38 protein-coding genes and 1 riboswitch (1 of these 39 running past the window's edge) are annotated in these 44,212 nt (G+C 69.2%); of the genes, 11 read left to right on the top strand and 27 right to left on the bottom strand.

Annotated features, from left to right (window positions below; genetic code table 11):
- Nucleotides 1–372 precede the first annotated feature (372 nt).
- From VFZ09_RS15325 to VFZ09_RS15310, 4 genes are all read right to left on the bottom strand, one after another.
- A complete protein-coding gene (locus VFZ09_RS15325; protein WP_329728317.1) occupies nucleotides 373–1,140 on the bottom strand; it encodes a hypothetical protein in 768 nt (255 codons plus the stop codon).
- A 46-nt stretch (nucleotides 1,141–1,186) separates the two neighbouring features.
- Nucleotides 1,187–3,421, bottom strand: coding sequence for a sulfatase (locus VFZ09_RS15320; protein WP_329728316.1), 2,235 nt, complete (start codon nucleotides 3,419–3,421; stop codon nucleotides 1,187–1,189).
- The gene (locus VFZ09_RS15315) at nucleotides 3,418–5,496 is read right to left on the bottom strand and encodes a sulfatase (RefSeq protein ID WP_329728315.1); all 2,079 of its coding nucleotides are present in this window, start codon (nucleotides 5,494–5,496) and stop codon (nucleotides 3,418–3,420) included. Before VFZ09_RS15315 ends, VFZ09_RS15320 begins: the two co-directional genes overlap by 4 nt.
- Nucleotides 5,497–5,602: 106 nt before the next feature.
- Nucleotides 5,603–6,442 carry a histone deacetylase gene (locus tag VFZ09_RS15310; protein ID WP_329728314.1) on the bottom strand — a complete coding sequence of 280 codons (840 nt, stop codon included), beginning with the start codon at nucleotides 6,440–6,442 and terminating at the stop codon, nucleotides 5,603–5,605.
- 201 nt (nucleotides 6,443–6,643) lie between these two features.
- Between VFZ09_RS15310 and VFZ09_RS15305 the strand changes: the two genes are divergently transcribed.
- A complete protein-coding gene (locus tag VFZ09_RS15305) occupies nucleotides 6,644–7,840 on the top strand; it encodes a vWA domain-containing protein (RefSeq protein WP_329728313.1) in 1,197 nt (398 codons plus the stop codon).
- Between the two features lie 136 nt (nucleotides 7,841–7,976).
- Here VFZ09_RS15305 and VFZ09_RS15300 read toward each other — a convergent pair whose 3' ends face one another.
- The 7 genes from VFZ09_RS15300 to VFZ09_RS15270 form a co-directional block, all read right to left on the bottom strand.
- A complete protein-coding gene (locus VFZ09_RS15300) occupies nucleotides 7,977–8,546 on the bottom strand; it encodes a hypothetical protein (RefSeq protein WP_329728312.1) in 570 nt (189 codons plus the stop codon).
- Between the two features lie 17 nt (nucleotides 8,547–8,563).
- The gene (locus tag VFZ09_RS15295) at nucleotides 8,564–9,349 is read right to left on the bottom strand and encodes an alpha/beta fold hydrolase (protein WP_329728311.1); all 786 of its coding nucleotides are present in this window, start codon (nucleotides 9,347–9,349) and stop codon (nucleotides 8,564–8,566) included.
- 812 nt (nucleotides 9,350–10,161) lie between these two features.
- Nucleotides 10,162–11,817, bottom strand: coding sequence for a hypothetical protein (locus VFZ09_RS15290; RefSeq protein ID WP_329728310.1), 1,656 nt, complete (start codon nucleotides 11,815–11,817; stop codon nucleotides 10,162–10,164).
- Nucleotides 11,814–12,635: an ABC transporter ATP-binding protein gene (locus VFZ09_RS15285; protein WP_329728309.1), complete on the bottom strand. Its 822-nt coding sequence runs from the start codon at nucleotides 12,633–12,635 to the stop codon at nucleotides 11,814–11,816. The genes VFZ09_RS15290 and VFZ09_RS15285 overlap by 4 nt, the downstream gene beginning before the upstream one ends.
- A gap of 107 nt (nucleotides 12,636–12,742) precedes the next feature.
- Nucleotides 12,743–13,120, bottom strand: coding sequence for a response regulator (locus VFZ09_RS15280; RefSeq protein ID WP_043414414.1), 378 nt, complete (start codon nucleotides 13,118–13,120; stop codon nucleotides 12,743–12,745).
- Nucleotides 13,121–13,216: 96 nt separating this feature from the next.
- Complete coding sequence (locus VFZ09_RS15275) at nucleotides 13,217–14,161, bottom strand: amidohydrolase family protein (protein WP_329728308.1); 945 nt, start codon at nucleotides 14,159–14,161, stop codon at nucleotides 13,217–13,219.
- 14 nt (nucleotides 14,162–14,175) lie between these two features.
- Nucleotides 14,176–14,412: a hypothetical protein gene (locus VFZ09_RS15270; RefSeq protein ID WP_329728307.1), complete on the bottom strand. Its 237-nt coding sequence runs from the start codon at nucleotides 14,410–14,412 to the stop codon at nucleotides 14,176–14,178.
- A gap of 374 nt (nucleotides 14,413–14,786) precedes the next feature.
- Between VFZ09_RS15270 and VFZ09_RS15265 the strand changes: the two genes are divergently transcribed.
- Nucleotides 14,787–15,053, top strand: coding sequence for a hypothetical protein (locus tag VFZ09_RS15265; RefSeq protein ID WP_047855751.1), 267 nt, complete (start codon nucleotides 14,787–14,789; stop codon nucleotides 15,051–15,053).
- On the opposite strand, the gene VFZ09_RS15260 is transcribed toward VFZ09_RS15265, so the two are convergent.
- Complete coding sequence (locus VFZ09_RS15260; protein ID WP_329728306.1) at nucleotides 15,050–15,832, bottom strand: TatD family hydrolase; 783 nt, start codon at nucleotides 15,830–15,832, stop codon at nucleotides 15,050–15,052. The two genes, VFZ09_RS15265 and VFZ09_RS15260, sit on opposite strands and share 4 nt — an antisense overlap.
- A 20-nt stretch (nucleotides 15,833–15,852) precedes the next feature.
- Nucleotides 15,853–17,619 carry a gamma-glutamyltransferase gene (gene ggt / locus VFZ09_RS15255; protein WP_329728305.1) on the bottom strand — a complete coding sequence of 589 codons (1,767 nt, stop codon included), beginning with the start codon at nucleotides 17,617–17,619 and terminating at the stop codon, nucleotides 15,853–15,855.
- Nucleotides 17,620–17,675: 56 nt separating this feature from the next.
- Between ggt and VFZ09_RS15250 the strand changes: the two genes are divergently transcribed.
- From VFZ09_RS15250 to glmS, 3 genes are all read left to right on the top strand, one after another.
- Nucleotides 17,676–18,008: a hypothetical protein gene (locus tag VFZ09_RS15250; protein ID WP_329728304.1), complete on the top strand. Its 333-nt coding sequence runs from the start codon at nucleotides 17,676–17,678 to the stop codon at nucleotides 18,006–18,008.
- Nucleotides 18,009–18,042: 34 nt separating this feature from the next.
- Entirely contained in the window at nucleotides 18,043–19,479 is a 1,437-nt protein-coding gene (glmU, locus tag VFZ09_RS15245; RefSeq protein WP_329728303.1) for a bifunctional UDP-N-acetylglucosamine diphosphorylase/glucosamine-1-phosphate N-acetyltransferase GlmU, read from the top strand.
- A gap of 108 nt (nucleotides 19,480–19,587) precedes the next feature.
- The gene (gene glmS / locus VFZ09_RS15240; protein ID WP_329728302.1) at nucleotides 19,588–21,423 is read left to right on the top strand and encodes a glutamine--fructose-6-phosphate transaminase (isomerizing); all 1,836 of its coding nucleotides are present in this window, start codon (nucleotides 19,588–19,590) and stop codon (nucleotides 21,421–21,423) included.
- A gap of 91 nt (nucleotides 21,424–21,514) precedes the next feature.
- On the opposite strand, the gene VFZ09_RS15235 is transcribed toward glmS, so the two are convergent.
- The 7 genes from VFZ09_RS15235 to VFZ09_RS15205 all read right to left on the bottom strand — a co-directional run bounded on the left by VFZ09_RS15235 (nucleotide 21,515) and on the right by VFZ09_RS15205 (nucleotide 28,370).
- Complete coding sequence (locus VFZ09_RS15235) at nucleotides 21,515–22,558, bottom strand: ribonucleotide-diphosphate reductase subunit beta (RefSeq protein ID WP_329728301.1); 1,044 nt, start codon at nucleotides 22,556–22,558, stop codon at nucleotides 21,515–21,517.
- Between the two features lie 8 nt (nucleotides 22,559–22,566).
- On the bottom strand, nucleotides 22,567–25,002 hold the full coding sequence (locus VFZ09_RS15230) for a ribonucleoside-diphosphate reductase subunit alpha (protein WP_329728300.1): 2,436 nt from the start codon (nucleotides 25,000–25,002) through the stop codon (nucleotides 22,567–22,569).
- A 228-nt stretch (nucleotides 25,003–25,230) separates the two neighbouring features.
- Nucleotides 25,231–25,435, bottom strand: a riboswitch (cobalamin riboswitch).
- An 83-nt stretch (nucleotides 25,436–25,518) separates the two neighbouring features.
- On the bottom strand, nucleotides 25,519–26,487 hold the full coding sequence (locus tag VFZ09_RS15225) for a serine/threonine-protein kinase (RefSeq protein ID WP_329728299.1): 969 nt from the start codon (nucleotides 26,485–26,487) through the stop codon (nucleotides 25,519–25,521).
- Between the two features lie 20 nt (nucleotides 26,488–26,507).
- On the bottom strand, nucleotides 26,508–26,771 hold the full coding sequence (locus tag VFZ09_RS15220) for a hypothetical protein (protein ID WP_329728298.1): 264 nt from the start codon (nucleotides 26,769–26,771) through the stop codon (nucleotides 26,508–26,510).
- Nucleotides 26,768–27,301 carry a DUF3106 domain-containing protein gene (locus tag VFZ09_RS15215; protein WP_329728297.1) on the bottom strand — a complete coding sequence of 178 codons (534 nt, stop codon included), beginning with the start codon at nucleotides 27,299–27,301 and terminating at the stop codon, nucleotides 26,768–26,770. Before VFZ09_RS15215 ends, VFZ09_RS15220 begins: the two co-directional genes overlap by 4 nt.
- Entirely contained in the window at nucleotides 27,301–27,771 is a 471-nt protein-coding gene (locus VFZ09_RS15210) for an anti-sigma factor family protein (RefSeq protein WP_329728296.1), read from the bottom strand. Before VFZ09_RS15210 ends, VFZ09_RS15215 begins: the two co-directional genes overlap by 1 nt.
- Nucleotides 27,768–28,370 (bottom strand): RNA polymerase sigma factor, encoded by a 603-nt coding sequence (locus VFZ09_RS15205; protein ID WP_329728295.1) that lies wholly within the window; start codon nucleotides 28,368–28,370, stop codon nucleotides 27,768–27,770. Before VFZ09_RS15205 ends, VFZ09_RS15210 begins: the two co-directional genes overlap by 4 nt.
- Before the next feature lie 242 nt (nucleotides 28,371–28,612).
- Here VFZ09_RS15205 and VFZ09_RS15200 point away from each other — a divergent pair, with 242 nt between their 5' ends.
- From VFZ09_RS15200 to VFZ09_RS15180, 5 genes are all read left to right on the top strand, one after another.
- On the top strand, nucleotides 28,613–29,365 hold the full coding sequence (locus VFZ09_RS15200; RefSeq protein WP_329728294.1) for a hypothetical protein: 753 nt from the start codon (nucleotides 28,613–28,615) through the stop codon (nucleotides 29,363–29,365).
- Nucleotides 29,366–29,474: 109 nt separating this feature from the next.
- The gene (recA, locus tag VFZ09_RS15195) at nucleotides 29,475–30,566 is read left to right on the top strand and encodes a recombinase RecA (protein ID WP_329728293.1); all 1,092 of its coding nucleotides are present in this window, start codon (nucleotides 29,475–29,477) and stop codon (nucleotides 30,564–30,566) included.
- A gap of 142 nt (nucleotides 30,567–30,708) precedes the next feature.
- Nucleotides 30,709–31,977, top strand: a complete 1,269-nt coding sequence (locus VFZ09_RS15190; RefSeq protein WP_329728292.1) for an AAA family ATPase — start codon at nucleotides 30,709–30,711, stop codon at nucleotides 31,975–31,977.
- Nucleotides 31,974–32,096: a hypothetical protein gene (locus VFZ09_RS15185; RefSeq protein WP_329728291.1), complete on the top strand. Its 123-nt coding sequence runs from the start codon at nucleotides 31,974–31,976 to the stop codon at nucleotides 32,094–32,096. The genes VFZ09_RS15190 and VFZ09_RS15185 overlap by 4 nt, the downstream gene beginning before the upstream one ends.
- A gap of 171 nt (nucleotides 32,097–32,267) precedes the next feature.
- Nucleotides 32,268–32,960, top strand: a complete 693-nt coding sequence (locus VFZ09_RS15180) for a hypothetical protein (protein WP_329728290.1) — start codon at nucleotides 32,268–32,270, stop codon at nucleotides 32,958–32,960.
- 30 nt (nucleotides 32,961–32,990) lie between these two features.
- Here the strand turns inward: VFZ09_RS15180 and VFZ09_RS15175 are convergent, their stop codons facing one another.
- The gene (locus VFZ09_RS15175; RefSeq protein ID WP_329728289.1) at nucleotides 32,991–34,754 is read right to left on the bottom strand and encodes a hypothetical protein; all 1,764 of its coding nucleotides are present in this window, start codon (nucleotides 34,752–34,754) and stop codon (nucleotides 32,991–32,993) included.
- Nucleotides 34,755–34,849: 95 nt separating this feature from the next.
- Nucleotides 34,850–36,808 (bottom strand): alkaline phosphatase PhoX, encoded by a 1,959-nt coding sequence (locus tag VFZ09_RS15170; protein WP_329728288.1) that lies wholly within the window; start codon nucleotides 36,806–36,808, stop codon nucleotides 34,850–34,852.
- A 130-nt stretch (nucleotides 36,809–36,938) separates the two neighbouring features.
- Here VFZ09_RS15170 and VFZ09_RS15165 point away from each other — a divergent pair, with 130 nt between their 5' ends.
- Nucleotides 36,939–38,183 carry a cytochrome P450 gene (locus tag VFZ09_RS15165; RefSeq protein WP_329728287.1) on the top strand — a complete coding sequence of 415 codons (1,245 nt, stop codon included), beginning with the start codon at nucleotides 36,939–36,941 and terminating at the stop codon, nucleotides 38,181–38,183.
- A gap of 21 nt (nucleotides 38,184–38,204) precedes the next feature.
- Here VFZ09_RS15165 and VFZ09_RS15160 read toward each other — a convergent pair whose 3' ends face one another.
- The 5 genes in view from VFZ09_RS15160 to VFZ09_RS15140 are tightly spaced (at most 10 nt apart) and all read right to left on the bottom strand, a layout consistent with a single transcriptional unit that may run on beyond the window.
- Nucleotides 38,205–38,867, bottom strand: coding sequence for a hypothetical protein (locus tag VFZ09_RS15160; protein ID WP_329728286.1), 663 nt, complete (start codon nucleotides 38,865–38,867; stop codon nucleotides 38,205–38,207).
- The gene (locus VFZ09_RS15155) at nucleotides 38,864–39,418 is read right to left on the bottom strand and encodes a hypothetical protein (protein WP_329728285.1); all 555 of its coding nucleotides are present in this window, start codon (nucleotides 39,416–39,418) and stop codon (nucleotides 38,864–38,866) included. Before VFZ09_RS15155 ends, VFZ09_RS15160 begins: the two co-directional genes overlap by 4 nt.
- 10 nt (nucleotides 39,419–39,428) lie before the next feature.
- Complete coding sequence (locus VFZ09_RS15150) at nucleotides 39,429–42,638, bottom strand: glycoside hydrolase family 2 TIM barrel-domain containing protein (protein ID WP_329728284.1); 3,210 nt, start codon at nucleotides 42,636–42,638, stop codon at nucleotides 39,429–39,431.
- A complete protein-coding gene (locus VFZ09_RS15145; RefSeq protein WP_329728283.1) occupies nucleotides 42,635–44,008 on the bottom strand; it encodes a GH1 family beta-glucosidase in 1,374 nt (457 codons plus the stop codon). The genes VFZ09_RS15150 and VFZ09_RS15145 overlap by 4 nt, the downstream gene beginning before the upstream one ends.
- A protein-coding gene (locus VFZ09_RS15140) for an ABC transporter ATP-binding protein (RefSeq protein WP_329728282.1) crosses the window boundary here: on the bottom strand, nucleotides 43,989–44,212 show its 3' portion. It continues 772 nt past the right edge of the window; the window shows 224 of its 996 coding nt (coding positions 773–996); its start codon lies beyond the right edge, outside the window — the gene reads right to left on this strand; it ends in the stop codon at nucleotides 43,989–43,991. Before VFZ09_RS15140 ends, VFZ09_RS15145 begins: the two co-directional genes overlap by 20 nt.

Below are 44,212 nucleotides of genomic sequence, written 5' to 3'. Positions count from 1 at the left end.
GAACGGCTGGAGTACGCTGTGTCATGCGGGCGTGCGTTTCTGAGGCGGCCTGAGTCTTGAGCAAACCCAAGCTAAATCAGGGCGTTACGCCCGCAACCGCCCTCCTTCTCCTCTGTCCCGGTGAATAATCCGGGCTAGCGGACAGGGAACGTCCCGGGCGTGGGCTCGGGACGTTCGGCCGTGCTCAGCACGCACAGAAACGCCAGCTCGCCTCTTGCAATTGTACGAGGCGCAGATGCACTGATTGCAGAAGGGATCCTTGGCTGACAAGAACCCCCAAGAACCCCCAAGAGCCCCCAAGAACCCCTCTCCCTTCGGGAGAGGGACGGGGTGAGGGTGCCACGGGCCCCGGGTTGAACCCGAGACCCGTGGCTACTTGCCCGGAGCCGCGGGCCGAGCGGGCCAGCGCATGGCCCACGTCTCGATCTGGAACAGCCCCTTCTCGTTGGGAACATGGGCGGCGAGCAGGGCCACGTCGCCGTTCACGGCGCAGGACAGCGACGTCTCCCCGCCGAACTCATTCCACACGAGCCGGGTGTGCACGGGCCCGTAGGAATAGGGCACCCAGGTGCTGAACACGAGCTGGTGGTACTCGTTGATCCAGAAGATGCCGCGCTCGGAGCCGTTCTGCAGGGGCTCGGTGATCAACGAGAGTCCCATGGGGCCGTCGAGCACTCTTCCGAACGCGGAGCAGCGCTGCTCGAGGGAGGCGATCCGCAGGTGGCACCGCTGGGCCTCGCCCTGGTAGATGTGGATCCACTCCACGTTCGAGCCGTCGCTCACGACGGCGACGGTCGAGCCGTATCCGAGGAGGACGCGCCGGAGGACGGCCTGCTCGGTCTCGGGGGACATGCCCGGGACCTTGGGCCACCGGTTGACGGTCCGGACGGTGGGAGGGACCTTGGAGGCGGGGATGACCTTCGCCTCGGCCGAGGGCTTTCCATCGAGGCCGTAGGGCCGGGAGAAGTGCCGGTCCTCGATTGACGATCGGTACGTCACGACGAAGCCCTGATCCGAGCGGGTGACGTTCGGGTAGACGTCACCGGGAGGCGTCTGGTACGCACGTGCGAGGGTGCCCGTCATCCACACGGCGAGCAGGACTCCGCGTCCGAGCATCCACACCTGGGGGTTCTGGCTCATGCCCCGAGCCTAACCGAGAGCCCGGCCCCCGTGGACCACCCCCGGGTCATTCGCGGGGCCGGGCCGCCTCCGCGTCGGGATCCGGGGCGCCCTGGAGGTAGCCGGCCTGCTGGAGGGCCTCGATGGCGGCCTGGCCGATGTGACCCTGCTGCGCCGAGTTGCTCCGCTGCTTCCACAGCTCGAGCTGCGCGCGCAGGGCGGTGGCGGCGGCTTCGGCCCGGGCGGAGTCTTCTCCGGCGATGTCGCGCTGTCCGGAGGGATCCTTCGCCAGGTCATACAGCTCGCGAGGCTTCACGGTGGTGCGCAGGCCGTAGGCGAGCACGGACTCCTTGCCCTCGGGGTTGATGATGACGAGCTCATCGCCCCGGTACTGCGCGAAGAAGTAGCCCTTGCAGTCGGAGTAGGCGGGGGCCTCGGGGAGCGGCTCGCCGTGGAGCGCGGGGGCCAGGTCCCTCCCGTCGAGCCCGGGCGGGTGCGGCACTCCGGCGAGCGAGAGCAGGGTGGGGAACAGGTCGATGAGCTGGACGCGGGACGGGACACGCTGCCCGGCGGCGAGGTTCCCCTCCCAGGCGATGATGAGCGGGATGCGCAGGACGGAGTCGTGGGGCGCGACGTGCTCGAGCACGGCGCCGTGCTCGCCGAGCCGCTCGCCGTGGTCGGCGGTGATGACGACGATGGTGCGCTCCAGCACGCCGTGCTGGTCCAGCGTGGCGAGCAGCGTCTGGATCTCCTGGTCCGCGTCCACGATGGCCGAGTCATAGAGCGCGTTGATGTGCTCCTGCTCGCGGGGCGTGACGTCGCCGGGAGACATGAACTGGTTGTGGTCCTCCTGGGTGAAGGCGTTCTGGAAGCGTCCCTCGTAGCCGGGGTCGAACCGGAGCGGCTGACGGGGGGTGAGCGGGTAGTGGACGTTCTCCAGGTGGAACCAGGCGAAGGTGGGGTGGTCGGCGAACTGCGCGGCGAGCCGCTCGAGCTGCTTCTGGGGCGAGGGCTTGATGAAGACGTTGATGCGCTCGGCGTCGTCGAAGTCGGACAGGTCGATGGGGGGGAAGAGGGCCTGGTCCGTGCCGGCGAAGGTGTCGTAGCCGTGCGCGGCGAGGAGCTGGGGAAGGGTGGCGAGGTCGGGCGGAGGCCGCTGCCCGCGCTCCTGGACGCCGGTGTTGAGGGGATGGCGGCCGGCCATCAGCGCGGTGAGGGAGGGCCACGTTAGACAGGACTGGGCCGTTGCCCGGTCGAACTGGACACCCGAGCGCGCGATGTGATCGATCATCGGCGAGGTGTTGCGCCCATAGCCATAGGTGCCCAGGTGATCGGCGCGCAGGGCGTCCACGGTGATGAGCAGGATGTTGGGAGCGGACGAGGCGCCCATGACGCGGGGATTGGCCCAGAGGCCGCGCGCCTCGCCGGTGCCACCGGCGGCCTGGGCCTCGAGGGTGATGCGCGAGCGTTGACCGGCCTCGCCCTCCAGGCGCAGCCGCTGGTCGTGCCACTTCAGGTCGGCGGGCACCACCTCGTCGAACAGCACGCGGTCATCCTGGCGGGCGATGAAACGCACCGGGGCACCGCGCGAGCCCTGCTCGTGGCCGAGGCCCACCCAGAGCTCGGCGCGCTCGGGGAGGGTGACCTCGAAGGTGTAGCGGCCACCGGGGCGGGCCACGAGCCCCGTGCGCCAGCTGGAGCCCGTCGGGGTGGCGTTGGCGGCGCGGCGGATGAGGCGGGTGAGGATGGGGTTGCCCGGGGTGCGCCAGTCCGGCATGTCCGCGTTCAGCACCTCGATGCGGCGCACGGCGTTGGCCGAGCCGGAGATGACGAGCAGGCCCGCGCCCGCGTTCGGGGGCAGGTGGTCGAAGCGCTGGCACATCCACTGCCCGTTGGGGGCGCGCGAGGATCGCAGACAGGGCCCCAGCTCCTTGCCGGGGAGGGGCCCGTCGATGGGACGGGGCTGGCCACCGAAGGCGGCGGCCTCGGCGGCGTTGAGGCTGCGCAGGGTGATGGCGGGGCGGGGGCCTTCGGTAGGGGCCATCAGGACGCGGAGCACGAAGCCACGCACGGGCTCCACGGGGATGGGCACGGCGAGCGCGGCGTGGCCCGTGGTGTCCGGGAAGCTGTCCAGCTCGAGCAGCGCCGGCTCCGAGGGCGGGGCCGGGACCTCGAGGGCATTGGCCAGGGCATCGATGAGCCGCGGGGACGTGGGGGGCGCGGCGTGGGGCCTCAGGGAGAAGGCCAGCCCTAGCGCGCCGGCCAGCAGCACCAGCAGCACGAGCATCCGCGCATGCCTCATTGTTCTTCCCGGTAGACGAGGTGCTCGCGCGCATCCAGCCAGCGCAGGGGATCCTGCTCCATCCAGCGCAGCAACTCGGCGCGCAGCGAGGCGGTGACGTCCGGGTGCTCGCTGGCCAGGTCGCGCTGCGCGTGGGGATCCGCCTTCAGGTCGAACAGCCGCCAGCGGGGCGACTCGTTCGTCGGCATGTAGACGAGCTCCCAGGGTCCTCGGCGTGCGGCGCGGAGCTTGGCGGTCACCGTCCGGTCCAGCCACGAGCGCTTGAGCACGAGCGCATGCGTGCCGGGCTCGACCTCCAGCAGCTCCAGCAGGGCCGGGTAGGTGAGGGCACCGGGCGGTTGCGACCGGGGGCCTCCGAGCCAGAGGGTGGTCTCGGCGAAGAGGGTGCGGTCCTCGGGAATCGGCTGGAGCAGGGAGCGGCCATCGAGCCCCTCGGGCACCTTCAGCTGGAGCGCGTCGAGAATCGTGGGCATCAGGTCCACGCCGCTGGCGAGCCCCTCGCGGGTGCCGGGAGCGATGCCGGGGCCCTGGAGCAGCAGGGCGGTGCGATTGGCGGCATCACCGCCCTCGAACCACTTGCCGTGCTCGGTGGTGGTGCCGGGCTCGAAGAGGTTCTCGCCGTGGTCTCCCGTCACGACGAGGAGCCGGTCCTTGACGCCATCGGCCTCGAGCCGCTCGACGAGACGGCCCACCTCGCGATCGAAGGCCCGGAGGCTGCCGTCGTAGAGGGCGCGGATCTGCTCGATGTCGGAATCGGGCGGACGCTCGGAGACGCGGGCAAGGTCATTGAGCTGCTGGATTTCGTACGAGTAGCGGCTGGAGCCGGCGTAGTCCGGGCGCGTATAGGCATTCGCGTCCGGCATGGGCGGGGCGAAGGGCGCGTGGGTGACGGAGTAGAAGGCCACCAGGAGGAAGGGCTTGTCGCTGGACTCGAGCCGCTCGAGCTGGGCGAGGACGCGCTCGGTGAGCACGGAGGGGTCGGCGTTCACCGGGAGGTAGCGGGCCACGGGGAACAGGCGCTGGCCGAGCGGGCCGCTGAAGAAGGCGAGCGCGAGGGGCAGGCGCTGGAAGGACTCGCGGTCCGCGAAGACCTCGACGCTGGTTTCGGGAGGAGCGTCGACGACGTCGAAGCCGTAGCGGACGCGGTTGAACATCTCACCGGCGTAGTCGCTCACCACGGCGGTGTTGTAGCCCTGGGCGGCGAGCACGCGGGGGAGCGTGGGCAGCAGCACGTTCGTCACTTCGGCGCGAGGGAAGAGGTCCCGGATGCCGTGGCGGTGCGGGTAGACGCCCGTGAGCAGCGAGGTCCACGACGCGGTGGTGCTGGCGATGGGCACGAAGTGGTTGGCCACCCACAGGCTCTTGCCGCGCAGGGCATCCAGGTGGGGCGTGGTGTCGCGCGGGTTGCCCTCGGAGGTGAAGCGGTCGGGCCGGAGCGAGTCGGCGGCGAGGATGATGATGGACCGGCCCTGGGCGCGCGAGGTGTGCTTCATCGGCAGGGCGGAGGCGAGGGCCACGAGGAGCACCGCCCCGCCGGTGAAGAGGGCCCTGCGCCCGAGCAGGAGCTGGCGGTGCCGCACGAGCGCGGCCACGGCCCAGGCGGCGCCGAGACAGAGCAGGAGCAGGTCCAGGCTCCGCTCGCCGAGACCTTCCACGAGTGCCACCTGGAAGCGCGCGCGCGGGCCACCGGCGCGCCAGAGCATGTCCTCGAAGAGGGCGGGGCGGTGGGCGATGGTTCGGGCCACCTGCACGGCGGCGAGCAGCACGCCGAGGCCGGCCACCCGGGGGCGGGAGGGACGCAGGCCGAGGCCGAGGAGGAGGACGCGGGCCGTGACGCCGCACAGGGCGCCCACGAGCACCACCCCGAGGATGAGCGCGGCCTGGAAGCCGAGGATGTGGACGGTGAGGGCGGACATCTCCTGCCGCACCTGACCGGTGAGTTGCCGCCACGCGGGGAGCAGGAAGGCCCCGAGCGAGAGCAGGTGCAGGGCCAGGAGGAGGCCGGCGCCCAGGCCAGCCGCCTCGAGCCAGGGCCGTGCCCTCGAGACCCGGGAAGCGGGCGGGTGAGAACTCATGCCGGGCAAGAAACCCGATCCGCCGATGGGCATGCAAGGAATTGCGGCTGGGAAGCCTCCTTGCCCGCTCCCGGTCCCGGCGGGGGGGCCCCAGGAAGGTCACCCCTCACCGGAAGACGGAGAGGGCGGTCTCGTAGGTGCCCACGTGGGCTTCCAGGGTGGCCGTGATGGGCCTGGCGTAGCCGCCCCCGAGGGTGAGCACGATGGGCAGGCCTCGATGCCATGCGGCCTGGAGCACGAAGAGGTCGCGCTCGCGCATGCCGGCATGGGTGAGGGACAGCCGGCCGAGCGAGTCCTCGGCGAGCGGGTCCACGCCGGCCTGGTAGAAGAGGATGTCGGCCCCGGCCGCCTCGAGCACCTCGTGCAGGTGGGTGGCGAGCACGTCGAGGTAGGCGCGGTCATCCACACCATCGGGCAGACCCACGTCGCGGCTGGAGCGCTGCTTGCGGAAGGGGAAGTTGTGCTCGCCGTGGATGGAGAAGGTGAAGACGGAGTCATCGCCCTCGAAGACGGCGGCGGTGCCGTTGCCCTGGTGGACGTCGAGGTCCACGACGACGGCGCGCTGGATGCGGCGCTCGGCCTGGAGGACGCGGATGGCCACGGCGATGTCGTTGAAGACGCAGTAGCCCTCGCCATGGTCGGGGAATGCGTGGTGGGTGCCTCCGGCGAGGTTGCCGGAGATGCCGTCCTCGAGGGCGGCGCGGGCGGCGCCCACGGTGCCACCCACGGAAGCGCAAGAGCGCACGAGCAGATCCTGGGACCAGGGGAAGCCCAGGCGGCGGAGCTCGGCGTCGGAGAGGGTGCCGGACCAGAGGGCGTCGAGGTAGCGCGGGGTGTGGACGCGCTCCAGGTCCGTGCGCGAGATGGGGACGGAGGGCTGGAGCTGGCTGGGGGAGAGCACGCCGCGCTCCAGGAGGAGCTCGCGCAGCAGGCGGTACTTCTCCATGGGGAAGCGGTGCCCTGGGGGGAGGGGGACGACGTACTGGTCGCAGTGGAAGACGCGCACGGGTGGACAGGCGTAGCGCCTGGGCGGAGCGGGTGCAACGGGAGGCGTTGGACCCGTTAGACCCGATGGGAGGCTCGTCCGTTACACCAGCGAGCGCGCGCTGGAATTTCGACCCGGATTACCTCTCCCCGGAGCCCTGCCATGACCCTGAAGTCCGTTTCGCGCCCCATGCTCGGGGCCGCGCTGGCCCTCTTGACGTTCGCGTCCCCCCTGGCCCTCGCCGAGGCGCCCCAGAAGCCCGCCCAGTCCCAGGGCGCCCCAGTCCCGCCGTCTCAGCAGCAGCAGATGCGTCCGAGGATCGACGTGGTGTTCGTGCTGGACACGACGGGCTCGATGGCGGGGCTGATCGAGGGGGCGAAGCAGAAGATCTTCTCGATCGCGTCGCGCATCGCGCAGGGCAAGCCCACGCCGCGGGTGAGGGTGGGGCTGGTGGCGTACCGGGACGTGGGGGACGACTACGTGACGAAGCGGTACGAGCTGACGGAGGACCTGGACGGCCTCTTCACGCACCTGAGGAAGCTGGAGGCGGGAGGAGGGGGAGACACGCCGGAGCACGTGGGGCGGGGGTTGGGCGAGGCGGTGTCGAAGCTGTCGTGGGACCCGAGCCGGGAGACGATGAAGCTCATCTTCCTGGTGGGGGACGCGCCGCCGGCGCAGCGCAACGACGACTGGAACTTCAACCACTGGGCGAAGCGGGCGGCGGAGAAGCACATCGTGGTGAACACGGTGCGGTGCGGAGGGGATCCGGAGACGGAGACGCACTGGAAGTTGGCGGCGAAGACGACGGATGGGCGGTACGAGTCGCTGGAGCAGTCGGGCGGGATGGTGGCGGTGGCGACGCCATATGACGCGGAGCTGGCGAAGGTGAACGCGGAGCTGGCGAGCAAGACGCTGTACGCGGGGAAGAAGGAAGCGCAGGTGGCGAACCGGGCGAGGGCGGAGCAGATGGCGACGCTGGCGCCGGAGGCGGCGGCGGAGCGCATCCAGTTCCTGAAGACGACGCGAGGAGCGGGGAGGGCGCCGGCGGCGGCGGCGGTGAGCAGCGCGCCGGAGGCGGTGGGAGGAGCGGTGGACCTGGCGGCGCAGCCGGAGGCGTTGGCGAGCGTGAAGGACGACGAGCTGCCGCAGGAGTTGAAGGGGCTGGACGCGGCGGCGAGGGACGCGAAGGTGAAGCAGCTGGCGGGGGAGCGGAAGGCGCTGGAAGAGAAGGCGGCGAAGCTGGCGTCGGAGCGGGACGCGTGGAGGGCGAAGAACGTGGCGGAGAAGGAGGACTCGTTCGACGCGAACGTGATGAAGGGCGTGAAGGAGAAGGCGGCGAAGTACGGCCTCACCTACTGAGCGGCCCCATCACGAAGCCCCCATCACAAAGCCCCCATCACCCACTGGCCCCAACAACCCCTCTCCCTTCGGGAGAGGGACGGGGTGAGGGTATCTGGAGCACTCGGGTTGCGAGCGACTTGGGGACCCCTGGTCCCTACGGCCAGCGCACGCTCCCACCGGCGGCCATGGCGGAACCGACGAACGGAGTCATGGTCTTGAAACCCTGCGGGGGAGTCATGGCGGTGGTGCTGGCCACGCCGAGCTGGGTGATGCCGTGGGGCATGAGCCGCTCGAGGTTGTAGCTCCTGCCCTGGAAGTGGAACGGGGTGCTGGAGCGCAGGACGGCGGAGAACAGGTTGGTGCCGAGCGGGCCCACGGAAGTCCCCACCACGGAGGACAGCCGCTGGAAGGTGGCGATGGGCTCGCCGCGGGAGAACGTCTCCGGGCGGGAGAAGTCACCACAGGGCTCGCGGTGGAGGTACAGCGTGAAGCTGCCGGTGGCGTCGAGCGACACCGACAGGTCGCCATTCTGGAACTTCCGGGCGGTGAAGGGCTCGGAGCGGAAGGTGAAGAATGCCGAGCCCTCGCCGGGCGTGCCGTTGAAGAGGGGCTCGATGCCCGCGAGGTGGGCGAAGTAGCCCAGGTCCTGCAGCGACCCATCGGGGGCCTCGTAGAAGCGCCCGATGGCGTACCAGACGACTCCAGCGATGGGGTGCAGGTCCATGGACGTACCTCCAAGACTCACGCGTGGGCGCGCAGGAACTCCACGAGGGGAGGATTGACGGCGTCGGGGTGGGTCATGTTGGCGGCGTGGGCGGCGCCGGGGACGAGCACGAGGCGCGTGCTGCCGGGGAGGCTCTTGTGGAGGAGCTCGCCCTCGGAGGGGGGGATGCCGGTGTCATCGGTGCCGTGGAACACGATGGCGGGGCAGTGGATGTCACCGAGGCGGGGCCGGATGTCGTCGCGGTCGATGAGGTTGTTCATCGCGGCGACGAAGTGGTCCTTGGGAGTCTGGCGCCAGCGGTCGAGCCAGGGGGAGTGGAAGCGGGAGTCGCCGATGATGCCGCCGGCGAGGAACTGGATGATGTTCTCGGTGGCGCCCGGGGTGCCCCAGAGGTCGCGCGTCTGGAGGTAGCCGGCGCGGACCTCGGGCTCGTCGATGGTGCCGCGGGTGCTCATGAGGACGAGGGCGCGGACGCGGTCGGGGTAGCGGAGGGCGACGCGGAGGGCGCAGTAGCCGCCCTGGGACATGCCGCCGACGACGGCCTGGCGGATGCCGAGGTGGTCGAGCAGGGCGATGCAGTCGGCGGCGGAGTCATAGAGGTCGAAGGGCTTGCCATCCCAGCGGGTGCGGCCGAAGCCGCGGGCGTCCCAGCGGATGACGCGGAAGGCGGGGGCGAGCGCCTGGACCTGCGCGTCGAACATGCGGCTGTCCATGAGGAAGCCGTGGGCGAGGATGATGGCGGGACCGGAGCCGCCGGAGTCCTCGAAATAGATGCCTTGGTGGTTGAGCTCGGCGATGGGCATGGGTGCTTTCTAGCACGCGCTCAATCCTCGTCGTGGCCCTCCATCAATTCGCGGAGGTAGCGCTCGCGATGGAGGAGGAAGTCGCGAGTCAGGCGGTAGTGGGCAAGTTGAACGGATCGCAGTTGAAGTCCGGTACCTGCTCACGCAGGAGCGTCACCGTACGGATGGAGGTCGGGTCCATGGTCCTCGCGGGTGCATCGCGGCCGAGGATGCACGAGCCGGATTGTCGGGCTCGGGTGCCCGATGTAGCGTCGGAAGACTTCTGGCCAGCTGAGTTCGACGGAAAGCCTTGTCTATGACACGGAAGGAGAAGGACTTCCATGCGCGGTGGATGGAAGGCGCCGAGGAACTGGCCAGGCTCTATGTGGCTCTACGGCATGCGACCTATGTCCGATACGAGCGGGAGTTCCTGGCCTTGCAGCGAAGGATGCTCGCCAAGGACAAGACGGATTGGGAAAGGCGCGAGACTCGCAGAAGGGTTGCCGAGGAGTTGCTGTTGGGAGCGTATGGCCGAAATGCACCTTGGCCAGCGTTTGGAAGGGCATTCCGGCGTATCCATCGACTGGGTTACTCGAACTTGGAGCGGCGGATGCATGTCGCCGTCCTCTTCGCTCGCTGGGCTCAGGCCCATCCCTCTCATCTCTCGGCCGCCCGTCGTTTGCTGGCTCTGACCGAGCGGCACTTCCGCGCTGCTTCTCCGAAAGAGCCTCAGTACGAGGTCGTTCGCGAGAATCTGGAGACAATCCAGCGGGAAATAGGAAGTGTATCGGCGCGGAGTTCATCCGGACCTCGGAGGCGAAGGTCCGGATAGATCACTCCCTCGTCACCGCGCGCAGCACGATCTCCCGCCGCTGTCCGAGCAGGCGCAGGGCCAGGGGGAGCAGCGAGCGGTACACGATGACGTTGAAGGCGGCGCACAGGGCGATCATCGCCAGCGTCTGCCCACTCGGCCCGCTCTTCCCGGCGAATCGCAGGGCCCAGGCGAAGGGGGCACAGCCCACGCTCGCCGCGACGATGCCGAGCATGGAGGCGGTGAGGGGCAGCTTGTCCCGGCGTTTGAGGCTCGCGTGGAACTTCACGGGGAAGTACAGGGACAGGAAGTTGCCGGCGGCGAGCAGCACGGGGACGACGGCCACCACGGCCGCCATGGCGCACAGGAAGTCCAGCGCCGAGCCCTTGCCGAAGTACACCCGGTAGAACACTCCCACCAGCAGGGCCATGGCCCCGGCCGCCGAGCCCTGCACCACGTTCTTCGCCCGCAGCACGTCCCCCAGCTCCACGGGGGCGGCGATGAGCATGGCCAGCCCGTGCCCGTCATAGGCGAACGTGTTCTGCGAGAACGTGGACGCCATCACCACCGCGCCGTAGATGCACAGGCCGCCCATCAACCAGGCATCCACGCTCGCGCCCAGCAGGTACTCGAAGAGGGCCCGTCCCGACGTCAGCTTCAGCAGGATGGCCAGCACGAAGGGCACGGCCGCGAGCAGCCGCGCACGCGGGTTGCGCCACAAATCCAGCGCCTCGCGCGCCAGCAGCGTGGTGTACGTGGTGCGCGTGCGGGCGAACGGATCATTGTCCCCGGACTCCTTCACGGCCGGGCCGGCGCGGCCCACGTTGCGGTGGAAGCGCAGCAGCAGCGCGTACGCGAGCCCCAGCCCCAGCAGGGCGAAGAAGACCATGCCCACGCCGTCCACCAGCGCATTGCGCCGGTACCCATAGCTCAGCTCCAGCAGCGCGTCCCCGAAGAAGCCCGAGGGCACCCGTCCCAACGCAATCGTCGCGTCGATGATGAGGGCCATGTCCAGCTTGTCCACGCCCCCCTCGCCCACGGCCGTCAGCCACGAGGTATCGATGGGCGGGATGAGGGACGCGGCCACGAGGAACACCACGAAGCCGCCACCAATGAGCTGGGCGCTGTGCTTCTCGCGCAGCACGTTGAGCACCGAGTGCAGGGCCACCCGGCTCCAGGCTGCGTTGAGCAGGGCGAACAGCACGTAGAGCAGCACCGCGAACCACTTCAATCGCAGCGGGTGCACCGAGGCGAAGCCCAGCGCCGCTCCCGTCAAGGGCGCGTAGAAGACGAGCGCGCGCGGCTCGAAGAGGCTCGCCACCGTGGACGCGATGAGCAGCCGGAAGGGCGAGATGGGGAAGGGGGCGTAGCGGCTCAGCTCCGAGTGGTCATCCACGCCCGCGCTCATCAGCGGCCACGTCACCCACACCGCCGACGTGACGAAGCACAGCAGGTTGAGGATGAAGAAGGGCCACACGCCGTTCTCGGCGATGGGCTTGAGCCGCATCAACCCGTAGAACGTCACGCCCAGGCCCCAGGCCGGCGCGCTCGAGAGCAGGAAGGCGGCCACCGCCATGAACGGGCTCCGGCCCGCTCCCTGGTTGAGTCCGATGTCCAGGCGCAGGCCCCACAACAGCCACAGGTGCCGGAAGAAGCCCGGCGCGGCCACCCGGTTCACGCGGACCCCCGGCGCAGCGGAACCACCTCGGCGGGCGGTGCTTCCCCGTAGAAGGACAGCTTCGCGTTGCGCGCGGCCGGCACGGAGATGAGCTTCTCGAACACGGCCTCCAGCGAGGGCGCGTCATAGCGCTCCATCAACTGCTGCACCGTGCCCTGGTCCAGCATCCTCCCGCCGCGGATGACGCCCGCGTGCGTGGCCAGCCGCTCCGCGATCTCCAGCACGTGCGTGGTGAGCAGCAGCGTCACGCCCCGCCGGCTCAGCTCGCGCAGCAGCTCGCGGATGACGCCCGCGGCCAGCACGTCGATGCCCTCGAAGGGCTCGTCCAGCAGCACCAGCTCCGGCGCGTGGATCAGCGCCGCGGCGATGGCCAGCCGCCGCCGCATGCCCTTGGAGTACTCGGCCACCAGCGCGCCCGCCTTGTACGTCAGCTCCGTGAGCTCGAGCAGCTCGGCCGCCCGCGCCGCCGCCTCGTCCCCGCTCAGCCCGTACATCCGCCCGCAGAAGGTGAGGTACTGCCGGCCGGTGAGCCGCTCGAAGAGGCTCAGCTCCTCGGGCACTACGCCGATGTGGCGTTTGACCTCCAGCGGCCGGGCCACCGCGTCCACCCCCAAGAGGGAGATGCGGCCGGCGTCCGGTGCGTACACCCCGGTGAGCAGCGCGATGGTGGTGGACTTGCCCGCCCCGTTGGGGCCGAGGAAGGCGTAGAAGGAGCCGCGGGGGATGGACAGCTCCATCCCGTTGAGCGCGGTGAATTCGCCGAAGCGCTTCACGAGCCCATGGGCGTCGACGGCCAGATTCGTTGGGGTGGGGGACATGCGCGGGCCGGATCAGAGCCGACTCCGCCACCCTCCCACAATCCCCCCGATGTCCGAGGCCCGCATGAAGGACCTGGCACCTGGGAGGTGGCGTGGGAGGCTCCTGCTCAGTGCACCATGGCCACTTCGGGCGGGCCGATGATGCGCTGCACCGTCATCCGCACCTTGTCCAGGTCCACGGGCTTGGAGATGTAGCCGGCGGCGCCCACCAGCTCCGCCTCCCACTCGAAGCCGTAGCCCGAGATGATGATGATCGGCAGTCCGCGCGCCCGCGGCATCTTCTTGAGGGCATCCAGCAGGCCCCAGCCGCTCATCACCGGCATGCGCAGGTCGAGCAGGACGGCCTGGGGAATCTCGCCCTCGAGGGTGTCGAGGGCCTCACGGCCGTTACCGGCCTGTTCCGTGCGATAGCCCATCTCCTCCAGGGCATCGCAGATGAGCGTGCGGTGGCTCGCGTCGTCGTCGACGACCAGGATGTAGGACATGGCGGGGCCTCGATGCTGATTCCGGCAGGGAAGGCGGATTCTATGCGGGGCAACATGGGAATGGCTTTCCCGTTCCGGAAGGGGTGTGCCCGGTTTTCAACATCCCTCGAAAAGCTGGAGGGCGTTCTGCCCCAGGATGCCTGCCTCCACCTCGTCCCCGAGCTCGAGGGACAGCAACTGCTTGAGCTCGCGGTCCCAGGCGTACGGCAGGTTGGGGAAGTCCGTGCCGTAGAGAATGCGCTCGGGACGGACTTCCAGCAAGCGGCGGGGCACCGGAATGGGGAAATAACCGGCCACGGCCATGGTGGTGTCCAGCCAGAGGGTGTCGTAGCGCTCCAGGAGCCGCTCGTACGCGTCGAACTCGTCCGCGCCCAGGTGGGGGATGCACAGCTTGAGGCCCGGGTGGTCCTCGAGGACCCGCTCCACGCGCTCGGCCGAGCAGAGGGCGTGCACGTCGCACTTGTACTGAGGGCTGGCGGGCTCGCGGCCAGCGTGCATCACCAGGGGCCGCCCGGCCCGGGCACAGGCCTCGTACACCTCGTGGAGCGCGGGCGCGTCCGGGGCGAAGCACTGCACGTGGCAGTGCAGCTTCACGCCCTTGAGGCCCGCCGCGAAGGCCTCGGCGAGGATGTCCGCCGCGCCCTCTTCGCCCGGCAGCACGGTGGCCAGCCCCAACACGCGCGGCTCGGCCCGGGCCACCTCGGCGACGTAGGCGTTGAGGAAGCGCGCCATGCCCGGCTTGTGCGCGTAGTGCAGCGCCACCACCCGGTGCACCCCGCGCGACAGCAGGAAGGACACCACCTGGGGCGTGTGCAGCTTGTAGCGGATGGGCCAGCCGTACTGCTCGAACCAGCGCCAGATGGCCTCGAAGACGCCGTCCGGGAAGAGGTGGACGTGGGCATCCACCACGGGCGGCAGCCCCTCGGGCAGCCGGGGCCCCTCCTCGTCGTTCAGGGCTGGCAGGGGCAGTGTCGAGCTTCCAGACGCCAGCCAGCCGGAGGCGGCGCCCAGGCAGGCCGGGGACTCGTCGGAGTGGCTCATGCGCGGGAGGAGCCCTACTCCTTCTTGCGCTTCGCCTCTCCCGGCTTCGGCGGGTTGTCCAGCCGCTGGAGATAGGCGTTGTTCGAGTAGCCGGCGCGCTCCAGCCGCTGCGTCTCGATGAGATCGGCGACCTTGGTGCACACCTGGCTGAGCAGACGGAGCGACTCGGCCAATATCTTCTCGGCCTGGTCCTGCGCGTCCGCGCGCTTGATGACGGTCCGATCGCGACGGAACAACTGGGTCAACTTCATCCCAACCAATCTAAGGGAAGGCGTGCCCTCTTGCCACCGGACTCACGGGCACCGCGCGCGTGCTCCCGCGCCGCCCGGGGCTCCCTCGGGGACGGGCCGGGCTGCTCCTCCCGCGCGCGGGTGTCGAGCCGTTGACGCATCCGGCCAACGCGGAGCGGTGGAAATCAACAACTTAACAGCCCAGCAAATTTACAACCTGGACTCCGCTCGGCTGGGGGGTGGAGCCGCCGCGAGGGAAAGCGTCGGGTAAACGACCAATATCAGGGGCCTTTCACGAATTTTCAGCAGGGGGGGTGACGCGCGGAAAATTTGTGCTTACAGTGGGTCCATTCACTTCCCGACTTCCTGTCGGACGGTCGAAAGGGGGACTGCGCATGGCTTACGATGGCGAGCTTGTGAAGATGGAGAATGGCCGCTGGGCGCGGTTCCAGCGTTGCCAGGTGTACCGCCCGGGCGTCGAGGACGCGGGCGAGACGATGATGTTGATTGCCGTGGAGCTGGACGAGCGCTACCAGCTGTTGCTGGACGAAGTGGCGGACTCGCTGGCGCAGTACCGGCATCGGGGCATCCCGGTGCAGGCCAGGCTGGACGAGGCGCAGCGGTTGACGCTGCACCCGGAAGAGTCCAGCGCGCTTCATTAACGAGGCCGGTAGAAGCGCGCGGCGTTGTCATGAGCCACGCGCTTCACCACTCGTTCCGACAGCTTCGCCTTGGCCAGCATGTGGGCCACGCGCGCGAGCCCGAGGATGTCGCCGGCGCCATCGCCGGCATCCGAGTTGAGCACCAGCCGTTCACTGCCAAGCCGGCGCACCAGCGCCACGGCACGTTCGGCCTTGAGTGCCTCGGGGTGCAACGTCAGCCCCGCCCAATGCCCACAGCCGAGGATGTTGCGCACGGTGCGGCCGTTGGCGTGGTCCACCAGCACGCGTGAAGGCCGGATGCCGGAGTCGCGCAGCAGGGTGAGGATGCGCCGGGTGTGGCGCTCCTTGTCGCGCACCGGGGTGTGCACCAGCACCTTCAGCTTGAGCTGACGCGCGAGCGCGAGCTGCTCGAGGAAGGCCTCCTCCTCCTCGATGCCGCCCGCGTGCAGGCCCGTCTCGCCGAGGGCCACCACGCGTCCGCCGCGGAAGTAGTCCGGGAGGCTCGCGAGCACCTCGGACAGGCCGCGGCGGGGGATGCAGCGCGGGTGCACGCCCAGGGCGGCCCAGGCGCGGATGCCCAGCCGCTCCAGGCGGGGCAATTGCCGGAGCATCAGGTCGTCGAAGTGCTTGCGCAGGGCCTTGGGCGTGGGCTCGGGCAGGTGGTGGGCCACCACCAACGCCCGCTCCACCCCGAAGAAGCGCATGGACTCGAGGTCCTGGTCGCTGAGGGCCTCCGGGTGGAGGTGCGCGTCGAAGAGCTGGAGGAGGGTGGTCGCCACGGTTCGTTCCGTCCTGTCCGTCAGTCCTGGCCGAGGGCGGCGCCCTCGTTGCGCGGATCGCTCCCCGCGTAGCGCAGGTTCGTCTTGGGATCGCTGTAGACGGCCTCGGCGTCGCCCCAGGCCTCCTGCTTGCGAATCTTGTGGCCCTTGGCCTCCAGCGCCGCCTGCGTGGCGGGCTCCAGGCCGTAGCGGTCCACCCACAGCTCATCCGGCAGGTACTGGTGGTGCAGCCGGCCCAGTCCCACCGCGCGCACCACGTCCATCTTCTGGTCCACGATGTTGGAGATGACCTGGATGACGGTGGTGGGGATGGTGGAGCCGCCCGGGCTGCCCACCGCCAGCATCACCTTCTTGGGGTCCTCCTTGGAGAAGACGAGCGTGGGGGACATGGAGGACAGGGGCACCTTGCCCGGGGCGATGGCGTTGGCCTCGCCCGTCACCAGCCCGTAGGCGTTGGGCACGCCGGGCCGCGCGGCGAAGTCATCCATCTCGTCGTTGAGGAGGATGCCGGTGCCCTTGGCGACGACACACGAGCCGAAGGCGTAGTTCACCGTGGTGGTGAGGGCCACCGCGTTGCCGTCCTTGTCGATGACGGAGATGTGCGTGGTGTTCTTCTTCTCGGGCGCGGTGGAGGGGTCGTACCAGGTGCCGTCCGGCTTCTTGAGCGTGGAGCCGCTGGCGCCCTCCACGGGAGGCAGCAGCGAGGCACTCGGCGTGGCCTTCTTCGGGTCGATGCTGCCCGCGAGGTCCGCGATGTAGCCCACCGAGGTGAGGCGCTCCATGGGGATCTTCACGAAGGCCGGGTCCCCCAGGTACTTCACCCGGTCCACGTACACGCGGCGCACCGCCTCGGTGTAGAGGTGGAGCGACTCCGGCTCGCGGAAGTCCAGGCCCTGGGGGCGCAGCTTCTCCAGCGCGCCGAGCACCTGCACCACCGCCAGTCCCCCCGCGCTCGGCGGCGGCATGGTGAGGATGCGGTGGCCGCGGTAGCTGCCCTCCAGCGGCGCATGCGTGCGCGTCTTGAAGTCCTTCAGGTCCTCGAGCGAGAGCGTGCCGCCGCCCGCCTTCACCGTGTCCACCATGGCCAGGGCCAGGGGGCCCGAGTAGAAGGCCTTGGGGCCGCTCTTCGCGAGCGTCTGGAGCGTGCGGGCCAGCTCCGGCTGCTTCACGAGGTGGCCGATGGGCGGCACGTCCAGCTCGCCCTGGTCGTTCTTCACGAGGAAGATGCGCGAGGCGTCCGGGTCCTGCCGCAGGCAGTCGCGCCGCAGGGTGGCCATGCCCTGGTACTTGGGAGACACCCAGAAGCCGTTGCGAGCGGCGTCGATGGCCGGCTGCAGCACCACGGCGCGGGGCAGCTTGCCGTGCTTCTCCAGCAGCTCCAGGTAGCCGGCCACCGCGCCGGGCACCGCCACGCTCGTCGCGCCATCCGTGGACAGCCCGGGCACCACCTGTCCGTCCTTCAGGTACATGTCGCGCGTGGCCCCCTTGGGCGCCACCTCGCGGAAGTCCAGCACCTGCGTCCCGCCCGTCTTCGCGTCGTGCACCAGCGCGAAGCCCCCGCCGCCAATGCCCGAGTGGTACGGGCCCACCACACCCAGCGTGAAGGCCGCCGCCACCGCCGCGTCCACCGAGTTGCCGCCCTTCTCCAGCATCCTCAGCGCGGCCTCGCTCGCCATCGGGTGCGCCGTGGCCACCGCTCCGCCCCGGTACGGCCGCGCCGCCCACGCGGGCCACGCCATGACCAGTGCCATCAGTGCCACTGCCCACCCGTTTTGGTGAGTCCGCATCTTTACCGTCTCCACGTGAAGAGCCTCCGTCGGGGGCCCACCTGGCGCTTCCGCGAGTGGGCGTTCTGGAGTATCCCCGGCCGCGGCTCGGACCCGCCAAGAAACGTTTCAACATCGAGAAGTGTCCGGCTGACACCAGCATGCCCGGCCTGGAGTTTGACCGGGGCACAGGTGAAGGCATCCTGTGCATGACGGTTCGTCGCGCCGGGGGAAACATGAACGCCAACCTGACGACAATGAAGCAGACGTCGGCCTCGCCAGAGGTCACGGTGACGACGGTGTTCCTCAAACCGACGTTCGGTATCACCGTGCAGAGCAACACGCTGTCCGTTTCCGTGAAGGCTCGCCCGGAGGGCATCCGCTCCACGCGCCCACCCGCTCGCGGTTGACGCGCCGCTTTCGCATCCCTAGTAATCGCCGCCTATGACAGTTCCTCTGGCGGCGGTGGTGTTGTGCGCTGGCAAGGGCACGCGGATGAAGTCGGAGAAGGCCAAGGTCCTTCACCCCATCCTCGGCAAGCCCATCTGTGCCTATCCCCTCATGCGAGCGCTGGAGCTGGGCGCCTCCCCCGTGGTGCCGGTGGTAGGCCACCAGGCAGACGAGGTGGAGCGCTCCATCCGCGCTCATTTCCCCACCGCGCCCCTGCGCTTCGCGCTCCAGAAGGAGCAGCGCGGCACGGCGGACGCGGTGCGCTCGGCGGAAGCCGCGCTGAAGGACTTCAACGGGCGCGTGCTCATCCTCTACGGAGACGTGCCGCTGGTGCGCCGCGAGACGCTCGAGGCCCTGTCCGCCGCGCACGACAAGAGCGGCGGCGTGCTCTCGCTGGTGTCCACGTCTCCGGCGGATCCCACCGGTTACGGCCGCGTCATCCGGGAGATGGGCAAGGTGGTGCGCATCGTCGAGCACAAGGACGCCACCCCCGAGCAGCGCCAGGTGCGCGAGTGCAACGCCGGCATCTACCTGGTGGAGTCCTCGTTCCTCTGGAAGGCGCTGGCCAACATCCGCAGCGCGAACGCGCAGGGCGAGTTCTACCTGACGGACCTGGTGGAGATGGCCGCGGCCCAGGGCCCGGTGGGCTCCATCGACGCCGAGTTCGGCGAGACGGCCGGTGTGAATGACCGGGTGGAGCTGGCGGCGCGGGGCAAGGAGCTCCAGGCGCGCATCAACACCTGGCACATGCGCAACGGCGTCACCCTGACGGACCCCGCCACCACGTACATCGAGGAGGGCGTGGCCATCGGGTCCGACACGGAGCTCGCCCCCATGGTGACGCTCTCGGGCGCCACGGTGGTCGGCCGCGACGTCAGCATCGGACAGGGCAGCGTCCTGCACGCCTCCTCGGTGGCCGACGGGACGACCATCAAGCCGTACACCGTCCTGGAGGAGGCCCGGGTGGGCGAGCGCTGCATCCTCGGCCCCTTCGCGCGGCTGCGGCCCGGCACGGACCTCGCCGAGGAGGTGCACCTGGGCAACTTCGTGGAGACGAAGAAGGCCCGCCTCGGCCGCGGCTCCAAGGCCAACCACCTGGCCTACCTGGGCGACGCGAAGATCGGCGCCAAGGTCAACGTGGGCGCCGGCACCATCACCTGTAATTACGACGGGGTGAACAAGCACGTCACCGAGCTGGGCGATGGTGTCTTCATCGGCTCGGACTCGCAGCTGGTGGCCCCTGTGAAAGTCGGGGACGGTGCGTATGTCGGTGCGGGCACCACGGTGACGAAAGATGTGCCTCCCGGGAGCCTCGCCGTGTCCCGTACGCCACAGCTCAACATGGAAGGCTGGGTGGAGAGGAAGAAGGCGCGCATGGCCAAGTCCGCGGAAGCTGGCCCTTCCAAGCCGGACAAGGCCTCCGCGGGTTAGACGGCCCGCGTCTTGCTTGTCTCGAGGGCGACAGGTGTCGCCCGATGTGGGTGGAAATGCCCCCGGAATTTGCAATCCGGGGTTCGGGCGTGAGAGAGGACGGACAACATGTGCGGCATTGTTGGGTACGTTGGGGACAAGGAGTCGGCTCCCATCCTGGTGTCCGGGCTGAAGAAGCTCGAGTACCGCGGGTATGACTCCGCGGGCGTGGCGGTGGTGAACCGCAACGTCCTGAACGTGGTGCGGGCCACGGGCAAGCTGAAGAACCTGGAGAACCGCGTCCAGACCGACGTGCCCCAGGGCACCATCGGCATCGGCCACACGCGCTGGGCCACGCATGGGCGTCCCTCGGACGAGAACGCCCACCCGCACACCTATGGTGATGTGGCGGTGGTGCACAACGGCATCATCGAGAACCACCTGGCCCTCAAGGAGGAGCTGCGCGCCAAGGGGCACCACTTCTCCTCCGAGACGGACTCCGAGGTCTTCGCCCACCTCATCTCCGATGAGCTCAAGAGCGGCCTGGACCTGCCGGCGGCGGTGCGCGCGGCCATCGCCCAGGTGAAGGGCACCTACGCCCTGGCGGTGGTGACGGCCAGCGACCCCCACCGCATCGTCTGCACCAAGGACTCCTCTCCCATGGTGCTCGGCCTGGGCCAGGGACAGAACTTCGTGGCCAGCGACGTGCCGGCGCTGCTCGAGCACACGCGCGACTTCGTCTACATGGAGGAGGGTGACCTGGCCGTCATCACCGCCTCGAGCGTGGACATCTACGGCCGCTCCGGCCAGAAGGTGAACCGGCCCACCCGCCGCATCGACTGGACGCCGATGATGGCGGAGAAGGGCGGCCACAAGCACTTCATGCACAAGGAGATCATGGAGCAGCCTCGCGCGGTGGCGGACACGCTGCGCGGCCGCATGCTCCTCTCCGAGGGCGACGTGCACTTCGAGGGCTGGAACCTCAGCCCCGAGAAGGTGCGGGCGATCACCAAGGTGACCATCCTGGCGTGCGGCACCTCGTGGCACTCGGGGATTGCCGGCAAGGCGATGATCGAGTCGCTGGCGCGCATCCCGGTGGAGGTGGAGCTGGCCAGTGAGTTCCGCTACCGCGATCCCATCGTGGAGCCCTCGCACCTGGCCATCGCCATCAGCCAGTCGGGCGAGACGGCGGACACGCTGGCGGCCTTCAAGGAGGCCAAGGCGCGTGGCGCCACGTCGCTCGCGCTGTGCAACGTCATCGGCAGCGCCATGACGCGTGAGGCGGACATCACCATCCTCACCAACGCGGGTCCGGAAATCGGCGTGGCCTCCACCAAGGCCTTCACCACGCAGCTGGTGGGGCTCTACCTGCTGGCGGTGAAGCTCGGCCGCATGCGCGGCACGCTCACCGTCAAGGCGGCGCAGGAGCACCTGACCTCGCTGACCGAGATCCCCAAGATGATCGAGGACGTGCTCAAGTGCGAGACCTCGGTCAAGCGCGTGGCGCGCGAGTTCATGAGCTCGCAGGACTTCCTCTTCCTCGGCCGCGGCCCGATGCACCCGGTGGCGCTCGAGGGCGCGCTCAAGCTCAAGGAGATCTCCTACATCCACGCCGAGGGTTATGCCGGCGGCGAGATGAAGCACGGTCCCATCGCGCTCATCGACGAGAAGATGCCGGTGGTGGTCATCGCGCCCAAGCAGCCGCACGTGGCCTACGAGAAGATCATCGGCAACATCGAGGAGGTGCGGGCCCGCGGCGGCAAGGTCATCGCGATCATCGACGAGGATGACGCGCACGTGGCCTCGCTGGCCGACCATGTCATCCGCATCCCGGCCGCCAGCGCGCTGCTCGCGCCGGTGGTGGCCACGATTCCCCTGCAGCTGCTCGCCTACCACGTGGCGGACCTGCGCGGGAACGACGTGGATCAGCCGCGCAACCTCGCCAAGAGCGTGACGGTCGAGTAGTCCGCGCCGGATCGGTCCTGCGATTCAACCCGCCCGGGGATGCCTCGCTTCGAGGCCCCCGGGCGTTTTCATGTCCAGCTCCGCCTTCCGGTCAGAAGGCCGCGTCGAAGGTGACCTCTCCGGCGACGCCCACCTGGTACGCCGAGACGCGGCGCTCGAAGAAGTTCGCCAGCTCCTGCACGTCCTGCAGGTCCATGAAGCCGAACGGGTTCTTCGCGCCGTAGCGCTTCGGCAGGTCCAGCATCACCAGCCGCTGATCGGCCACGAACTCCAGGTACTGCCGCATCTCGTGCACGGACAGGCCCGCGACGCCCATTCCCAGCAGGTCCTCGGCGAACTGGAGCTCGCACGCCACCGCCTCCTCCAGCATGGTGGCCACCTCCCGCTCCATCTCCGCGTCGAAGAGGCCCGGCTCCTCGCGCCGCACCGTCTTCACCACCTCGAAGGCGAAGGCCATGTGCGCGCTCTCGTCGCGGAAGACCCAGTTCGTCCCCGCGGCCAGCCCGTGCAGCAGCCCCCGCGAGCGCAGGAAGTACACGTACGCGAACGCCGCGAAGAAGAAGAGCCCCTCGATGCAGGCCGCGAAGCAGATGAGGTTCAGCAGGAACTTCCTCCGCTGCTCCCGCGTCTCCAGCCGCTCCAGCTCGCCGATGGAGTCCATCCACTTGAAGCAGAACTCCGCCTTCTTGCGGATGCTCGGGATGGTGTCGATCGCCGCGAAGGCCCTTGCGCGCTCGGCCGGGTCCGGCACGTACGTGTCGAGCAGCGTGAGGTAGAACTGCACGTGCAGCGCCTCCTCGTAGAGCTGCCGCGACAGGTACATGCGCGCCTCGGGGGCGTTCACGTGCTTGTAGAGGTTCAGCACGAGGTTGTTCGCCACGATGGAGTCGCCCGTCGCGAAGAAGGCCACCAGCCGCTGGATGAGGTGCCGGTCCGCCGCCGTCATCTTCGAGCGCAGGTCCCCCACGTCCGTCGAGAAGTCCACCTCCTCCACCGTCCAGGTGTTCTTGATGGCGTTGCGGTACATCTCGAAGAAGACCGGGTACTGCATCGGGCGCAGTGTGAGGTTCATGCCTGGGTCCAGCAGGCGCGCACCCGTCTTGGGCGTCGCGTGCGAGACCTTGTTGGACGTCATGTAGGCAATCACTGGCAGGCCTCGCAGGCTTCGGGGTTCTCGAGAGAGCAGGCGATGGCCTGCTCATCGGTGGGCTTCGGCTCGGCTCGGGCCATCTCGCTGACACCGTTCGTCTTCGTGTCCGCGCCGTTCCGGGACGCGTCGGCGGTGGTCTTCGCGATGCGCGTGGCCGGCCGCGAGCGCAGGTAGTACGTCGTCTTCAGCCCCTTCTTCCACGCGTACATGTACATGGAGCTGAGCTGGCCGATGTTCGGCGCCTCCATGAACAGGTTGAGCGACTGGCTCTGGTCGATGAAGGCGCCCCGGTCCGCCGCCATGTCGATCAGCGAGCGCATCGGCAGCTCCCACGCCGTGCGGTAGATGGCCCGCACGTCGGCGGGAATCTCCTCGAGCGACTGGATGGAGCCCTCCGCGAGCTTGATGCGGGCCCGCATGTCCTCGTTCCACAGCCCGAGCGCCTTCAGCTCCTCCACGAGGTAGCGGTTGACCTGGAGGAAGTCCCCCGAGAGCGTCTCGCGCTTGAAGAGGTTGGACACCTGGGGCTCGATGCACTCGTAGCAGCCCGCGATGGACGCGATGGTCGCCGTGGGGGCGATCGCGATCAGCAGCGAGTTGCGCAGGCCCACCTGCTTCACCCGGGCACGCAGCGCGTCCCAGCGCGCCGAGTCCTCGGGGACCACGTTCCACGCGTCGAACTGGAGCTCACCGCGCGCCGCCCGCGTCTCGGAGAAGGCCGGGTGGGCACCGTGCTCGGCCGCCAGCTCCGTCGAGGCGGAGAGCGCGTGGAAGTAGATGTCCTCGGAGATCTTCCGCGAGACGGCCCGCGCCTCGGCGCTGTCGAAGGGCAGGCGCATCTGGAAGAACACGTCCTGCAGGCCCATGATGCCCAGGCCCACCGGGCGCCAGCGGAGGTTCGAGCTCTTCGCCGAGGGGATGGGGTAGTAGTTCAGGTCGATCACCCGAGCCAACTGCCGCACCGCCGTCCGCACCGTCTTCCCCAGCTTCTCCCAGTCGAAGCTCACCCGGCCGCGCTCGTCCACCGACGTGTGCCGCGCGAGGTTGATGGAGCCGAGGTTGCACACGGCCGTCTCGTCCCCTGACGTCACCTCGAGGATCTCCGTGCAGAGATTGGACAGGTGCACGACCCGGCCCGGCAGCGCCGTCTGGTTGCACGCCCGGTTGGACTTGTCCTTGAACGTCATCCACCCGTTCCCGGTCTGCGCCAGCGTCCGCATCATGCGCCCGTACAGCTCGCGCGCCTTCAGCGTCTTCGCCGCCAGGCCCTTCTGCTCGGCCTGCTCGTAGGCGCGCTCGAACTCCTCGCCGTAGAGGTCCGTGAGGTGCGGCACCCCCTTCGGGTCGAAGAGGGACCAGTTCCCATCCGCCTCGACGCGCTTCATGAAGAGGTCGGGGATCCAGTTCGCGAGGTTCAGGTTGTGCGTGCGCCGCGCCTCGTCACCGGTGTTGTCCCGCAGCTCGAGGAACTCCTCCAGGTCCGCGTGCCACGTCTCCAGGTACACGCAGGCCGCGCCCTTGCGCTTCCCACCCTGGTTCACCGCCGCCACCGACGCATCCAGCGTCTTCAGCCACGGGACGATGCCGTTGCTGTGCCCGTTCGTGCTCCCGATCAGCGAGCCGCGCGAGCGCACCCGGTGGTACGCCAGCCCGATGCCTCCCGAGAACTTCGAGAGCATCGCCACGTCCGTGTACCGCTGGTAGATGCTCTCCAGCTCGTCCCCGGGCGAGTCCAGCAGGAAGCACGACGACAGCTGCTCGTGGCACGTGCCCGAGTTGAACAGGGTGGGGGAGCTCGGCACGTACTCGAGCATCGAGAAGAGCCGGTAGAGCTCCAGCGCCTCGGGCACCGTCTCCCCGAGCGCCACCGCGATGCGCATGAAGAAGTGCTGCGGCGTCTCCAGCACCTCGCGCGTCGTCGGGTGCTTGAGCAGGTAGCGGTCATAGACCGTCCGCAGCCCGAAGTACTCGAAGAGCCGGTTGCGCGAGGGGTCGATCGTGTCGTTCAGCTTGCGCGCGTTCGTGGAGACGAGCCGGGCCACGCGCTCGTTCACGAGGCCCAGCTTGTGCGCGGCGGCGATCGACTGCGAGAAGGAGTGGATCTCCTGCCCGGAGACCTCCTTGTCGATGTACGTGGCGAGCAGCCGCGCCGCGAGCTTCGCGTACTCGGGCTCCTCCAGCGTCAGCGAGGCCGCGGTCTGGATGGAGAGCTGATCCAACTCCTGCGTCGAGGCCCCGTCATAGAGGCCGACGATCGTCTTCGTCGCCACGCGGATGGCATCCACCTGGCGCAGCCCGTCGCAACAGCGGCCGATCGCCCGGACGATCTTGTTCAGGTCCGCGCCCTCGAGCACCCCGTTGCGCTTGCGCACCCGCATGGTGGTGTGCGGCGGCGTTGTCGTGGACGTGATGTGGGTTCCGTTCAGCATGCTCCTCCTCCTCCGTTCGCGACCGTGTGGATCCGCGGAGGAAAAGGGCTGCCCGTGTCGCGCATTGCGACGTGCGATGACTCGCCGAGCCGACCCTCGCCCCCCTCGGGCGACTGGAGCACCACAGGAGGAGAAGGGACGGGGCCGCACGGTCACGGGAGTCCGTGGCGCACGGAACCTCCCGCCTCCCCACGAGGCGTCCAGGTCGATTCTCCCCCCGGATTTCTCCCCGAGGGCAGGTGGCTGGCAGGTCTTCGGGCTCGCGAGCCCCCGGCTCATCGCCGGCTCCTACTACCGTCCCCTTCCCAGCCTCTCGGCCAGTGGTGTGGACGGGTTCGTTCTCGCTTACCGCTGCGGGGGCAGCTCCGGATTCACACCGGATTCCCTTTCAAGCCCGGGCCGAGACCCGGGCACCAGCGACGCGCGCCACCGTAAGGGGGGGACCCCAGGCTGTCAAAGGATCAGTGGCGGACGTTCCGGGCCTTGTGTCCTGCTTCGGGCGATCGTACTTCTGCGCTACCTTGGGTGGCCCTTCTCGCGCTCCCAGAGGGCAAGAGCGAGCGCCTGTTGCAGCCCCGCCTGCACCTCGCGCGGGCTGAAGGGCTGGCCCGTGTCCAGCGCCCACGCCAGGAGCGCTCCCGCGAACTCGCCCGCCGTGCGGTAGCGCTGGTTCACGTCCGGCGCCAGCGCCTTGCGGATCACCGCCGCCAGCCGCTTGTCCAGCGTGTCCGGCAGGTTCAGCTTCGCCGCTCGGATGGCCGCCATCACCACCTCGGGGTCGTCGCTGCCGCGCTCGAAGGGGTGGAAGCCCAGCACCAGCTCGTGCAGGACGATGCCCATCGAGAAGAGATCCGAGGCCAGCGTCACCGGGTCCCCGCGCGTCTGCTCCGGCGACAGGTAGTGCAGCTTGCCCGCCGTCACGCCTTCCTCCGGGCCCAGGTCCATCCCGCGCGCCTTGGCCACGCCGAAGTCGCCGAGCTTCACCTCGCACTGTCCGGAGAAGAAGATGTTGGCGGGATTCACGTCCCCGTGCACAAGCTCCAGCGGCCGGCCGGTGCGCGTGCGCGCCTGGTGGAAGCAGGCCAGCGCCCGCAGCACCTCGATGCACACGTGCACGCCCGCGGCCAACGGGATGCGCTGCCCCTGCCGCTCGTGCGCCCGGAGCATCCCGTCCAGGTCTCCACCCAGCAGGAACTCCATGGCGATGAAGTAGCGCCCGAAGGCCTCGCCAATCTCCAGCCGGCGCACCAGGTTCGGGTGCTCCAGCAGGCCCATCAGGTCCGCCTCGCCGGCGAAGGACTCGGCGGTGACGTCCTTGCGCATCAGCTTCAGCGCCACCTTGAAGGGCGTGCCCTTCTCGTCCTTCGCCTCCGCGAGGAAGACCTCCGCCATTCCCCCCGAGCCCAGGCGCGAGCGCAGCACATAGCGCCCGAAACGGCGCGAGGGGATTTCCACGGTCTTGGACGGTGCGGGGGGCGGCTGCACGGTGCCGCCAGTCTACCCCGTCACCGCTTGTCCGCGCCTTCCTCTTCCTTGGACAGCTCCAGCAGCAGGTCCAGGTCCTCCACCGTGTCCAGGCTCTCCAGCAGCTCGAGGTTCTCCACCACCTCCTTGTCCTCCGCGGACAGCTCCGGCGCCGGGGGCCTGGGGGCCGGGGCGCGCTGCTGGGGCGGGGGCGGAGACTGCTTGGAGGGAGGAGGGGACTCGGCGGCCGCGGCCGTGCCCGAGGCCAGCACGGCGGCCAGCATCACCGCGTGGCGCCAGCTCATTGCCGCCGCCTCTCACGCATCCGCTCGCGCATCTGCTCGCGCTGCTCGGGCGTCATCTGCCTCCAGCGCCGCATGTTCTCCATCATCTGCTCGCGCCGCTCCGGGTGCGCCCGCAGGTACGCCCTCATCCGCTGGCGCACCTCCGCCTTGCGCTCGGGGCTCATCCCGCGGAACTCGCGGAAGCGCTCGCGCAGCTGCCGGCGCTCCTCGGGCGTCAGCCGCTGGAACTCGCGCAGGTTGGCCCGCACCCGCTCCCGCTCCTCCTCGGGCATCTGCTTCCAGCGCTCCAGGTTGCCCTGGATGCGCTCGCGCTCCTCCGGCGGCATCGCCTTGAGCTCGCGCAGCTTCGCCCGCAGCGCTTCCTTCTGCTCGGGGGACAGCTGCTGGAAACGCTCGGCCGCCGTCTGGGGCCGCCGCGGCTGCTCCTGCTGTTGAGGCTCCGGCGGCTGGGGCTCCTCCGCCCGGCCCGCTCCGCCCAGCAGCAGCGCCACCATCAGCCCCGCTCGCGCCAGGTTGCTCCGGCCCATCATCACCGCACCTCCAGCTCGTGGAGGCTCGCAATCACCTCCAGGTCCTCGTCATTCTCCAGGCCGACGACGTCGTAGTCCTCGACCACTTCCAGGTTCATCGCCAGCTCCAGCGTGCCCGCGTCCGCCACGTCCAGCGCGGGCTCGCCCGGCGCGGCCGTGTAGAGCGCCAGCCCCGCCACCGCCGCCAGTCCCGCCGCCGGCACCAGCACCGAGGGCCTCAGCCACGCCCGCAGCCGCTCGCCCAGCGTCGGCGGCAGCGCGTCCAGCTTCGCCATCACCTCGCGCCGCATGGCCGGCGAGGGCGTGAACCCGGGCAGCCCGGCCATGCGCGCCACCGTGCGCCGCAGCAGCGCCTCCGTCCCCTGGCAGCCCGCGCAGCTCCCCAGGTGCGCCTCCACCTCGGCGCGCCGCGCGGGCACCAGCTCCCCGTCCACGTACGCCGTCAGGTCTTCCTCGAATGGACAACTCATGCCCTGCTCCTCGCGGGCACGGAGCCCGTCTGCAGTTCCTCCACCTTGCGCGCCACCGCCAGCGTCGCCCGGTGGATGAGGCTCTTCACCGCCGCCTCGCTCGCCTCCAGCGCCTCCGCGATGTCCCGGTACGCCATTCCCTCGAAGCGGCACATGGTGAAGGCCGCACGCTCCCGCTCGCTCATCGCCTTCAGCGCCTCGCCCACCGCCCGCTCCAGCTCCCGCCCCGCCAACGCCTGGTCCGGCCTGTCTCCTTCCCCTCCCGCCACCTCCAGCCCGCCCTCGTCCTCCTGTGCATCCGTCGAGGTGTGCTCCACCCGGTACTCTCCGCGCCGCACCTCGTTGAGGCAGTGGTTGGTGGCCACCCGGAAGAGGAACGTCTTGAACTTCGCCGACGGCCTGTAGCTCTTCGCGTTGCGGTACAGCTTCACGAAGATGTCCTGCGTCAGCTCCTCGGCCCGCTCCCGGTCCCCCACGAAGCGCAGGGCGAAGCGCGCCACGCTCACGTGGTACCGGTCGAACAGCAGCGCGAACGCCCGCCGGTCGCCCGCCGCCACCTTCAGCATCATCTGTGCGTCTGCGTCCGAGTCCGCTTCCACGCTTCCGTCCAACCCGGGACCCTTCCAATAGTTGCGGGGCGATTTTCCGCCCGAGCGTACCGGAGTCCCCGCGGATGTCTCCGGATGGAGGTGGGTAATGTGCCCACATGCCTCCCCAGAGGGCGGGGTGCTGTCTTCCGGGAGGCGTCCGGTGGCCCGGGCGTCGGCTGGCGGAAGCTCCGGGGTAGGGGAGGTGCGGGTTGCTTTGAAGGTCGTGGGAGCCGGTCGTTACAGTCCCGGCCGTGTCCGACACCCCCCGCACACGCCCGCCCGGCTCCGGTTCCCGCCCGAGTGAATCGGGAGAAGACGCGGAGCTGCCCTCCCTGGCCCCCTGGGAGCCGCCGGCCAGTCCCCTCGGGCCCGAGGCGGACCCGGGGCGGGTGCTCGCCCTCGTCCAGGATGCGCGGATGGCGGCCCGCGACGCGGACCGGGCCCGGGTGGCCGGTGCGCTGAACCAGCAGTTGGACGCGCTGGCGGCCGGAGGGGGCTCGCGGGAGGTGGCGGACCTGCTCGAGCAACTCCTGGAGAGCGGCCAGCTGGCGGGGCTGGAGGACCCGGGTGGCCGCACGTGCCGGGCGGCGGCCACCGAGGCGCTGACGCGGCTCGGCTTCCCCTACGCGCTGGAGGTCCGCCCGGAGGACCTGGCCTTCCTGCGCGGCCAGGACGGGGCCTCCCGGGAGTTTCCCTGGATGTCCACGGCGGCCGGGGCGCTCCTGGTGGCGGGCATCGCCGCCCAGTGGCTCCTCCAGCCTCCACCCCTGGAGCAGGGCGGCCTGGGGCTCCCCCTCGTCCTGCTCATGGGACTGTCACTGCTGACCCTGGTGCCGGCGCTGTTGGGCCCTGAACGCTCGGCGTCACAGCGGGCGGGCCTGCTCGGACTGCTCGCCCTGTCGCTCGTTCAGCTATACCTGGGCGTCTTCGGCGGTTACTACGGAGCCCTCAGCGGGGGAGCTGGACTGTTGGCCTGGTTGCTCCTCATGCTGCCTCGGCGGTGAACGCCGTGGGTCATGTCAGAGGGATGGACTAGGGTTATCCCTACGCGATACTAAACGCGAGTTCAGGTGGGCCGGGGTGGCTCGCCGCATACGCAAGGAGCAAGACGAAATGGCCGTGAATCCAGAGAAGGAGAAGGCGATCGAATTGGCGATGTCCGCGGTGGAGCGCCAGTTCGGTAAGGGGTCGATCATGCGGCTCGGCAACGAGGAGCCGCTGGTCCGGGATGTTCAGGCCATTTCGACGGGAAGCGTCTCGCTCGACATCGCGCTGGGCGTCGGCGGCGTGCCCAAGGGCCGCATCGTCGAGATCTACGGGCCGGAGTCTTCCGGTAAGACGACCCTCTGCCTCCACATCGTGGCCGAGGCGCAGAAGCGCGGCGGCGTGGCCGGCTACATCGACGCCGAGCACGCGCTGGACATCGGCTACGCGCGCAAGCTGGGCGTGCGCACGGATGACCTGCTGCTGAGCCAGCCGGACACCGGTGAGCAGGCGCTGGAGATCGCCGAGATGCTGGTGCGCTCGGGCGCCATCGACGTGCTGGTGGTGGACTCGGTGGCGGCGCTCGTTCCCAAGGCCGAGCTCGAGGGCGAGATGGGCGATGCGCACATGGGTGTGCAGGCCCGCCTGATGAGCCAGGCGCTGCGCAAGCTGACGGGTACCATCAGCAAGAGCCAGACGTGCGTCATCTTCATCAACCAGATCCGCATGAAGATTGGCGTGATGTTCGGCAACCCCGAGACGACGACGGGCGGCAACGCGCTGAAGTTCTACGCGTCGCAGCGCCTGGACATCCGCCGCGTGGGCGCCATCAAGAATGGCGAGAACGTGGTGGGCAGCCGCACCCGCGTGAAGGTGGTGAAGAACAAGGTGGCGCCTCCGTTCAAGGAGGTCGAGTTCGACATCATGTACGGCACGGGTATCTCGAAGGAGGGAGACCTGATCGATCTGGCGTCCAACGACGGCATCATCGAGAAGAGCGGCAGCTGGTTCTCCTTCAAGGGAGAGCGCATCGGCCAGGGCCGTGAGAACGCGAAGGACTACCTGCGCGACCACCCCGAGGTGCGCGTGGAGGTGGAGCGGCAGGTGATGGAGAAGTACGGCATCGGCAAGCCGGCCCTGGCCGCCGTCCCGGCTCCCACCGAGGAGGCTCCCGCCGAGGGCCACTCCGAGAAGCGCCAGCGCGTGAAGGCCGCGAAGTAGTCCGGGCCTTTTCCGCTTGAAGTATTCAGGGGCCGTCTCCCGAGAAGGGGGGCGGCCCCTTGCTTTTCTGGGTGCGTCTGGCACGGGTCTGGGTGGTGGAAGTTGAGCCACGGTGGTCGCGCACCGTGCTAGGGAGAGCGCCATGACGCTCAGCGCCATCCACGTGCGCAACTACCGCTCCTTCGCGGAGCCCCAGTCCCTGGAACTGCGTCCGCTCACGTTGCTCTATGGTGACAACAGCGCGGGGAAGAGCGCACTCGTGCGGCTTCTGCCTCTGCTGGCGGATTCGGTGAGCATGGAGGATGGAGGGCCACTCAATCTCGCCAGCGCCGCCGCTCGTGGCAGCACCTACGAGGGCCTGCGCTGGAAGGGGAGCACCTCCGATGACGCGCCCCCCGAGATGGTCTTCACCTTCGAGTGGAAGGGCGGAGCCGGGGACACCCGCATCGAAATGGCCCTCGACTGGGAGCGCTCCTGGAAGCGGCTCATCGTCAAGCGCTTCAGCCTCTTGCAAGGAGATCAGACCCTGCTGTCCGGAGAGTGGCGCTTCCGTGCCCAGGAGCAGGGCGCGGTAGCACTCACCTATGCCATCAACGCAGCGGGAGTGCTCTCCGAGAAGCCCGTTCTCTTCCGGGGGCTCGTTCCGGAATCGGAGGGCATTCCGGCGCCGCTCTCGCTCATCTTGCGTGAGGGGCTGCTCGGGCTGCGGCGTTCGGTGTTGTGGCTCGGTTCGCGCCAGTTGTCAGCTCGGAGTTTTCCCCGGCCCACCGCTCCTGCCTGGACGATGCGGCCGGATGGCGGTGACCTGGGGGCTCTCCTGGCTTCCCATCCGGAAGTGCTCAGGGAGGTGTCCGCCTGGTGCGAGGCACACCTGCAGCGTGCCGTGGAGATCATCGACGTGCCGGAGTTGGGCCATTTCCGCGTGACCCTGCGGCATACCGCCAGGGCCACGCTCGATGTGGATCTGCTCGACGCGGGAGAAGGCGTGGTGAAGGTCATGCCGGTGCTGGCGGCGCTTGCCCTGAGCCGGCGCCCCGCACCGACGGCGCCTCGCATCCTGGCCATCGAGGAGCCTGAGTCCCATCTGCACCCCAGGTTGCAGCGGGCCCTGGCCGCGCATATCGCCTCGGCTGTCAGTGGGAGCGAGGAGCCGCCGAGCGTCCTCTTGGAGACGCACTCCCAGCACATCCTGCTCGGCGTGCAGATCCAGGTGGCCAGGGGCCTGCTGCGGCCCGAGCAGGTCCAGGTCTATTGGGTGCACCAGGACGAGAGCGGCCGGAGCAGGGCCGAGCCCATCCGGTTGAGCGAGGAGGGCCGACTCCAGGGCAACTGGCCCTCGACCGTCTACACGGAGATCAACGACATGGCCGGTGAGTTGATCCGCGCCCGGCAGGAGCGCCTGCGGAAATGATTGCCACCCTGGAGGCGGCCCTCTTCGCGGCCCCGGTGGATCCGTTGCTCCTGCTGTCCATCCTCCGCCATGGCCAGGAATGCTCGGGTGCTCGAATGGGCGGACAAGGAGGGTCGTAAACCCTGAGCCTTGAGGTCATATCCTGAGAGGCGTCAGCGCCTTGAAGTACCCATGGGCCGTCTCCGGTCAGGGGGGCAGCCCCTTGCTTTTCCGCTGCCTCTGCGGCTCGTCACAACTGGCTGCGCTCTCCCTCCGACCGCTGGGACTTCCCACAGCCTCAGGAGGGCTTCATGTCCAAGACCGTGCAGGGCCTGCTCACATTCCTCATCTCGCTCGTCGTGCCCACGGTGGTGCTGCTGATCCTTAGCGTGCTGCCGGTGTGGCAGGGCATCCTCTCGCCGCAGACCGTCTCGGCATTACCCAAGGTCGCGCTCATCGTGGGAGGCAGTTTTGGCCTTCTCCATGGGCTCGAGGCGGGCATCCTATGCATCTACGACCTGGAGACGGCCGTCGGTTGGATTGAGTTGTTCATCGACCTGACGTGGAGCCTGCCGAACACGATGGCTGGGTTCGTGCTCGGCAACATCATCTACATCTTCTTCGGTAACCCCTCGCGCACGGACTCCGAGGGGCAGGCCTGGATCAGCTTCCAGCCGCGGAACTCGGGGGGCTTTGGCCACAGTGTGTTGCAGACCATCGGGACGGTGAACCTCGGGGGCGCCGGTCAGCACGAGCGCATGCACCTGCTTCAGGCTCGCGTTCTGGGACCCGGCTACATCCCCCTGGTGATTGCCTCCTACTCCGTCACCTTCACCCTCCAGGTGGTGTGGACTCTCACGCTCGGAGGGCTCCTGGCGCTGACGGGCGTGCGGAACAAGGCGTACTTCGAGCCGCCTTCCCACTCGGCCGTGGGCGGCTTCTTCGGGTGGATCTACTACGCCACCCCCATCGAGTTGTTTGCCTACGCCACGGGCAATCCCTGACACTCCGCCGCGACCCGGCCGCTTCGCACGTCAGCGCGAAGCGGTCTTTTCTGGGCGCATCCAACCGGGGCGCACGGCTTCGGTGATTCCTGTCGCCCCGTCCTGCTCCAGGCGGGCCCGCACCTTCGGAGGCGCACCGACCGTTACGTCTCTTCCTCGCTCGAAGCGCTGTGCCTTCACCAGCGCCAGCGTGGCCCGGTCCAACAGCAGCGCCCGGCTCGGTGACGGGACGAGCAGCACCGAGATGTCCTTCGTCAGCGCCTTCACCGCATCGGGCCGCAGCGTCCCGTCCTTCCGGAAGAAGCGCTCCTGCACCTCGTCGTTGGTCCCGTAATCGTCTCCCGCCCCCACCTGCGCGAGCCAGTGGGCGTACTCGCCCTGTCCATCGGCGCGCCGGGGCTCGGGAATCCCCTTCAGTCCCCGCTGCCCCCAGTGGTACCAGCCTCCCTGCCACGCCGAGCCCGCGTCGAGCTTGCGCGCGAAGCTGAAGGTGCTGTCCGTGGTCGCTCCCACTCCGCCATGGCACCCGATGCAGGCCGTGGTCTCCTCGACGTTCTGCGGCCGCAGCGCCCCGCCCGCGTCCTCGATGAAGCCCTGCATCAGCCAACCGGTGCCCGTGCCCACTCCACGCTCCGCATCCGCGAGCACGCGCTTCAGCTTGTCGGGTTGCTTCTCCTTCTCCCGGGCTTCCGCCTCGGCCGCCAGCTGGAGGTCGCTGTACGTCAGCCAGCGGGTCTTTCGCATGTAACGCAGTTCCTTCATCCGCGCGGCCATGCGGACCTGCCCTCCCTCCACATCGAGGTAGCGCAGGCTGTGGAGGAACTCGGTGCCTCGCGGGTAGAGCCCCGCCGCGGGCCAGCCGTCCTTCGTCCGGTCCAGCCCGGCCGCCTCTCCCACGTAGCCGAAGGGCCGTCCGGGCTTCGGCGGCCACACGAAGGCCACGCGCCTCGCCATGCCGAGCACTCCATCCCCGTCGAGATCCGAGCCGAGCTCGCGCTCGTCCGTGGGCGGCAGCGGCACATCCGCCCGGCGGATATACGCCTCCAGGATGGCGAGGTTGAGGCGATACACGGCCGTGCTCTCTCTCCCGTCGCGGTCGCGCCGGAACGCCGCGGGCAGGCGGATGAACACGTCTCCCGCGCTCCCGTTGGTCGGCCAGAACATGCCGGGGAAGGGCGCATAGGCGAACGCCCTCCAACCCGTCATGGCTCCGTCCGGAGAACGATCGAAACCTTCCGCGTCCGGCTGGAACCAGCAGTCCGGGGTGTAGCCCTCCCACCGGCCATTGCCGTTCCCATCCCAGGCCGCGGGAGGATGTGCCAGCGCCTCGGCGAGCCGGAGCCCGCCGCGCTCATCCACGTAGTTGCTCGCGCGCACCCAGGCCAGCAGCTCGGCGTCCGAGATGTCGACGGGCGGTGGTGGCCGCACGAGGTTCGTCCAGCGGTTCTCCTCGGCGGGGAGCGGCACCGTGAGGACCGTCTGCACCTCGGCGTCCTCGACGTAGTTGGGCGCGCGCGGCATCTGGTGACACGCGAAGCAGCCGTTGCGCGTGCGGCCACCGGGCGCTTCCTGGGTGACCGCGTAGCACTGCGCGGGCAGGTAGGCCGCCGGATTCGAGAGCCGCGGAGGCTCCCGCGGGGTTGCCGGCATCGCGGCCGTGAGGGCCTCCCGCAACTGCACGGTGGGCGCCGGCGGAGGCGGGGGACTGGAACTTCCCGAGCGCCATACGAATGCCGCTCCCGCTACCAGCAGGCCCATCGCCCCGACAACCCCTGTCACCTTCCGGCGGTCCATGTCTCTTCTTCTGCTCCCACGAGCAACGCCGTGGAGCCTCCCGGGCCTCTGCTCCCGGGAAGGCCCCACGGCTGTCTGGATGATGGCGAGGGTGCTCAGTTCATCGCCGGGAACGGGCCGATGTACCCGGTGTACGACTGCGCCCTGCTCGCATCGCCCTCGAGCTTCTCGATGTCGGACTCACCGTAGGGGTGCTGCACCTGGGCCTTGATGTACGCGAAGCCGTTGATGTCCGGGTAGAAGTAGACGCCCGTCGTCTCCGAGCCGTAGGGCGTGGAGAAGATGCGGGTCAGCTCCCGCGTGACGATGTTGTAGGCCCACACCATGTCGTTCTGGTGGCCGCTCACGGTGTCCTCTCCGATGAGCAGCGTGTCATAGCCGTTGATGAACGACAGGTTGTCGGGATTGGCGATGCCATTCACGCTGCAGACGTTCGCGGTCCCCGGACTCGACACGCCCGTTTCGCTGTCGAAGGTCGTGAAGGTCGGGTCGTAGAAGGGGCTATCGCTCGGGTAGGGTTTGGCGCCGGGCGCCTTGAGCCACACGCCCTCGACCAGCGGCGCGGCGGACTCGACGACGTAGTCACTGCCAATCGTCGCGTTGGGCGACACCACCATCTCGTAGACCGCGCCACAGTCGTTGCGCGCGACCTGGATGTGATTGCCTCCGCCCAGATCCTTCCCCGTGGGGTCGTGGGTCATGCCGTTGTTCAGCTCGCTGAAGGCCACGTAGAGCCGGTGGGCGGCGACGTTGTACGTGATGCCCTCGGTCTTGCGGAACTCGGTGGTTCCTCCCACGTAGGCCGCGTACCGGCGGCTCTCCAGGCGCGAGGCCGCCAGCTCCTGGCCGGGCTTGAGCCGCAGGCACTCGCGGCCCGTCTCCGTGTGGATGGCCCGGAATCCCTCGAGCGCTCTCGGGCAGGTGCCATCGGCGTTCTGGGTCTCGGTCTCGAAGATCTGCGAGAACTGGATGCCGCCGTCGATCAGCGCCTTCACCTGCGCGTCCGTCGCGCTCGGGCCCAGCGGCAGCCAGTAGATGTCCGCCCGGCCCGACGGTGCTCCCGACGGCGTGGTCTGGAACCACCGTGCCGCGTAGAGCTGGCCCTCGGACAGGTCTCCGGGCCGCGCCGCCACGAACATGTAGAAGCCGTCGTTGGTGCCATCGTCGCTCAAGTAGACGGTCTTCTTGTCCGGCATCACGTAGGCGAGCTCGAGCGCTCGCCTGCCCGCCGCGTAGTGCTTGGTGACCGTGGTGGCACCCGAGCCGTCGACCGCCACCTCGACCACGTAGCCATAGCGGTACGGCGAGTAGACGGCCTTGATCTGCTCGAGGGTGGCGGTGGCCGGATCCAGCCCCCAGTAGCGGATCATCGAGCGCTCCTTCAGGGTGAGCGCGCTCACCGAGGCCGCGTCCTCGTACTTGCGGGCATCCTCCGGGTACTCCTCGCTGCTCAGGTTCGTGTTCCAGGGGGACACGCTGCCCGCGCAGGGCACCCAGTAGCCCTCCACGCCCGAGAAGTCGATGGGCCGGGTGCTCAGGGGCGTGAGCTTGCCGTTGGGCTCCTGGCGCAGCTCGGTGAGGTACATCGCCGCGGGGGTGATCTCGAACTGGGTGAGCTCGAAGAGCTTGTTTCCCTGCTGGATGAGCGCCGAGAAGTCGTTGGTCGGCGAGATGAAGTCCGAGCCATCCGTGTTCTTCACCGGGCTGCCGTTCTTCTGGATCATCCGCCCGAAGATGTGCTCGCCCAGGGGCTGGCCGGAGCGCAGCAGGGTCTCGTACTGGAGGGAGACCTCCTGCCCATTCACGTTCGCCTTGGGGCTGGCGTAGACGGCCCGTTTCTCCGCGTCGGTGCGCGCGGCGTTGACCGGCGTGAAGCTGAGTGACTTGACCGTGCCGGCCGGGCCCCGCGGACCTTGCGGACCCTCGGTGCCAGGGTCGCCCGGGGTGCCCGGTGCTCCCGCCTCTCCCGTGCACGACGAGAGAGCAAGCGCGGTCAGGGATGCCCACATCAGGCGGCCCATCCGGTGCCCCCGGCTCGAATAATTGAAGCTCATGGTGTCCTCGTGTGTGTGTCGGCCCCCAGTCTATCCAATCGCACCCCGTCGGTCGTACGCTCGGGGCCCCCACTCAGAGCCACCTCTTCATCAGAGGTGCCAGTGAAAACACTTACACGAGGAGTCACGCATGACGGCCATTCCGATGGAGACCGCCGATCCCTATGGACTGATGCATCCCGAGCGGAGGAAGGACCCCTATACCAGCTACGCGCGGATGCACCGGGACGGACCCGTGCACTACTGCGAGCCGTGGGGGGCCTGGTTGGTGGTCCGCTACTCGGACGTGACCGCGGGCTTCCGCGACCTGCGCCTGTTGTCGGCCCGGACGGGCCAGTTCGGCGCGGGGTTGTCCGACGAGGTCCGCAAGATGATGGAGCCGCTGGCCCGCAACCTGGCTTCCTGGACGCTCTTCCTCGATGCGCCCTCCCACACGCGCCTGCGCGGGCTCATCACCAAGGCCTTCACGCCACGCATGGTCGAGACGTTGCGTCCGCGCATCCGGGCGCTCATCGAGGAGTTGCTGGACGCGGCGCGCGGCAAGGAGCGGATGGAGATCATCAGCGAGCTGGCCAACCCGCTGCCCGTCATCGTCATTGGCGAGATGTTGGGGCTGCCCCGGGATGACCGGCACCGGCTCAAGCGGTGGTCGGATCAGCTGGCGGGCCTCATCGGCACGGGCCGTCCCACGCCGGAGCAGGTAAAGGCGGGCCTGGGCGCCATCCTCGAGTTCGAGGCCTACTTCCGGACGCTCATCGCCCGGCGGCGCACCGAGCCCGCGAATGATCTGCTGAGCGCGCTCGTGCACGCGGAGGAGCAGGGCAGCCTGCTGAGCGAGCAGGAGCTGCTGTCCACCTGCACCATGCTGCTCTTCGGCGGCCACGAGACGACCACGAACCTGATTGGCAACGGGCTGCTGGCCCTGCTGCGCCACCCGGAGCAGTGGGAGCTGCTGCGCGCCTCGCCGGAGCTGCTGCCCGACGCGGTGGAGGAGTTCCTCCGCTACGATCCTCCGGTGCAGTTCACGAACCGGGAGGCCTCGGTGGACATGGAGATTGGAGGCAAGGCCATCCGGAAGGGCGAGCGGGTGATGCTGATGATGGCGGCGGCCAACCGGGATCCCGCGCAGTTCAAGGATCCGGACACGCTGAACGTGCGGCGCGAGGAGCTGCGCCACATGACGCTGGGCCTGGGCCCGCACTACTGCCTGGGAGCGGCGCTGGGGCGCATGGAGGCGCAGGAGACCTTCGCCGCGCTGATGCGCCGCTTCCCGAACCTGAAGCTGGAGCCCGGGGCCTCGCTGGACTGGCTGGACAGCGCGGGCTTCCGCGGGCTCCTGTCCCTGCCGGTGGTCCTGGGAGCGGAGGCCCGATAGGACTCCGCCCCCGGTCCGGTGCTACTCGGCCGTGAAGTACAGGTTGTCGAGCAGCAGCTTGTCCGCCGGAGCGCCCGCTCCGGCGATGAGCTGGAACGGGGCGTCGATGGCACTCAGCTTCAGGTTCAGGCCGCTCGCCGTGAAGTCCGCCAGCGGAATGGACAGGTGGTGCCACTCGCCGTCATTCATGTACCCGTACTTCTTCGCGTCGAGCTTCACGTCGTGGGTGTCGTCGCTCATCCCCACCTCCACCTGGGCGAAGCCGGGGTCGGACGAGCGCAGGCTGACGTGCAGCGTCTTCCACGTGCGCAGGTCACGCGTCGCGTTCCAGTGCACACCGAATCCCAGCCACGCCTTGCCCGCGTGGACGGCGAGGTCCGCGGACTTGCCCTCCACTCGCGTGGAGGAGGGCTCGAGGGTGACGGTGTTCTCGTACAGGTAGACGTGCGTGGTGGTGTTGTCCACGGGGATGTCGTCGGAGCGGCCTCCCTCGTAGAAGCCCACGCCCAGGCGGCGCTGTCCCGTCTGGTAGGGGAACGGGCCCGGGAGCGCGTCCGCGTCCGGATTCGTGCCGCCATCGGAGGGGAGGGACGGCCCGCCCTGGTTCTCGTAGTCCGACAGCCCCGGGTCCGGCCTGCACGCGGCCAGCAGCGCCAGCACCGCGTATCCAGCGACGCTCCTCATGGCTTCACCGCCCTGTCCTGACCGTTCGTCAGCTTCACCAGCGTCCAGCCGCCCCGCACCGTGCCGCCCATCTCGGTGATGCCCTTGTACGCGGGCGTCACCAGGTCATAGGCGAACGTCCCCGTGGCGTCGTAGGTGACGGCGTCGGGGAAGTTGTCGAGCACGGACTGGTAGGCGCGGATGGCCTGCGCCTTCACGAGGGGCAGCTCCTCCTGGCTCGCCTCGCCGTTCTGGTAGATGGCCAGCAGGCTGGTGCCCACGTAGAACTGGGCCTCGCCTCCCGGCTCCCGCGCGAGCAGCGTGGCCCACGAGTAGAACGCGGCCACGTGCGCGCTGCTGGATTGGATCTTCCACTTCGTCTCCGCGCCGGGCGTGGCGTGGGCGAAGGGGTTGTTCGGATCCTCCAGCACGGAGGTGTCCGGGTAGATGCCCACGTTGGGGCTGTGGAGCTGGAGCGTGAGTCCGTTCAGCGATTCGCCATACACGAAGCTGGCGGGCTCGTAGCATCCGGAGATGCCCACGGCCGCGGCCAGCACGAGCCACGTCTTCATACGGCCTCCCTCAGAGCGACAGGATTGCATACGCGCCCACCTCGTATTCGCGGCCCATCAACCCCTCCGACAGGGCCGCCGCGCTGAGGCCCTCCGAGTACTGGTCCAGCATGCGGACGATTCCGCGCACGCCGAAGCGGGTGGTCACCGCGCCGAGCACGGGCCGCTTGAGGCCGTACGACAGGTCTCCCGTGGCCTGGAGCGGATAGGTGAGGTTGAACACGCGGTGGTAGTCGTACGGGCCCCAGTCGTTGAGGCGCAGCTGCGCCGAGAGCGCCAGCGTGTCCAACAGCACGGTGCCGTCCACGCCGTAGCGGAGGATCTGCCGTGCGTCCTCGCCGGGGGACTGGTTGTAGCCCACCATGGCCGTGCCATGGAGCTTCAGGCGTTTGGTGGGGTTGCCCACCAGGCGCAGCGTGGCCTCCCACTCGTCCGCCGCGGGGGGCGCCTTGCCGAAGGCGATGGTGGCGCCGTTGGCGAGGATGGCGATGCCGGCGTCACGCGACGTGGGCTGGTGCCGGAAGACCAGGTCCAGGCCCGCGGCGAAGGGCGCGTCCTCGCGCATGTCCCGGTCCCAGGACCAGAACCACGTGCCGGGCGTCGGGTCGAAGGTGAGCAGCAGCTCGGCGCCGAGCGTCTCGCGGTTGTCCAGCACGCTGAACGTGTCCGACAGCACGCTGCGCGGCCTGACGCCCTGGAAGTACTGCCCCGTCTCCGCCACGTAGGCGTCGTTGATGGTGGGGTTGGGCCCGATGAGGGGCTTCTGGTAGAGCACGTTGGGCGCCACCTGGAAGGTGCCCAGCTGGAAGGTCATGCCCGCCTGCCCGGCGTAGTGGTTGCCGCGGCCGCTCTCGCGCATGCTCCAGCCCGTCAGCACCGTGCGCTGCTCGGGGCCACCGTCCGCCACCAGTCCGCGGAACGAGGCCTGGGCGAACATGCGCACCATGCCCAGGTCATAGGTGAAGCGCGCCTTGGCGCCGAGCGTGTCCAGGAAATGCACCTTGTCCCGGAGCACCTCGTAGCCGCTGTTCAGGTAGCTGGCGCCGTCCGTGGGCCGCGTCCAGATGAACTCCTCGCCGATGCGCTGCGGCGCCGCGAAGATGCCACCCACCTCCAGGCCCATGGGGCCGCGCTGCCACTCGAGGCCCAGCGCCGTCCTGCGCGCCACGCGCTCGCGGATGACGGAGGCCGTCTGCGCCGTGGAGCCGCGGGTCAGGTCCTCCTGGTGCACGAGCGTCAGCGTCACCGGGCCCACGCCCTTGCGGTACTTGGCCACGATGGAGGGGTTGGCGCCCCAGTACAGCTCCGGGCCCACCGCCACCTTGAAGCCGTCCAGCGCCTTCTTGCCGCTGAACACGACGCCGAAGGGGGCGTTGCCGCGGTAGATGTCGATGTTCGGCCCGTAGTGCGCCTCGCGGTACAGGTTGAAGAAGTCGCCTTCCTCGCCCCAGTGCGTGTGGCCCACGCGGTAGAAGCCCTCGAGGTTGAAGTCCTCCCGGTCCAGCTTGAACTCCGCCTGGTACAGCGCGAGGCGCTCCAGGCCGAGCGGCTGGCCCACGGCGCCAGTGGGGGGCGTGCCCGGAGCCGGGGTGCCGGTCACCGTCGCCGGCGTGGCCGGCGTGCCCCGGTTCTCGTAGAAGAGGTTGTAGAGCCGGTTCTGCGCCACGTTGCCCACGATGTTGAACGACACGCGCCCGTACACACCGGAGGTGGGCTGCATCGCCAGATCGAAGAAGATGGACTCGGTGTGGTCCACCCTGTCCAGGTTGGGCCGCGTGGTGGCGATGCTTCCGCGCGACATGGAGCTGTCCATCACCAGCCGCAGGTTGGAGACGCGCACCGCGCTCAGCTCCTCGGCGCGCGCCAGCGCCACGGAGGACTCGTAGCCGCGGGACATCTCCGTGGGGCGGATGGACTCGAAGTGCTGGCGGATGGTGTCCGGGGTGGTGGTGGCGGCGTACGGATCCAGGCGGAAGGCCGCCTGCAGCACGTAGTAGGCCGTGCGAGGCTGCACCCGGGCGATGCCCGCGTCGTCCTCGGGGCCCAGCGCGCTGATGCCGAACCACTCCTCGTTCATGTTGTTCTGGCCCTCGACGAAGTCGCCCGGGTAGCCAGCGTTGGGCCAGGACGCGGTGGTGTCGTGGACGGAGAGGTTGGCCTCCTGTCCCATCTTCCACCAGCCATCCACCCACTGGAACACGAAGCCACCGAGGGCGTTCTGCGCGCGGCCCTGCCCGTAGCTCTGCGTGTAGATCTCCTCCCACTGCTTGCGCAGGTACTCCGCCTGAGACAGGTGGTCCTCGCGGCCGGCCTTCGCGTCATAGGCGTCCGCGCCGAACTCGGTGAACATCACCGGCTTGTTCAGCTTCTGCAGCACCACGTCGAACAAGTCGCGGGCGGAGGCGCCGCGGTAGACGTTGGCGCCGAAGACGTCCAGCTCGGGGGCGAGGCGCGCGATGAGGTCCACGTACTGCGCGTCACCGTTGGCGATGGACACCGGGTGGTGCGTGTCCCGGGCCTTGATGGTGCGCACCGCCTCGCCCATGAGCGAGTACAGGTGCTCGGCGCGGGCGGCGTCCTCCTGGCCGGGGAGCGCTTGAATCTCATACCCCGTCCAGTGCAGGCCGTAGTTGTTCTCGTTGCCCAGCATCCACATGAGGACGCCGGGGGTGCCGTGGTACTGCTCCACGCGCCGCGCCAGGTCCGTGAGCAGCGCCTTGCGGTGCACCGGATTGGAGTAGTCCGTGTTCGGCGCCGAGACGCCGGCCACGAAGGTGCCGTAGCGCCCCATGAGCGGGTTGAGCACGGTGTAGATGCCGTAGTTCTCGTAGACGTACTCCACCCAGCGCGGGGGGATGTCGTCGAACTGGCGGATGGCGTTGACGCCCATGTCGCGCAGCAGCGTCATCTCCCGCTTCAGGACGGCCTTGATGAAGTCGTCCGTCTGGTTCCACAGCGAGTAGCGGTAGTTCTCGCCAATGGGCGTGTAGCCCCAGTTCATGCCGCGGATGGGGAAGTCCCGCCCGTCCACCTGGAGCTTGAAGCCGCGCTCGTCGCGGTAGACGCGCACGGTCTGCACGGCCGCGGCGGGAGCAGCCGCCACCGTGGGCTGGAGGGACGGGGCAGGAGGTGCCACCGGGGCGTCGGCCACCGGCTCGGCGGTGGCGGGCGCCTGGGAGAGCGTCACCGCCAGACACGTGACGAGGGTGAGGGAGCTCATGCCGCCTTCTCCACGTCCAGGCGGTTCTGGGTGACGACGGCGCGGTAGAGGTGGGCGCTGTCCTTGGGGATGCGCTTCTGGGTGGCGTAGTCCACGAAGACGAGCCCGAAGCGCTTCTGGTAGCCGAAGGCCCACTCGAAGTTGTCGAGCAGGGACCAGGCGAAGTAGCCGCCGAGCGGCACGCCCTGGCGCACGGCATCCAGGCACGCATCGAGGTGCGTGCTCAGGTAGTGCACGCGCTGGGTGTCACGGATGCGCCCGTCCGCATCCGGACCGTTGGCGTAGGCGCAACCGTTCTCGGTGATGTAGATGCGCGGCGGGTGGTAGTCCTTGTGCAGGCGCGTGAGCAGCGTGGTGAGGCCGGTCGCGTAGACCTCCCAGCCCATGTCCGTGAACTCCGGCCCGGCCTGGACGGTGCGGGGGGCGTTCTTCTCCTCGGGGATGCGGTCGCTGCGGATGATGCCGCGGTTGTAGTAGTTCACGCCCAGGAAGTCGGTGGGCGTGGCGATGGCCTCCATGTCCCCGTCCCGGACGAAGTCCAGCGTCTCCGAGGAGATGCGGCCGGCCGCCAGGTGGTCCGCGATGACGTCCTTGGGATAGCCCCGGCCGTAGAGCGGATCCAGGAACCAGCGGTTGAAGCTGCCATCGAAGGCGCGGGTCGCGTCGAGGTCCTCGGGGCTGGGCGAGGCGGGCTGCGGGGGCACGAGGTTGAGGGTGATGCCCACCTCGGCGTTCTTCGCGTTGGCGCGGATGACGGACACCGCCTGGCCGTGCGACACCAGCAGGTGGTGGGCCGTGGCGAGCATCTCGCCCCACTGGTTCTTGTGGCCGGGCGCGTGCTCGCCGTTGGCGTGGCCCAGGAAGCTGATGCACCAGGGCTCGTTGTGCGTAATCCACCGCTGCACGCGATCGCCGAGCACCTGGCTCACCACGTCCGCGTACTCGACGAAGGCGCTCGCCGTGTCACGCGCGGGCCAGCCGCCCTTGTCCTGCAGGGCCTGCGGGAGGTCCCAGTGGTAGAGCGTGACGAAGGGCTCGATGCCGGCCTTCAGCAGGCCGTCCACCAGGCGCGAGTAGAAGTCCAGGCCCGCCTGGTTCACCTTGCCGCGGCCCGCCGGGAGGATGCGCGGCCACGCGATGGAGAAGCGGTACGACTTGACGCCCAGCCAGCGCATGAGCTCCACGTCATCGCGCCAGCGGTTGTAGTGGTCGCATGCGACGTTGCCGTCCGTGCCGTCGGCGATCTTTCCCGGCGTGGCGCAGAAGCGGTCCCAGATGGACTCACCGCGCCCGTCGGCGGAGGTGGCGCCTTCGATCTGGAAGGCGGAGGTGGCGACACCCCACAGAAAGTCAGGAGGAAACTGCCGCATCGTCGACGACTCCTTTCGAGGATTCGAGGTGGCAGCGGACGAGGTGGTCCGCCGCGAGTGGGTGTTCAGGCGGGCGCGTGGCATGGCAACGCGCATCCGCGTGGGGACAACGGGGAGCGAAGGCACAGCCATTCGGGGGCACCGGCCCCGTCGAGGCCTTCACGGGCAACGGGGCCCGCAGGAAGTCCGCGCCCTCCGGCACGG

It is taken from the genome of Archangium sp. (assembly GCF_036277355.1).
Classification (GTDB): Bacteria; Myxococcota; Myxococcia; order Myxococcales; family Myxococcaceae; genus Archangium.
The sequence above is the reverse complement of the archived record's forward strand: the minus strand, read 5'-3'. Positions and strand labels throughout refer to the sequence as shown.

What these genes read in the sequence shown, in the direction of transcription:
- VFZ09_RS15325 (WP_329728317.1), bottom strand. Translation starts at nt 1,140, where the DNA reads ATGAGCCAGAACCCCCAGGTGTGGATGCTCGGACGCGGAGTCCTGCTC.
- VFZ09_RS15320 (WP_329728316.1), bottom strand. Translation starts at nt 3,421, where the DNA reads ATGAGGCATGCGCGGATGCTCGTGCTGCTGGTGCTGCTGGCCGGCGCG.
- VFZ09_RS15315 (WP_329728315.1), bottom strand. Translation starts at nt 5,496, where the DNA reads ATGAGTTCTCACCCGCCCGCTTCCCGGGTCTCGAGGGCACGGCCCTGG.
- VFZ09_RS15310 (WP_329728314.1), bottom strand. Translation starts at nt 6,442, where the DNA reads ATGGAGAAGTACCGCCTGCTGCGCGAGCTCCTCCTGGAGCGCGGCGTG.
- VFZ09_RS15305 (WP_329728313.1), top strand. Translation starts at nt 6,644, where the DNA reads ATGACCCTGAAGTCCGTTTCGCGCCCCATGCTCGGGGCCGCGCTGGCC.
- VFZ09_RS15300 (WP_329728312.1), bottom strand. Translation starts at nt 8,546, where the DNA reads ATGGACCTGCACCCCATCGCTGGAGTCGTCTGGTACGCCATCGGGCGC.
- VFZ09_RS15295 (WP_329728311.1), bottom strand. Translation starts at nt 9,349, where the DNA reads ATGCCCATCGCCGAGCTCAACCACCAAGGCATCTATTTCGAGGACTCC.
- VFZ09_RS15285 (WP_329728309.1), bottom strand. Translation starts at nt 12,635, where the DNA reads ATGTCCCCCACCCCAACGAATCTGGCCGTCGACGCCCATGGGCTCGTG.
- VFZ09_RS15280 (WP_043414414.1), bottom strand. Translation starts at nt 13,120, where the DNA reads ATGTCCTACATCCTGGTCGTCGACGACGACGCGAGCCACCGCACGCTC.
- VFZ09_RS15275 (WP_329728308.1), bottom strand. Translation starts at nt 14,161, where the DNA reads ATGAGCCACTCCGACGAGTCCCCGGCCTGCCTGGGCGCCGCCTCCGGC.
- VFZ09_RS15270 (WP_329728307.1), bottom strand. Translation starts at nt 14,412, where the DNA reads ATGAAGTTGACCCAGTTGTTCCGTCGCGATCGGACCGTCATCAAGCGC.
- VFZ09_RS15265 (WP_047855751.1), top strand. Translation starts at nt 14,787, where the DNA reads ATGGCTTACGATGGCGAGCTTGTGAAGATGGAGAATGGCCGCTGGGCG.
- ggt (WP_329728305.1), bottom strand. Translation starts at nt 17,619, where the DNA reads ATGCGGACTCACCAAAACGGGTGGGCAGTGGCACTGATGGCACTGGTC.
- glmU (WP_329728303.1), top strand. Translation starts at nt 18,043, where the DNA reads ATGACAGTTCCTCTGGCGGCGGTGGTGTTGTGCGCTGGCAAGGGCACG.
- glmS (WP_329728302.1), top strand. Translation starts at nt 19,588, where the DNA reads ATGTGCGGCATTGTTGGGTACGTTGGGGACAAGGAGTCGGCTCCCATC.
- VFZ09_RS15235 (WP_329728301.1), bottom strand. Translation starts at nt 22,558, where the DNA reads ATGACGTCCAACAAGGTCTCGCACGCGACGCCCAAGACGGGTGCGCGC.
- VFZ09_RS15230 (WP_329728300.1), bottom strand. Translation starts at nt 25,002, where the DNA reads ATGCTGAACGGAACCCACATCACGTCCACGACAACGCCGCCGCACACC.
- VFZ09_RS15220 (WP_329728298.1), bottom strand. Translation starts at nt 26,771, where the DNA reads ATGAGCTGGCGCCACGCGGTGATGCTGGCCGCCGTGCTGGCCTCGGGC.
- VFZ09_RS15215 (WP_329728297.1), bottom strand. Translation starts at nt 27,301, where the DNA reads ATGATGGGCCGGAGCAACCTGGCGCGAGCGGGGCTGATGGTGGCGCTG.
- VFZ09_RS15210 (WP_329728296.1), bottom strand. Translation starts at nt 27,771, where the DNA reads ATGAGTTGTCCATTCGAGGAAGACCTGACGGCGTACGTGGACGGGGAG.
- recA (WP_329728293.1), top strand. Translation starts at nt 29,475, where the DNA reads ATGGCCGTGAATCCAGAGAAGGAGAAGGCGATCGAATTGGCGATGTCC.
- VFZ09_RS15190 (WP_329728292.1), top strand. Translation starts at nt 30,709, where the DNA reads ATGACGCTCAGCGCCATCCACGTGCGCAACTACCGCTCCTTCGCGGAG.
- VFZ09_RS15185 (WP_329728291.1), top strand. Translation starts at nt 31,974, where the DNA reads ATGATTGCCACCCTGGAGGCGGCCCTCTTCGCGGCCCCGGTGGATCCG.
- VFZ09_RS15180 (WP_329728290.1), top strand. Translation starts at nt 32,268, where the DNA reads ATGTCCAAGACCGTGCAGGGCCTGCTCACATTCCTCATCTCGCTCGTC.
- VFZ09_RS15175 (WP_329728289.1), bottom strand. Translation starts at nt 34,754, where the DNA reads ATGGACCGCCGGAAGGTGACAGGGGTTGTCGGGGCGATGGGCCTGCTG.
- VFZ09_RS15170 (WP_329728288.1), bottom strand. Translation starts at nt 36,808, where the DNA reads ATGAGCTTCAATTATTCGAGCCGGGGGCACCGGATGGGCCGCCTGATG.
- VFZ09_RS15165 (WP_329728287.1), top strand. Translation starts at nt 36,939, where the DNA reads ATGACGGCCATTCCGATGGAGACCGCCGATCCCTATGGACTGATGCAT.
- VFZ09_RS15160 (WP_329728286.1), bottom strand. Translation starts at nt 38,867, where the DNA reads ATGAGGAGCGTCGCTGGATACGCGGTGCTGGCGCTGCTGGCCGCGTGC.
- VFZ09_RS15155 (WP_329728285.1), bottom strand. Translation starts at nt 39,418, where the DNA reads ATGAAGACGTGGCTCGTGCTGGCCGCGGCCGTGGGCATCTCCGGATGC.
- VFZ09_RS15150 (WP_329728284.1), bottom strand. Translation starts at nt 42,638, where the DNA reads ATGAGCTCCCTCACCCTCGTCACGTGTCTGGCGGTGACGCTCTCCCAG.
- VFZ09_RS15145 (WP_329728283.1), bottom strand. Translation starts at nt 44,008, where the DNA reads ATGCGGCAGTTTCCTCCTGACTTTCTGTGGGGTGTCGCCACCTCCGCC.